At 59.7% G+C, this 56,785-nt stretch carries 51 protein-coding genes and 1 riboswitch (2 of these 52 only partly in view); of the genes, 31 read left to right on the top strand and 20 right to left on the bottom strand.

Translation table 11 applies throughout. The annotated features are described in order from the left end of the window. On the top strand, window positions 1-222 hold the final stretch of the coding sequence (locus G505_RS0118225; protein WP_028110835.1) for a GNAT family N-acetyltransferase. Its footprint begins 423 nt before the window's first position; the window shows 222 of its 645 coding nt (coding positions 424-645); its start codon lies beyond the left edge, outside the window; it ends in the stop codon at window positions 220-222. Between the two features lie 670 nt (window positions 223-892). On the opposite strand, the gene G505_RS0118220 is transcribed toward G505_RS0118225, so the two are convergent. Beyond that, window positions 893-1,309: a DUF3301 domain-containing protein gene (locus tag G505_RS0118220; protein WP_028110834.1), complete on the bottom strand. Its 417-nt coding sequence runs from the start codon at window positions 1,307-1,309 to the stop codon at window positions 893-895. A gap of 3 nt (window positions 1,310-1,312) precedes the next feature. After that, a complete protein-coding gene (locus G505_RS0118215; RefSeq protein ID WP_028110833.1) occupies window positions 1,313-2,329 on the bottom strand; it encodes a DUF3549 family protein in 1,017 nt (338 codons plus the stop codon). Between the two features lie 110 nt (window positions 2,330-2,439). Here G505_RS0118215 and G505_RS0118210 point away from each other — a divergent pair, with 110 nt between their 5' ends. From G505_RS0118210 to G505_RS21960, 4 genes are all read left to right on the top strand, one after another. Beyond that, window positions 2,440-2,760: a YqcC family protein gene (locus G505_RS0118210; protein WP_028110832.1), complete on the top strand. Its 321-nt coding sequence runs from the start codon at window positions 2,440-2,442 to the stop codon at window positions 2,758-2,760. Beyond that, a complete protein-coding gene (gene truC, locus G505_RS21965) occupies window positions 2,753-3,511 on the top strand; it encodes a tRNA pseudouridine(65) synthase TruC (RefSeq protein WP_035385544.1) in 759 nt (252 codons plus the stop codon). The genes G505_RS0118210 and truC overlap by 8 nt, the downstream gene beginning before the upstream one ends. A gap of 208 nt (window positions 3,512-3,719) precedes the next feature. Next, entirely contained in the window at window positions 3,720-4,190 is a 471-nt protein-coding gene (locus G505_RS0118200) for a flavodoxin (protein WP_028110831.1), read from the top strand. A gap of 10 nt (window positions 4,191-4,200) precedes the next feature. Continuing rightward, on the top strand, window positions 4,201-5,616 hold the full coding sequence (locus G505_RS21960) for a PTS transporter subunit EIIC (protein ID WP_035385543.1): 1,416 nt from the start codon (window positions 4,201-4,203) through the stop codon (window positions 5,614-5,616). A gap of 54 nt (window positions 5,617-5,670) precedes the next feature. On the opposite strand, the gene G505_RS0118190 is transcribed toward G505_RS21960, so the two are convergent. The 4 genes from G505_RS0118190 to map form a co-directional block, all read right to left on the bottom strand. Continuing rightward, window positions 5,671-6,012 carry a DUF3718 domain-containing protein gene (locus tag G505_RS0118190; protein WP_028110830.1) on the bottom strand — a complete coding sequence of 114 codons (342 nt, stop codon included), beginning with the start codon at window positions 6,010-6,012 and terminating at the stop codon, window positions 5,671-5,673. Window positions 6,013-6,284: 272 nt separating this feature from the next. Further along, the gene (gene dapD / locus G505_RS0118185) at window positions 6,285-7,109 is read right to left on the bottom strand and encodes a 2,3,4,5-tetrahydropyridine-2,6-dicarboxylate N-succinyltransferase (protein WP_028110829.1); all 825 of its coding nucleotides are present in this window, start codon (window positions 7,107-7,109) and stop codon (window positions 6,285-6,287) included. Window positions 7,110-7,124: 15 nt separating this feature from the next. Then, complete coding sequence (glnD, locus tag G505_RS0118180; protein ID WP_028110828.1) at window positions 7,125-9,704, bottom strand: [protein-PII] uridylyltransferase; 2,580 nt, start codon at window positions 9,702-9,704, stop codon at window positions 7,125-7,127. Between the two features lie 55 nt (window positions 9,705-9,759). Beyond that, window positions 9,760-10,548, bottom strand: a complete 789-nt coding sequence (gene map, locus G505_RS0118175; RefSeq protein ID WP_028110827.1) for a type I methionyl aminopeptidase — start codon at window positions 10,546-10,548, stop codon at window positions 9,760-9,762. Window positions 10,549-10,816: 268 nt separating this feature from the next. On the opposite strand from map, the gene rpsB reads away from it, so the two are divergent. From rpsB to G505_RS0118080, 19 genes are all read left to right on the top strand, one after another. Next, window positions 10,817-11,545: a 30S ribosomal protein S2 gene (rpsB, locus tag G505_RS0118170; RefSeq protein WP_028110826.1), complete on the top strand. Its 729-nt coding sequence runs from the start codon at window positions 10,817-10,819 to the stop codon at window positions 11,543-11,545. 121 nt (window positions 11,546-11,666) lie between these two features. Next, entirely contained in the window at window positions 11,667-12,542 is an 876-nt protein-coding gene (gene tsf / locus G505_RS0118165) for a translation elongation factor Ts (RefSeq protein WP_028110825.1), read from the top strand. A gap of 70 nt (window positions 12,543-12,612) precedes the next feature. Continuing rightward, complete coding sequence (gene pyrH / locus G505_RS0118160) at window positions 12,613-13,338, top strand: UMP kinase (protein ID WP_028110824.1); 726 nt, start codon at window positions 12,613-12,615, stop codon at window positions 13,336-13,338. Between the two features lie 38 nt (window positions 13,339-13,376). Beyond that, window positions 13,377-13,934 carry a ribosome recycling factor gene (gene frr, locus G505_RS0118155; RefSeq protein WP_028110823.1) on the top strand — a complete coding sequence of 186 codons (558 nt, stop codon included), beginning with the start codon at window positions 13,377-13,379 and terminating at the stop codon, window positions 13,932-13,934. Between the two features lie 89 nt (window positions 13,935-14,023). Beyond that, complete coding sequence (gene uppS / locus G505_RS0118150) at window positions 14,024-14,782, top strand: polyprenyl diphosphate synthase (RefSeq protein WP_028110822.1); 759 nt, start codon at window positions 14,024-14,026, stop codon at window positions 14,780-14,782. A gap of 27 nt (window positions 14,783-14,809) precedes the next feature. Beyond that, window positions 14,810-15,667, top strand: a complete 858-nt coding sequence (locus G505_RS0118145) for a phosphatidate cytidylyltransferase (RefSeq protein ID WP_028110821.1) — start codon at window positions 14,810-14,812, stop codon at window positions 15,665-15,667. Between the two features lie 2 nt (window positions 15,668-15,669). After that, entirely contained in the window at window positions 15,670-16,860 is a 1,191-nt protein-coding gene (gene ispC, locus G505_RS0118140) for a 1-deoxy-D-xylulose-5-phosphate reductoisomerase (RefSeq protein WP_028110820.1), read from the top strand. Next, entirely contained in the window at window positions 16,860-18,209 is a 1,350-nt protein-coding gene (gene rseP / locus G505_RS0118135) for a sigma E protease regulator RseP (protein WP_028110819.1), read from the top strand. Before ispC ends, rseP begins: the two co-directional genes overlap by 1 nt. A 29-nt stretch (window positions 18,210-18,238) precedes the next feature. Beyond that, window positions 18,239-20,728, top strand: a complete 2,490-nt coding sequence (gene bamA, locus G505_RS0118130) for an outer membrane protein assembly factor BamA (RefSeq protein WP_028110818.1) — start codon at window positions 18,239-18,241, stop codon at window positions 20,726-20,728. Between the two features lie 61 nt (window positions 20,729-20,789). Beyond that, the gene (locus G505_RS0118125; RefSeq protein WP_035385542.1) at window positions 20,790-21,275 is read left to right on the top strand and encodes an OmpH/Skp family outer membrane protein; all 486 of its coding nucleotides are present in this window, start codon (window positions 20,790-20,792) and stop codon (window positions 21,273-21,275) included. 5 nt (window positions 21,276-21,280) lie between these two features. Next, window positions 21,281-22,318: a UDP-3-O-(3-hydroxymyristoyl)glucosamine N-acyltransferase gene (gene lpxD / locus G505_RS0118120; protein WP_028110816.1), complete on the top strand. Its 1,038-nt coding sequence runs from the start codon at window positions 21,281-21,283 to the stop codon at window positions 22,316-22,318. A gap of 26 nt (window positions 22,319-22,344) precedes the next feature. Then, a complete protein-coding gene (gene fabZ / locus G505_RS0118115) occupies window positions 22,345-22,782 on the top strand; it encodes a 3-hydroxyacyl-ACP dehydratase FabZ (RefSeq protein WP_407644142.1) in 438 nt (145 codons plus the stop codon). Between the two features lie 4 nt (window positions 22,783-22,786). Beyond that, entirely contained in the window at window positions 22,787-23,557 is a 771-nt protein-coding gene (lpxA, locus tag G505_RS0118110; RefSeq protein WP_028110814.1) for an acyl-ACP--UDP-N-acetylglucosamine O-acyltransferase, read from the top strand. 10 nt (window positions 23,558-23,567) lie between these two features. Then, window positions 23,568-24,713, top strand: a complete 1,146-nt coding sequence (lpxB, locus tag G505_RS0118105; protein WP_028110813.1) for a lipid-A-disaccharide synthase — start codon at window positions 23,568-23,570, stop codon at window positions 24,711-24,713. Further along, entirely contained in the window at window positions 24,706-25,281 is a 576-nt protein-coding gene (gene rnhB / locus G505_RS0118100) for a ribonuclease HII (protein WP_157509281.1), read from the top strand. Before lpxB ends, rnhB begins: the two co-directional genes overlap by 8 nt. Window positions 25,282-25,284: 3 nt before the next feature. Beyond that, window positions 25,285-28,761, top strand: a complete 3,477-nt coding sequence (gene dnaE / locus G505_RS0118095; protein ID WP_028110811.1) for a DNA polymerase III subunit alpha — start codon at window positions 25,285-25,287, stop codon at window positions 28,759-28,761. Between the two features lie 34 nt (window positions 28,762-28,795). After that, complete coding sequence (accA, locus tag G505_RS0118090; RefSeq protein WP_028110810.1) at window positions 28,796-29,755, top strand: acetyl-CoA carboxylase carboxyl transferase subunit alpha; 960 nt, start codon at window positions 28,796-28,798, stop codon at window positions 29,753-29,755. Beyond that, window positions 29,746-31,071, top strand: a complete 1,326-nt coding sequence (tilS, locus tag G505_RS0118085) for a tRNA lysidine(34) synthetase TilS (RefSeq protein ID WP_051216429.1) — start codon at window positions 29,746-29,748, stop codon at window positions 31,069-31,071. The genes accA and tilS overlap by 10 nt, the downstream gene beginning before the upstream one ends. A 51-nt stretch (window positions 31,072-31,122) precedes the next feature. Next, complete coding sequence (locus G505_RS0118080; protein ID WP_028110808.1) at window positions 31,123-33,072, top strand: monovalent cation:proton antiporter family protein; 1,950 nt, start codon at window positions 31,123-31,125, stop codon at window positions 33,070-33,072. Here the strand turns inward: G505_RS0118080 and G505_RS21955 are convergent. Beyond that, the gene (locus G505_RS21955) at window positions 32,981-34,195 is read right to left on the bottom strand and encodes a patatin-like phospholipase family protein (RefSeq protein ID WP_084644063.1); all 1,215 of its coding nucleotides are present in this window, start codon (window positions 34,193-34,195) and stop codon (window positions 32,981-32,983) included. The two genes, G505_RS0118080 and G505_RS21955, sit on opposite strands and share 92 nt — an antisense overlap. A 211-nt stretch (window positions 34,196-34,406) precedes the next feature. On the opposite strand from G505_RS21955, the gene G505_RS22575 reads away from it, so the two are divergent. Further along, complete coding sequence (locus tag G505_RS22575; protein WP_051216427.1) at window positions 34,407-35,033, top strand: TetR family transcriptional regulator; 627 nt, start codon at window positions 34,407-34,409, stop codon at window positions 35,031-35,033. Between the two features lie 50 nt (window positions 35,034-35,083). Here G505_RS22575 and G505_RS0118065 read toward each other — a convergent pair whose 3' ends face one another. Further along, on the bottom strand, window positions 35,084-36,799 hold the full coding sequence (locus tag G505_RS0118065) for a proline--tRNA ligase (protein WP_028110807.1): 1,716 nt from the start codon (window positions 36,797-36,799) through the stop codon (window positions 35,084-35,086). 193 nt (window positions 36,800-36,992) lie between these two features. Here G505_RS0118065 and G505_RS0118060 point away from each other — a divergent pair, with 193 nt between their 5' ends. Then, complete coding sequence (locus G505_RS0118060) at window positions 36,993-38,570, top strand: sensor domain-containing diguanylate cyclase (protein WP_028110806.1); 1,578 nt, start codon at window positions 36,993-36,995, stop codon at window positions 38,568-38,570. A 23-nt stretch (window positions 38,571-38,593) separates the two neighbouring features. Here the strand turns inward: G505_RS0118060 and G505_RS0118055 are convergent, their stop codons facing one another. The 4 genes from G505_RS0118055 to G505_RS0118035 form a co-directional block, all read right to left on the bottom strand. Further along, window positions 38,594-39,202 carry an acyltransferase gene (locus G505_RS0118055; protein ID WP_028110805.1) on the bottom strand — a complete coding sequence of 203 codons (609 nt, stop codon included), beginning with the start codon at window positions 39,200-39,202 and terminating at the stop codon, window positions 38,594-38,596. Next, window positions 39,199-39,906: a tRNA (N6-threonylcarbamoyladenosine(37)-N6)-methyltransferase TrmO gene (gene tsaA, locus G505_RS0118050; protein WP_028110804.1), complete on the bottom strand. Its 708-nt coding sequence runs from the start codon at window positions 39,904-39,906 to the stop codon at window positions 39,199-39,201. The genes G505_RS0118055 and tsaA overlap by 4 nt, the downstream gene beginning before the upstream one ends. After that, entirely contained in the window at window positions 39,896-40,261 is a 366-nt protein-coding gene (gene rcsF / locus G505_RS0118045) for an Rcs stress response system protein RcsF (RefSeq protein ID WP_028110803.1), read from the bottom strand. Before rcsF ends, tsaA begins: the two co-directional genes overlap by 11 nt. An 836-nt stretch (window positions 40,262-41,097) precedes the next feature. Next, window positions 41,098-41,496 (bottom strand): H-NS histone family protein, encoded by a 399-nt coding sequence (locus G505_RS0118035; protein ID WP_028110801.1) that lies wholly within the window; start codon window positions 41,494-41,496, stop codon window positions 41,098-41,100. A 311-nt stretch (window positions 41,497-41,807) separates the two neighbouring features. On the opposite strand from G505_RS0118035, the gene G505_RS0118030 reads away from it, so the two are divergent. From G505_RS0118030 to G505_RS0118015, 4 genes are all read left to right on the top strand, one after another. Beyond that, on the top strand, window positions 41,808-42,557 hold the full coding sequence (locus G505_RS0118030) for an electron transfer flavoprotein subunit beta/FixA family protein (protein WP_028110800.1): 750 nt from the start codon (window positions 41,808-41,810) through the stop codon (window positions 42,555-42,557). Beyond that, a complete protein-coding gene (locus tag G505_RS0118025; RefSeq protein ID WP_028110799.1) occupies window positions 42,557-43,483 on the top strand; it encodes an electron transfer flavoprotein subunit alpha/FixB family protein in 927 nt (308 codons plus the stop codon). The genes G505_RS0118030 and G505_RS0118025 overlap by 1 nt, the downstream gene beginning before the upstream one ends. Before the next feature lie 90 nt (window positions 43,484-43,573). Next, window positions 43,574-43,771, top strand: a riboswitch (Lysine riboswitch). A gap of 89 nt (window positions 43,772-43,860) precedes the next feature. Beyond that, a complete protein-coding gene (locus G505_RS0118020) occupies window positions 43,861-45,444 on the top strand; it encodes a Na+/H+ antiporter NhaC family protein (RefSeq protein WP_028110798.1) in 1,584 nt (527 codons plus the stop codon). Between the two features lie 154 nt (window positions 45,445-45,598). Then, on the top strand, window positions 45,599-46,177 hold the full coding sequence (locus G505_RS0118015; RefSeq protein ID WP_028110797.1) for a thymidine kinase: 579 nt from the start codon (window positions 45,599-45,601) through the stop codon (window positions 46,175-46,177). A 125-nt stretch (window positions 46,178-46,302) separates the two neighbouring features. Here G505_RS0118015 and G505_RS0118010 read toward each other — a convergent pair whose 3' ends face one another. From G505_RS0118010 to G505_RS0117975, 8 genes are all read right to left on the bottom strand, one after another. Next, window positions 46,303-47,232, bottom strand: a complete 930-nt coding sequence (locus tag G505_RS0118010) for a LysR family transcriptional regulator (protein WP_084644062.1) — start codon at window positions 47,230-47,232, stop codon at window positions 46,303-46,305. Between the two features lie 332 nt (window positions 47,233-47,564). Next, a complete protein-coding gene (locus tag G505_RS0118005; RefSeq protein ID WP_028110795.1) occupies window positions 47,565-49,511 on the bottom strand; it encodes an acetoacetate--CoA ligase in 1,947 nt (648 codons plus the stop codon). Then, window positions 49,508-50,413: a hydroxymethylglutaryl-CoA lyase gene (locus G505_RS0118000; protein ID WP_051216425.1), complete on the bottom strand. Its 906-nt coding sequence runs from the start codon at window positions 50,411-50,413 to the stop codon at window positions 49,508-49,510. The genes G505_RS0118005 and G505_RS0118000 overlap by 4 nt, the downstream gene beginning before the upstream one ends. After that, a complete protein-coding gene (locus tag G505_RS0117995; protein WP_028110793.1) occupies window positions 50,413-52,365 on the bottom strand; it encodes an acetyl/propionyl/methylcrotonyl-CoA carboxylase subunit alpha in 1,953 nt (650 codons plus the stop codon). The genes G505_RS0118000 and G505_RS0117995 overlap by 1 nt, the downstream gene beginning before the upstream one ends. Beyond that, window positions 52,365-53,147, bottom strand: a complete 783-nt coding sequence (locus tag G505_RS0117990; RefSeq protein ID WP_028110792.1) for an enoyl-CoA hydratase-related protein — start codon at window positions 53,145-53,147, stop codon at window positions 52,365-52,367. Before G505_RS0117990 ends, G505_RS0117995 begins: the two co-directional genes overlap by 1 nt. 10 nt (window positions 53,148-53,157) lie before the next feature. Beyond that, window positions 53,158-54,765, bottom strand: a complete 1,608-nt coding sequence (locus tag G505_RS0117985; RefSeq protein ID WP_028110791.1) for a carboxyl transferase domain-containing protein — start codon at window positions 54,763-54,765, stop codon at window positions 53,158-53,160. Window positions 54,766-54,813: 48 nt separating this feature from the next. Beyond that, a complete protein-coding gene (locus G505_RS0117980) occupies window positions 54,814-55,983 on the bottom strand; it encodes an isovaleryl-CoA dehydrogenase (protein WP_028110790.1) in 1,170 nt (389 codons plus the stop codon). 84 nt (window positions 55,984-56,067) lie between these two features. Beyond that, entirely contained in the window at window positions 56,068-56,475 is a 408-nt protein-coding gene (locus G505_RS0117975; protein WP_028110789.1) for a MerR family transcriptional regulator, read from the bottom strand. 132 nt (window positions 56,476-56,607) lie between these two features. Here G505_RS0117975 and G505_RS21945 point away from each other — a divergent pair, with 132 nt between their 5' ends. Further along, window positions 56,608-56,785, top strand: the start of a protein-coding gene (locus tag G505_RS21945; RefSeq protein ID WP_281169901.1) for a propionyl-CoA synthetase. 1,772 nt of this gene lie beyond the right edge of the window; only the first 178 of its 1,950 coding nucleotides appear in the window; its start codon is at window positions 56,608-56,610; its stop codon lies beyond the right edge, outside the window.

The following is a 56,785-nucleotide window of genomic DNA, read 5'->3' as shown; positions in this document are numbered from 1 at the left end:
CAGAATCAGGGGATCGGTGGTCAGGTTCTGGCGTCACTGCTGCAGCTGTTGTCTGAGAGTGATGCCCAGGGGCTGGCGGTGTTTGTGTCCCAACCGCAGCATGAGCAGTTGTTTGCCCGAAAGGGATTCAAGTCCATGGAAAAGGTGACCCTGGGCGACGTGACCGGTCAATTAATGTACTTCGATGCCGCCGATCGGGATGGAGTGGCTCAATCGGTCTGATGTATTTTGTGCGAGATCTCTTACAAGCCTGTAGGAAAATGGTGGGTCTTTTGGCAGGTTCAATCTCGTTATCAAAATGCAAATCACTGATTCCAATGGTTAAAGGCCATTTTTAACCCTTGGGGTGAGCGATAATTGACCATCCATTGATTTGGTCCCCTATCTTGTTTGTTTCTGTGATCTGAGTAGACTTTGAAGTGTGCCAAGGGAACGGGCTTCTAAATCGGCTCGGAGATGCGTGACAGGGAGTCGCCATTGAACAGACGGTTTGGGCAAACCGGACAGACATCACTAGGATGGTGAGACTTGAACGGGGAGCCACTCTGCCAGGATTGCAGAATCCCAAGGAAGGTACAGGACACCTCCAGGACGGAGAAGCGTTCGATAACAGGATGTTATCGTGTTAAGGAGAACAGTACAGCAATGTACAGGGATGCTGAAGGATCAGCACAGGGAAGATCGCAGGAAGCGAGTGGTACGCAAGGATGATGCAGGGAGCACGAATTATAGCGGGATTGCTTAGCGTGTAATATCTAGGGGCGCACTCTGTGCGCCCCGTTCTATTTGTGGCGCTCAAAAATGACGCACCCCGATGGCGACCCACCTTCCCCCGAGGTTGACCAGGGGAGGCCACAAAAAAAAGCCTGACGGACGTCAGGCTTTTTTATGGTCATTTGCAGCCGCTGGAACAGCTGCCGCTGGAGCAGTTGGAGGCGGGGGCACTGCCACCGCCACAGCCACCGATGCGCCCCTTGCTTAGGGGCACCTCTTGCCATTCAGGCTCAGGATAGAAGGGCATCTCCACATCCTTGAGCTTCTTGCCGCTCATCACCACAATGGCGTGCAGCCGATTCATGCCGTCCGTGGAGAACTCACACTGGTAGCGGGTGTTCCACCCCAACCCCTGTCCGGCAATGAAGCCGAGGCGGGCGCGCACTCTGGCGGTACTGACCCACTGCAGGCGACGCTTTTGACATACCCGTTTGGCATGAAACTCGGCGATCTCGGAGATCTGCCTCAATTGCCAGAAGATGGCGGCGATTCCGCACACCACCAGTCCCAGAATAAGATCGGTGAGATTCAACATTTCTTACGCCTTAACACTTTGCATGAGATGGCCAATGGCTTGTGCCAGCGCCGGATCCCGTTCCGGGTCCCTCAGGACGCTCAACACCTGTTGTCGTAACGTTGGCATGGAAACCAGATCAGAGTAAAGACCTACGAACAGGGTTTTATCCAGTTTTGCCAGCCGGGTCAGGTAGGCCTTGAGCAGCGGCTCGTGGGTTAGAGCGCTCCAGCAGCGGGCGGCAATCACCACCAGGGTGTCGGCACTGGCCTGGGGCAGGGCCAACTCGATCGCCTTGACCAGGGACTCGTTGTGACCAGCCAACCCGCGTAGGGCCATCTGGTTGATGGCGTCATGGTCGCCCTCTCCCATCAGGGTCAGCCAGGCCTCGGCCATCTTAGGCGAGCAGGGGAAATGTTCTGCCACAGAGGCAAAGGCGGCCAGGGGCTCGGGAGGCATCTGGCCGATGGCCACAGGCAACTCCTCATCCCGCTGTGCCTGGCTGACTCGGGCCAGGTTGTCCGCCAGTCCCTGCAGGCCCAGCTGCTGCCAGTTGTCCCAGCCCAGCTGCCCTTTCAGGTAGCTTTGGCAGTGCTCGTAATAGATGGAGGCGGGGCGGGCCAGTTGGGTGTTGATGCGGGCATGGAATACCGCCAGCTTGTCCTGACTGGGCTGGAAGATAAAGGGGTTGCTCTTGAGCTGCTCTTGTTGCTCCTGAGTCATGGGGGCGGTGGGATCCCGGCCCAGGGCATCCACCACAGTCTGCAGAAACTGGCTGCGGGCGGCGGGATTCAACAGTCCTTGTTCATCCAAAGGCAACTTGATGAACCAGATGTAGTGATCCTGAGACAGGGTGGGGTTCCAGAACAGCACCCCGAGCCAGGCATGACCGCTGCGCGGGTAAGGGTAGGGGCTTGTGGTGGCCTCCACCTGGGCAAACTCGATGGGATCCAGGGGAACCACCCGGCGCCCCAGGTCAAACACCTGATACTGGACGCCTGCGGCCTGGAGGAACTGATGCAAGGTGGTGATGTTTTCCATGAGCGTTCTCTGGTTTCTGGCACGGCTGTAAAGCAATTGAGCGCGCTATTATAGGGGCAAGCAGATTGGGATGGTATGATTCCGCACCATTTGATCCCCGGGAGTGAGAGATGACCCTGAAGATGGCGGTACGCCGCGAACTTGAGCGGTTGCAGGCGCAATTGATTCAAGATGAGTTGTGGCAGTCTGAGCCGGTGCCGGCCCAGGCGCTGGCCAGTACTCAGCCCTTTGCCGTGGACACCCTGAGATTTGAGCAGTGGCTTCAGTTTATCTATCTGCCCAGGCTGTTCGCCCTGCTGGACGCCGGTGCTGCCCTGCCCACCAAGGTGGCGGTGGCGCCCATGGCCCAAGAGAGCCTGGCTGGCCATGGCGAGGTGATTGCCCTGTTGTCCAAGCTCGACTCCCTCATGAGTGAGGCTGACGATGCTTGAGACCCTGTTTGAAGATGAGCATCTGGTGGCGGTGCATAAGCCCAGTGGCCTGTTGGTTCATCGCAGCTGGCTGGCCAAGCGGGAGACCGAGTTTGCCATGCAGATGGTCCGGGATCAGGTGGGCTGTCATGTGTACCCGTTGCACCGGCTGGACAGGCCCACGTCGGGGATCCTGCTGTTCGGTAAATCCGCCGAGGTCGCCCGAATCATGCAGCCTCAGTTTGCCGAGCGGGGTATTCACAAGGAGTATCTGGCGCTGGTCCGCGGTTACCTGAGTGAGGCCGGTGAGCTGGATTACCCGCTCAAGGAGGAGCTGGATAAGATCGCCGATGCCCAGGCGGACCAGGAGAAGGAGCCACAGGAAGCGATCACCTGTTACCGTCCCCTGCATCAGGCAGAGCTGCCCTATCCGGTGGGGCGTTACGACAGTTGCCGTTACACCCTGGTGGCGATGAAGCCACTGACCGGACGCAAGCATCAGCTGCGCCGCCACATGGCGCACCTGCGTCATCCGATTATCGGCGACACCAGCCATGGCGACGGACGCCATAACAAGTTCTACCGGGATCACTTCGGGGTGCAGCGTCTGTGGCTGTTGGCCAAGGCTTTGTGCTTCGATCATCCGGTGACCGGAGAGCGCATCGAGCTGGAAACCCGGCTGGAGGAGGAGTGGCTGCGTCTGTTCGAGGCGTTTGGCTGGTCAACAGAGCAGCAGGCTTATCGTCTTTTGGAGCCACTGGGGGCGGACTGAGGCAGGGAGCCCAAACTTTCCTGATGGGTTTGGGTGAAATAGGTCAGGCGGCGGATACGTTGCCGCTTGATGTGAATCCTGTGATGAATACGGCGTACTCTCTGACGGAACTGCATCCTGCCTCCGTTGGCGCGGTTGTTGCGCCTTTTCGGTCCTTACAGTAAGGTGGAATTGGGAATTTATCAAGTCATTAACAGGATGTCGTTCGATGGCCAGGATCAGTGTGTTAGTGGGGTCGGTGTATGGTGGCGCCGAGTTCACCGCGGAGCAGGTGTGTCAGGCTCTGCAGCTACAAGGCCATCAGGCTGCCATCAGTGATGCCCAGTCAGCGGATCAACTGCTGGCGGAGGGCAGTGACGCCTGGCTGGTGGTGACCTCCACCACCGGCAGCGGCGATCTGCCCGACAACCTGCTTCCCCTGTTCCTTTCTCTTAGAGATCAGTTTCCCCTGGTGCCCAAGTTGCGCTACGGCGTGGTTGCCCTGGGTGACTCCAGTTATGGTGACACCTTCTGCGGCGCAGGCCGCCAGTTTGATGAGTTGCTCGCCGAGCTGACCGCGGTGCGCATCGGTGAGCGTCTGCAGATCGATGCCTGTGAGACCATGGAACCCGAGCAGCTGGCTCTGCCCTGGGTGGAGTCCTGGCAGAGGCAACTCTGCGAGGCGCTGGTCGAGGCGTAGTCGAGGGGTTATGACCAAAAGCTGGTTCCGCAGTCTGCAAAGGGTTGGTAAGGCCCTGATGGTGCCGGTGGCGGTGCTGCCGGCAGCGGGTCTCCTATTGGGGTTGGGAACCAGCCCCCTGGGCATCTTCCCCGAAGTGGTGCAGAGCCTGCTGCTGCAAACCGGCTCGGTGATCTTCAGCCTGTTGCCCCTGCTGTTTGCCATGGCCATCGCCCTCTCCTTCTGTCATCAGGACGGCTCCGCCTCTGTATCGGCGGTCATCGGCTATGGGGTGATGCTGGCCACCATGTCGGTGCTGGCCCAGGTGTATGGCTGGGAGACCAGCACGGTACTGGGGATGTCGACGCTCAATACCGGTGCCCTGGGGGGCGTCCTCAGCGGGGCGGTCACCTCTATGGTCTACAGGCGATGCTATCGGGTCGAGCTGCCTGAGTTTCTGGGGTTCTTTGCCGGTCGTCGGCTGGTGCCCCTGGCCAACGTTCCGGCGGCGATCCTGCTGGGCCTGCTGATGGCGAGCCTCTGGCCCTGGATGACCCTGTTGCTGGACAAGGTCTCACACTGGGTGGTGTATCAGCAGCCGATGCTGGCCTGGGGGGTCTATGGCCTGGTGGAGCGACTGTTGATTCCCCTGGGACTGCACCATATCTGGAACCTTCCCTTCTATTACGAGGTGGGCAGTTTCTCCACCCCGGCCGGCTATCTGATTCAGGGCGAGGTAGGCCGTTTCCTGGCCGGAGATCCCAATGCGGGCCACCTGGCGGGGGGCTATCTGGTGAAGGTGTGGGGGTTGCCGGCGGCAGCCCTGGCGATTTGGCGCTGCGCCGATGCCGAACAGCGAACCCGGACCGCCGGTGTGATGTTCTCCGCCGGGCTGACCTGCGCCATTACCGGCGTCACCGAGCCTGTGGAGTTTGTGTTCCTGTTTGTGGCGCCTCTGCTGTATCTGGTGCATGCGCTGCTGACCGGCCTGGCCTATGTGCTGGCCATCGCCGTGGACTTTCACCATGGACTGGTGTTTTCCCAGGGGCTGCTGGATTTCAGCCTGTTCTATCACCTCTCCCGCAATGACATCTGGTTCTGGGTGCTGGGCATCCTCTACGGGGTGGCCTATTACTTCCTGTTCCGCTTTGTGATCACTCGCTTCAACCTGCCCACACCGGGGCGGACCCCCCACGAGGCCAAAGAGGAGATCAGTGCCGAGGAGGTACTCAGTGCCCTGGGAGGCGGCGACAACATCCGCGATCTGGATGCCTGCCTGACCCGGCTCAGGGTTAGTGTGCATCAGCCCGCCCGGGTCAAGGAGCCTCAGCTCAAGCAGTTGGGCGCCAAGGGGGTGGTGGTGATTGGAGACGGTGTCCAGGTGGTGTTTGGCCCTCAGGCAGAGAAGCTTCGCGGCGAGATGCAGGAGCTGCTGTTGCGCGCTTAGCCGCCACGCAAAAGCCGCCCTGAGGCGGCTCTTTTACCCTATCGCTCAGACAATCTAATCGAACCAAACCTCCAGTCGTTGGCCGTTGAACGCAATATCCTGGATGGTTACCTGACCTTCGTAGTAGCGGTCTCTGATCAGGTTCGCCACTTTGTCTGCCCCATTCACTTCGGCAAAGGTGGCCACGTCATCGCCATTGCACACCAGTTTGTCCAGAACCCGGTAGGGGTTAACCCGGTACACTTTCATGGTGTTGTGGAAGGTGAGGCGGCTGTTGGAGAGTGAGGCTTTGCAGGTGGCGATCAGCGACTGCTCCATGGCGGAAGTCATGGCAGCCTGTGCTGGCAGTGCGAGGGCCATGCCCAAGGCGGCGGCGGTAAGAGTCAGTGCTTTCATTCCTTTCTCCTTGGTATATCCCAAAGATGCTTCAGGGTGATTGTGTCCCACTAAGCATGGTGGCTCAGGTATGTACAGGTGGTTACAAAGGGTAAAAGGGTGTGTCCCGAGCCGGGGCTGGAAGCCAGGGGAGAGGGAGGTGGTTCATTTGGATAAGAAAACCCTGGGGAAAGTGTGTCTGTACTGAAACAAAAAAAGCCCGCTTGAGCGGGCTTTTGGCCAGGGATGGGGCCGATTGGGCCCCGGTGGCGTCGATTCTGGAGAGATTTGGCTTACTCGGCGCTGCGCAGCAACTCGTTGATGCCAACCTTGGAACGGGTCTTGGCGTCCACCTTCTTCACGATGATGGCTGCGTACAGGTTGCAGGAGCCGTCGGAGGAGGGCAGGGTGCCGGAGACCACGACAGAGCCGGCAGGCACACGGCCGTAGTGGACTTCACCGGTTTCACGGTCGTAGATGCGGGTGCTCTGGCCCAGGTATACGCCCATGGAGATCACCGATCCCTCTTCCACGATGACGCCTTCCACCACTTCGGAACGGGCACCGATGAAGCAGTTGTCCTCGATGATGGTGGGGCTGGCCTGCAGGGGTTCCAGTACGCCGCCGATGCCCACACCGCCGGAGAGGTGCACGTTTTTACCAATCTGAGCGCAGGAACCTACGGTGGCCCAGGTGTCCACCATGGTGCCCTCATCGACGTAGGCGCCGATGTTGACGTAGGAGGGCATCAGTACGGTGTTACGACCGACAAAGGCGCCCTGACGCACGGTGGCGGGTGGGACCACCCGGATGCTCTCCTGACGGAAGCGGGCATCGTCGTAGTCGGCAAATTTCATGGGGACCTTGTCGAAGTAGCGGGTCTCACCGCCCTCCATCACCTGATTGTCGAACAGGCGGAAGGAGAGCAGGACCGCTTTCTTCAGCCACTCATTCACCACCCACTGACCGTTCTGTTTCTCTGCAACGCGGGCCTGGCCTTTATCCAGCAGATCCAGTGCGTGTTTCACGTCCTGAACCAGGGCGGCGTCGGCATTGGCTGGGGTGATGTCGGCGCGCCGTTCAAAAGCGGCTTCAATGCGTTGTTGCAGTTCGGTCATCGAATTAATCCTCTGCTATTCGGTGGTTAATGCTTGGGTTAGGGATTCCCGGAAGTGACCTTGCTGTTCCGGGGTCAGGCCGGCACCGTCCGGGTTAGCCAGCATGAAGAGGTCTTCAGCTTTTTCACCCACGGTGGTGATCTTAGCGGAGTGCACAATGAGGCCACACTGATCCACAACCTGACCGATTCGGGCCAGCAGGCCGGGAGAATCCAAGGAGATGATCTCCACCATCGAACCCTGCTTGCGCTTGGCCGGAAGGAAGTTCACCTCTGTACGAACCTTAAACTGTCGCATCCGCCTTGGCAATGGTCGTTGTCGTACTTTTGCCGGCATGGGGGCCAGCAGGGCGCGGACGATGGCATTGCGCAGACTGTTGATTCGTGATGGGTGGCTGATGGCGCTGCCGTCCTGCTCGAGGATGATGAAACTGTCCAGGGCGAAGCCATCCCTGGAGGTGAAGATCTGAGCGTCGTGCACCGTAATGTTCTTGCCGTCGAACACCGCCATCAGGGTGGCAAACAGCCCTGCCCTGTCCCGGCAGTAGACGAAGAGTTCGGTGCCGCCGCTGGCTTCGTGCTCCACCATCTCCACCAGGGGCTGGTCATCCTGGCGGGCGAGCAGTGCCTGAGTGTGATGGAACACCTGGGCCGGAGTAAACCGCAGGAAATAGTCGGCGCTGAAACGCTGCCACAATGGGCTGACGTCCGCCTCTTCCAGTCCCATTTTCCCCAGTTGGTGCAATACCTTGTTCTGGCTTTCCCGGATCTTGCCCCGGGTGTCTACCGGCTTCTCCAGCCCCCCCAGCAGCATGGCGCGGGTGCTGTGGTACAACTGACTGAGCAGGGAGCCTTTCCAGCTGTTCCACAGGTTGTCGTTGGTGGCACAGATGTCGGCAACGGTCAGGCAGTAGAGGTAGCTCAGCCGGGTCAGGTCACTGACGTTTTCGGCAAACTCCCGCACTACCTCCGGGTCGTTGATGTCACGGCGCTGAGCGGTCACCGACATCAGCAGGTGGTTGCGTACCAACCAGGCCACCAGTCGACCGTCGTGGTCGTTGAGGTTGTGCAGCTGGCAGAATTTCAGGGCGTCGTCGGAACCCAGCTCACTGTGGTCTCCGCCCCGTCCCTTGGCGATATCATGGAAGATGGCGGCCAGCACCAGCAGCCCCTTCTTGGGCAACTGGTCGATCAGCAGAGAACCCAGGGGGAAGATCTCCTTATGGGCCGGATCGGAGAATCGTTCGATAAACAGAAGCAATCGATGGGTGTGTTCATCCACGGTGTAGGCATGAAACAGGTCAAACTGCATCTGACCAACGATCTGTTGCCAGGCTCGGATGTAGCTGGAGAGGATGCCATGACGGTGCATCAGTGAGATCGCCTTGATCCCCCTCGGGTGGCGTAAAATTGCCACAAACTGCTCCCGGCACTGGGGCAGGTCACTCAGGGGCAGCTTCAGCCGACGGCGGGCATTTCGCAGCAACCTCAGGGTGGGGGCCGCCACCGTTTCCACCTCCTCCTGGATGGCGGCATGGTGGAACAGGGTCAGGATCTTGTGTGGTTCTTCGAATACCCCTTCGTGGCGGACGGTGATGTAGTGGCCCATCAGGCTGAAATCCTCGTCCAGGGGCTGCAGGGGCTGGCTGAACGCCAGCTGGGGCAGGACCTCCCGCTTGAACAGCTGCAGCAGCATCTGATTCAGCTCCCTCACCGCCCGAATGGTGCGGTAGTAGCGTTTCATCATCTGCTCCACCGGCAACTGGGTGCCCTGAGTGTACCCCAGCAGCTCGGCCACCTTGGGCTGGTGATCAAACAGCAGCTTGTCTTCGGCCCGGCCAGCAGCCAGGTGCAGGGCGAACCGCAGGCGCCACAGGAAATCCCGGCAGGTGTTCAGCTCCTCCAGCTCCTCCCTGGCCAGGAAACCATGGGACACCAGTTCGGCGAGGCAGCCGGCGCTGAAGTGGCGAATCGCCACCCAGGTGATGGTCTGAATGTCCCGCAAGCCGCCGGGACAGGATTTGATGTTGGGTTCCAGATCGAAGGCGGAGAAGCGGTTGTGGCGACCTCGCTGCTCCTCCCGCTTGGCCAGATAGAACTGGTCTACTGGCCAGAAGAGCTCATCCTCCAGCCTGGCATGCAGTTGCTGAAAAAGCTGACTGTCGCCGCAGAGCAGCCGGGATTCCAGCAGGTTGGTGGCGATGGTGATGTCCCCCTGGGCCTGGTGGAAGGTCTCCTCCACGGTACGCACCGAGTGGCCCACGTCCAGCTTGGCGTCCCACAAAGTGGTGAGCAGGGTGCCGATCGCCTCTTCCATGGTGGAGGTGCAGCACTCGCTGGTGAGCACCAGCAGGTCGATGTCTGACTGGGGGTGCAACTCCCCCCGGCCATAGCCGCCCACGGCCACCAGGGCTACCGGACAGCCGCCCAGCTCCAGCTCTTGCCAGAGCTGCACCAGCAACCCATCGATGAACGCGGCGCGCTCCGCCAGGAGGATGCCGATGGCCTCGCCTTCGGCGAACTTCTGTTGTTGGTGCTGGCGGTGTTGTTCGAGCTGGTGTTTCAGCAGGGGCGGGGTCAGTGTCAGGGCATTCATGCCGGCGAGGGTCCTTGTGGGGGACCCGCCGCACCGGCGGCGGGTCGGTGAGAGGTCAGGAGTGGGAGATCACCCTTTCCAGGGTTTCATCGCTCCGCAAAGTCAGCACTTCGACGCCATCTTCGGTCACCAGCAGGGTGTGCTCCCACTGGGCAGAGGGCTGGCCGTCCTTGGTGGTGACAGTCCAGCCATCTTTCTTGTTCAGCTTACAGCGGTAGTCGCCGGCATTGACCATGGGCTCGATGGTGAAACACATGCCCGCCTGCAGAGTCAGCTTGGCGCGGTTGCGGTAGTGGAGGATCTGCGGCTCCTCGTGAAACTTCTCACCGATGCCGTGACCGCAGTAGTCCCGCACCACGGAGAAACCTTCGCGTTCGGCGATGGGCTGAATGATGGCACCGATCTCGCTCATGCACAGTCCGGGGCGAATCTGGCGGATGGCGGCGTAGAGGGAGTCCTGGGCCACCTGCACCAGTTTCTTGTTGCGAGGCGGGGTCTGGCCGACAATGAACATCCTTGAGGTGTCACCGTGGAAGCCATCCTTGATCACCGTAATATCGATGTTGACGAGGTCACCCTCTTTCAGCTTCTTGTGAGAGGGGATGCCGTGACACACCACTTCATTGATGGAGATGCAGGTGGACTTGGGGAAGCCGTGGTAATCCAGCGGGGCTGGAATCGCCTGTTGTACATCAACAATGTAGTTATGACAGAGCGTATTCAACTCTTCCGTGGTTACCCCTTTCTTCACGTGGGGTGCGATCATCTCCAGCACCTCGGCAGCCAGGCGGCCGGCCACGCGCATCTTTTCGATCTGCTCTGGGGTTTTGATAACGATGCTCATTAGTCTACTCTTTCTATCGAATTTCGGGCTCTGGGAAACCGGGCCAGGTTGAGCTTTACGCCCCAGTATGGTATAAAGCGCGCCGGTTCTGTTGAGTCTTGAACGGACCCCTGACCATCAGGTTTGGGTTCCCAAGCGAACAATGGCGCCATTATATCGTTAAATTGTTATTAAACCACACACGTATCGGCACATGGTCCGGGGTGCCCTCAGGGGTCGGGTCATGGGATACGTGGAGGCTTAACCCCATATATTATTGAGGAATCTCATGGCAACTGTATCTATGCGCGACATGCTGAAGGCCGGTGTGCACTTCGGTCACCAAACCCGTTACTGGAACCCTAAGATGAAGCCTTTCATCTTCGGCGCACGTAACCGTGTTCACATCATCAACCTGGAATCCACCGTTCCTATGATGAACGACGCTCTGGCTTTCCTGGGCAACGTTGCATCCAAGAAGGGTAAAATCCTGTTTGTTGGTACCAAGCGCGCTGCTGGTCAGAGCATCAAAGAATCTGCTCTGAAATGTGACCAGTTCTACGTTGACCACCGTTGGTTGGGCGGCATGCTGACCAACTGGAAGACCGTTCGTCAGTCCATCAAGCGTCTGAAGGACCTGGAAGCTCAGAGCCAAGACGGCACCTTCGAGAAGCTGACCAAGAAAGAGGCGCTGATGCGTACTCGTGAAATGGTTAAGCTGGAGAAGTCTCTGGGCGGTATCAAAAACATGGGCGGCCTGCCTGATGCTATCTTCGTGATCGACGCCGAGCACGAGCACATTGCCATCAAGGAAGCCAACAACCTGGGTATCCCAGTAGTTGCCGTAGTTGATACCAACTCCAACCCAGACGGCATCGATTACGTTATCCCCGGTAACGACGATGCAATCCGTGCTATCCAGCTGTACACCGGCGCTGTTGCTGAAGCTGTAACCGAAGGTCGCAACCAGGACCTGGCTGTTCAGGCTGAGCAAGACGGTTTCGTAGAAGCTGAATAAGCATAATAAGGCGTGAGTTTACTCGCCCCTTATTAACCAAAAGGTTATTGGTTAACAGGGGCCCATCGTGGCCCCTGTTTTTTTAAGTATTCAAAAGACGCAAGTCATAGAGGAATTGGACATGGCAATTACCGCTGCCCTGGTAAAAGAGCTGCGCGAGCGCACCGGCGCTGGCATGATGGACTGCAAAAAAGCCCTGGTTGAGACCAACGGTGACATCGAGCTGGCCATTGAGAACATGCGTAAGTCCGGTCAGGCCAAAGCTGCCAAGAAAGCTGGTCGTATCGCTGCTGAAGGTGTGATCATCGTTAAGAGCAACGACGGTCTGGCCGCAATGGTTGAAGTAAACTGTGAAACCGACTTCGTTGCCCGCGACGAGAGCTTCCTGGCGTTCGCCAACAAGGTTGCTGACGTAGCCCTGGCTGGTAAGATCGACTCCGTTGAAGCCCTGAACGCTGCTGAGCTGGACGGCATCACCGTTGAAGAAACTCGTGCCAACCTGGTTGCCAAGATCGGTGAGAACATGAACGTTCGCCGCGTAGTTCTGGTTGAAGGCGCCAACCTGGGTGCTTACATCCACGGCGGCAAGATCGGTGTTGTAGCTGCCCTGAACGGCGGCGACGCCGAACTGGCCAAAGACATCGCCATGCACGTTGCAGCTTCTAACCCTCAGTTCGTGAAGCCTGAAGATGTGGATGCCGAAGTGGTTGCCAAAGAGCGCGCTATCCAGGTTGAGATTGCCGTTAACTCCGGCAAGCCTCAGGAGATCGCCGAGAAGATGGTTGAAGGCCGCATGAAGAAGTTCACCGGTGAGATCTCTCTGACCGGTCAGCCTTTCGTTAAGGATCCTTCCATCTCCTGTGGCAAGCTGCTGGCTGACAAGGGTGCCGATGTAACCAACTTCGTACGTCTGGAAGTGGGTGAAGGTATCGAGAAAGCTGAAGAAGATTTCGCTGCTGAAGTAGCGGCTCAAATCGAAGCTGCCAAGAAGGCCTAAGGCCAACGCTTAGTTGATGCAGACCGCGGCCTCCTGTCGCGGTCTTTTATTATTCAGGATAGAGAAAAAGATGAGCACCAATCCAAAACCCGCATTTCGACGCATCTTGTTAAAACTCAGTGGTGAAGCACTCCAGGGCGACGAGGGCTTCGGCATCGACGCCAAGGTTCTTGACCGTATGGCGCAGGAGATCAAGGAGCTGGTTGAGCTGGGTGTGCAGGTAGGTTTGGTGATTGGCGGTGGCAACCTATTCCGCGGTGAAGGTCTGGCGAAAGCCGGCATGAACCGGGTGGTGGGTGATCACATGGGCATGCTGGCCACCGTGATGAACGGCCTGGCGATGCGTGACGCACTGCACCGTGCCTATGTGAATGCCCGACTGATGTCGGCCATCCCCCTCAACGGCGTTTGTGACAACTACAGCTGGGCCGAAGCGATCAGCCTGCTGAAACAGGGCCGGGTGGTGATCTTCTCTGCCGGCACCGGTAACCCCTTCTTCACCACGGATTCTGCCTGCTGTCTGCGCGGCATCGAGATCGAAGCGGATGTGGTGTTAAAGGGCACCAAGGTGGACGGAGTTTACTCAGATGACCCGGTTACCAATCCGGACGCCGTGAAGTATGATAAAATCACCTACAAAGAGGTTCTGGAGAAAGAGCTGAAAGTCATGGACTTGTCTGCTTTTACTCTGGCCAGGGACCATAACCTGCCTCTGCTGGTCTTTAACATGAACGAGCCGGGCGCCCTGCGCCGGGCAGTGATGGGCGAAGCCAACGGCACCCTGATCACCAACTAATTTTTACGAATCGAGTTGACACCGTAAGGAAGTTCACCGTGATTAACGACATTAAGCAAGACGCCGAAGCGCGCATGGATAAAAGTGTGGAAGCCTGCCGCACTCAGATGGCCAAGGTACGTACCGGCCGGGCTCACCCCAGCCTGCTGGACACCATCGTAGTCTCCTACTACGGCGCCGATACTCCCCTGAAGCAGGTGGCCAACATCTCCACCGAAGACAGCCGTACCCTGGCTGTGACCGTGTTTGACCGCAGCATGATTCAGGCGGTTGAAAAGGCGATCATGGCGTCTGACCTGGGTCTGAACCCCAATTCCGCCGGGACCACCATCCGCATCCCGCTGCCTCCTCTGACTGAAGAGCGCCGTAAGGATCTGGTTAAAGTGGTTCGTGCCGAAGCTGAAAACGGCAAAGTGGCCATCCGTAACATCCGTCGTGACGCCAACTCCCACATTAAGGAGCTGGAAAAAGAGAAGGAGATCAGTGAGGACGATGCCCGTCGCGCTGAGGATGACATCCAGAAGCTGACCGACAAGTTCGTGAAAGCGGTCGACGTGGTTCTGGCTGAGAAAGAAGCCGAGCTGATGGAGATCTAAGCAAACGTCCCCGTTTGCTAGCGAATCGACGCCGCGTTTGGATATACTACGCGGCGTTTCTGTTTTTATTTGCCGGGATTAACACCTTCATGCTCAGTAGTCGTGATTCCTCACCAGCGGCATCTGCCGAGTCTCTGCCGAGACACATTGCCGTCATCATGGATGGCAATGGCCGTTGGGCCGAGTCCAAGGGGCGCCCCAGGTTTGCCGGTCACCGTGCCGGGGTTAAGGCGGTTCGCGAAGCGGTTCGCGTTTGTCGCAAACACGGAATCAAGGCGTTGACCTTGTTCGCGTTTTCCAGTGAAAACTGGCGGCGTCCGGAGCGTGAGGTCGCATTATTGATGCGGCTGTTTATGACGGTGTTGTCCCGTGAGGTAAAGTTGCTCAAGAGCAACGATGTTCGCTTGAAGGTGGTGGGGGATGTCTCTGCCTTCAGCGATGACTTGCAGCAACGTATCCGCAAGGCGGAGGCGATGACCGCCGACTGCCAGGGCCTGGTGCTCAATGTGGCCGCCAACTACGGTGGCCGTTGGGACATGATGCAGGCGGCCCGCCGTGTGGCCGAAGAGGTGAAGCAGGGCCACCTGGATATGGAGCAGATCTGTGAAGACACCATCAGCCGTTACCTGACCATGGCGGATCTGCCCGAGGTGGATCTGCTGGTGCGTACCGGCGGCGAGCACAGAATCAGCAACTTTATCCTGTGGCAGGCGGCGTACGCCGAGCTGGTGTTCAGCCCGGTGTTGTGGCCCGACTTTGACGAGCGGGCGCTGGAGAGTTGCCTCGACGAGTATTGCGGACGACAGCGTCGCTTCGGCCAGACCAGCGCCCAGGTCTCGGCCCCATAACAAGAATTCAACCCAAAGAGGTTTTTTTTGCTTAAGCAACGAGTTTTAACCGCCGTGCTGCTGCTGCCGGCAGCACTGGCCGCCATCTTCCTGTTGTCTGCGGACGGCTTCGCCCTGGCCATCGCCCTGGTGATCCTGTTGGCCTCCAAAGAGTGGGGCAGTTTCATTCAACCAGGTGATCGCCTGATTCAAGCCAGTTTTACCCTCTCCATGGCCGTGCTCATGGGTGCCTTCTACTTCATGGTGCCCAGTGATCTGCTCTGGCTGGGCGACAAGCTGCACCCCCTGGCCGAGGGACTGCTCCAGGTGGGCGGCCTCTGGTGGCTGATCGCCCTGGGGCTGGTGGTGACCTATGTGCGCTCGGTTCGCGTCTGGCACCACTCCATGGTGCTCAAGGCGGTGTTTGGTCAGCTGACGCTGTTGCCGGCCTTTGTGGCCATGCTGGTGCTGCACAGCGCCCCTCAGATGCAGGATCCTCACTATGGTGCCTACCTGGTGCTGGCAGTGCTGCTGATTGTCTGGGGCGCGGACACCGGCGCCTACTTCTTCGGTCGCGCCTTCGGCAAGCACAAACTGGCCCGCCACGTGAGCCCGGGGAAAACCATCGAAGGTCTGGCCGGTGGTCTGCTGGTGTGTGCCCTGCTGGCGGCAGCTGCCTGGAACTATTTGCCCAATAACGGTTTTATTCCAGTGCTGGCGGCAGTATTGCTGACCGCACTCTCCTCCGCTCTGGGGGACCTGTCTGAAAGCATGTTCAAGCGCAGTGCCAACATCAAGGACAGTGGTCGCCTGTTGCCCGGTCATGGTGGTATCCTTGATCGAATTGACAGCATCACCGCCGCGATGCCGGTGTTTGCCCTGCTGTACCTTTACTGGTGGATTTGACCATGCAAAGACTCGCGCTGTTTGGGGCCACAGGCTCCATTGGTAGCAGCACCCTGGACGTAGTGCGCCGTCATCCAGAGCAGTATGGGGTCGAGGTATTGACCGCCAATGGCAACTGGCAGGCGATGGTGGCCCTGTGCGAGGAGTTTCGCCCAGCCTACGCGGTGATGGTGGACGCCGATGCGGCCCAGGCCCTGGAGAAGGCGCTGAGCGGCAAGGTGGATACCCAGGTGCTGGCCGGTGAGCAGGCCCTGGCCGAGGTGGCCGAACTGGATAGTGTGGATGTGGTGATGGCCGCCATCGTCGGTGCCGCGGGTCTCAATTCCACCCTGGCAGCGGTGCGCAAGGGCAAGCGGATTCTGCTGGCCAACAAGGAGGCCCTGGTGGTGTCCGGGCGGCTGTTTATGGACGCGGTGCGCGAACATGGCGCCACCCTGTTGCCGGTGGACAGCGAGCACAACGCCATCTTCCAGAGCCTGCCCACACAGGTTCAGGACACCCTGGGTCACTGTGACCTGGCCGGCAACGGCATCTCCCACCTGCTGCTGACCGGCTCTGGCGGCCCTTTCCGCACCCGAGCCCTGGACAGCTTTGATCTCATTACTCCGGCCGAGGCCTGCGCCCACCCCAACTGGAGCATGGGGCAGAAGATCTCCGTCGACTCCGCCTCCATGATGAACAAGGGGCTGGAGTACATCGAAGCACGCTGGTTGTTTAACGCCACCCCAGAACAGGTTCAGGTGGTGATCCATCCTCAGAGTGTCATCCACTCCATGGTGCAGTACCAGGATGGCTCGGTGCTGGCCCAGATGGGTCAGCCTGACATGCGTACACCCATTGCCCACAGTCTTTCCCATCCGACTCGAATCCACAGCGGCGTGGAACCTTTGGATTTCTTCAAGGTCGGACAATTAACCTTCGAAGCGCCGGATTTCCAGCGTTACCCCTGCCTGAAGCTGGCGATGGACGCCTGCAACAGTGGCCAGGAGGCAACCACGGTACTCAATGCTGCCAACGAACAGGCGGTGGCGGCGTTTCTGAAAGGACAGATCAGGTTTACCGACATTGCCCGGGTCAACGCCCACTGTCTGGAACGGGCGGACCTGAGCCCCTTGATGACCTTGTCCGCCCTCGGTGAGTTGGACAGGGAGGCCAGAGTGTTGGCCGACAGCTGGATCGCCAGAGGAGCTTAATGTTTCAGTTTTTTTGGAGTCTCGGCGCCTTTCTGGTTGCCCTGGGAATCCTGATTGCCGTTCACGAATATGGCCACTTTTGGGTGGCTCGCCGTTGCGGAGTCAAGGTGGAGCGATTCTCCATCGGCTTCGGCAAGGTGCTGCTTCGTCGAATCGGTAAGGACGGCACTGAGTACAGCCTGTCTGCCATCCCTCTGGGTGGTTACGTCAAGATGCTGGACAGCCGCGTCGAGGAGGTTCCCGATCATCTCAAGGCGCAGGCCTTCGACGCCAAAACGGTTTGGCAGCGGATCGCCATTGTTGCCGCCGGACCTTTGGCCAACTTTGCCTTTGCCATCTTCGCCTTCTATGTGATGTTCCTGATGGGCGTGCCCACAGTGCGTCCCGTGGTGGGAGAGGTGGCACCCAGCACCATCGCCGCCGAGGCGGCCATCTCCCCCAAATCGATCATTACCCGGGTCGGTCAGCGGGAGACGGTGGATTGGGAGGCGGTCAACCTGGCCATGGTGGAGTACATTGGCAACGAGCAGATGACTCTGACCCTGGAGGAGGATGGCCGGCCCAGAACCGTCAACCTGAACATCTCTGACTGGAAGGTGCAGCCGGATAAAGAGCCTCTGTTCGTCAGCCTGGGGGTGATGCCCTGGCGACCTCAGGTCAGCAACGTCCTGGGCCTGGTAACCGAAGAGGGGGCCGCCTATGAGGCCGGCATCCGGGTCGGGGACAAGCTGATGGCGGTCAACGGTGAGCCCTACCACGACTGGGAGCTGCTGGTTGCCGAGGTGGAGGCCCACCCGGGCAAAGCGATGAGCTTCACCATACAGCGTGATTTCAACAGCATGACCCTGACTGTGGTGCCCGATGAGGTGACCTCGGAGGAGGGCAGGCTGGTGGGCAAGGTGGGGATCTCCCCAACCATGGAACCCTGGCCCAAGGAGTATCAGGTGGATCTCAGCTACGGATTGCTGTCTGCCGTGGGTCCCTCGCTGGATCGCACCTGGCAGCTGGTTGAGCTGACGTTAAAAACAATAGGTAAATTGTTTACTGGGGACCTTGCGGTGAGTAACCTAAGTGGTCCCATCTCCATTGCTCAGGGGGCAGGCAGCACCGCAGGATTCGGTCTGGTCTACTTCCTGGGGTTCCTGGCGCTGATCAGCGTCAACCTGGGGATCATCAATTTACTGCCTCTGCCGGTACTGGATGGGGGCCACCTGCTCTACTTCGCCGTGGAGCTGGTAACCGGTAAGCCGGTTCCTGAACGGATTCAGGATGTGGGGTATCGCATCGGATCCGCATTGGTTCTGATGTTGATGATTATCGCTATCGTCAATGACGTAGCACGACTGTAAGCCCAAGGAAATAATAAGAATCTTCGTCTATGAGACTGAATAAAATTATGGCATCGATGGTCTTCATCGGTGCGGCCATTTCGGCACAGGGGCAGGCTGCAGGCTTTGACGCCTTTGTGGTTGACGATATTAAGGTTGAGGGGTTACAGCGGGTTGCTCTTGGCGCTGCGTTGCTGAATCTGCCTGTGAAGGTGGGGGATCAGGTGGACACCCTGGCCCTGCAGCGGGCGATTCGCTCCCTCTACGCTTCCGATAACTTTGAAGACATCGCCGTTGCTCGCGATGGCAACACCCTGGTGGTGTTGGTTCGCGAACGGCCGACCATTGCCGACATCGTGTTCGACGGCAACAAAGATATCAAGGATGAGCAGCTGCAGGAGAGTCTGGACGGGTCCGGCATCAAAACCGGCGAACCCCTGGACCGCACCATCCTCACCGAGATTGAGGGCAGTCTGCAGGATTTCTACTATAGCGTCGGTAAATACAACGCCAAGGTGAAGGCGCAGGTGATCACCCTGCCTCGAAACCGGGTGGAGCTGAAGCTGAAGTTTACCGAGGGCGATGCCGCCGACATTCACCAGATCAACATCGTGGGCAACAGCGTGTTCCCTGACGAGGAGCTGATTGGCCTGTTTGAGCTGACCGACTACGTGGCCTGGTGGGACTTCTTCGGCGACCGCCGCTATCAGAAGCAGCGCCTGGAGGGGGATCTGGAAACCCTGACTTCCTACTACAACGATCGCGGCTACCTCAAATTCAAGGTGGACTCCACTCAGGTGGCGATGACACCGGACAAGACCGGCCTCTATGTGACCGTGAACGTCGATGAGGGCGAGCAGTACACCGTCAAGGAGATTAACCTCACCGGTGAGCTGTTGGGCAAGGAGGCGCTGATGAAGGCGCTGGTGCCCATCGAATCCGGCGAAATGTACAATGGCGGAGAGGTGACCTTTACCGAGGAGCTGATTGGTAAGTTCCTGGGGCGCTATGGCTACGCCTATCCCAAGGTGACCACCTACCCTGAGGTGGACGAGGAAACCAAAGAGGTTTCCCTCAACATCAATGTCGACCCCGGCAAACGCATCTACGTACGCTCCGTGGGCTTCTCCGGCAACACGGTGACCAAGGATGAGGTGCTTCGCCGTGAGATGCGTCAGCTTGAGGGCGCCTGGCTCAACAGCCGTTCCGTGGAGCTGTCCAAGGAGCGTTTGAACCGTCTGGGCTTCTTTGAGACCGTCGAGGTGGAAACCACCCCGGTTCCCGGCAGCGAAGACCTGGTGGATGTCAGCTACAAGGTGAAGGAGCAGCCATCCGGGTCCTTCAACTTCGGTGTGGGTTACGGCACCGAGAGTAAGCTGAGCCTGCAGTTGGGTGTGTCTCAGAGCAACTTCCTGGGCACAGGTAACAACGTTGCCATCAACCTGAACAACAACTCCTATCAGAAGAGTGTGAATGCCACCTACCGCGATCCCTACTTCACCAAGGATGGGGTGAGCGCCGGCATCAACGTCTACTGGTCCGAGTTTGACGCCGACGAGTACTACCTGGAGTCCTATAAGAACAACTCCTATGGTATCGGTGCCGACCTCTCCTGGCCTGTGAATGAGTACAACCGCCTGGGGCTGGGCCTGTTCTACCGTCACAACGAGCTGTCTGAGGTGTCCCCTTACCAGCAGGTGCTGAAGTTCTACCAGATCTATGGTGATCCCACCGATTCCAGCAGCACCCTGGCGTTCGATAACTATGAATTGAACGCCAACTGGACCCGCAGCACCCTGAACCGTGGCACCTTCCCCACTTCCGGTAACAACCAGAAGCTGTTTGGTAAGATGACCATTCCGGGCTCCGACGTTCAGTACTTCAAGGTCAGCTTCGACACCAGCTTCTACTTCCCGCTGAACCGCACTCACGACTGGGTGTTCCTGACCCGGGGTAAGCTGGGTTATGGTAACGGCTACGGCCAGTACCAGGATCAGGACAACATCCTGCCGTTCTGGGAGAACTTCTATGCCGGTGGTTCCACCGTGCTGCGGGGCTTCAAGACCAACTCCGTGGGCCCGCGCGCCTTCTACCTGACCGGTGACGGTACGCCCTGTATCCCACTGCCAGGCGGAAACTTTGGCGGCTGTAGTTTGCCCGGGGATCCTGATACCGTAGCGGTGAACAGCGGGCGTTCCATCGGTGGTAACGCCATCGCGACCCTGAGTGCCGAGCTGATCATTCCGACGCCTTTCCTGGACGAGTCCTATAAGAACTCTGTCCGTACCAGCTTCTTTGTCGATGCCGGTAACGTATGGGATACTGAGTTCGATTATGAGAGCTACCGATCGCTGCCTCAGTCCGAGTTTGAAAAGATTCAGGACTACTCCGATCCTAGCCGAATCCGCGCTTCGGCGGGTTTGTCAGTGCAGTGGCTGTCCCCCATGGGCCCCATGGTGTTCAGTCTGGCGAAGCCGATCAAAGAGTACGAAGGGGATGACAGTGAAGTGTTCTCCTTCAATATTGGACGTACTTTCTAAAGAAACGGCGACGTCGGTCGCCGCCTAATAAAGACAGAGGAATTTGAGTTTGAAGAAGTTAATGACCCTTGCCCTGATGTTGGTTGCCGTTGCTCCCTCCGCCTGGGCCCAGAAGATCGGTGTTGTGGACATGCGCCTGGTAATGAGCAAACTGCCTCAGGCCGAATCCATGATGCAGAACCTGGAAACCGAGTTTGCCGAGCGTGTGGCGGCCGTACGCAAGCTGCAGGAGGAGCTGAAAGCTCTGTCCGATAAGCAGCAGAAGGACGCCCTGCTGATGACCGACGTTCAGAAAACTGAACTGAGCCGTCAGATGGAGAGCCTGAACGCCGACTTCAACCGCAAGGGCCGCAACCTGCAGGAAGATATGCAGAAGCGTCAGCAGGAAGAGCAGCAGAAACTGCTGAAGCAGGTACAGCTGGCGATCAACAGCCTGGCTGAGCAGGAGAAGTTCGATGTGATCCTGCAGCGTGGCGCTGCAGTGTACGTCAACAGCGCGGCGGACATCTCCGAGAAAGTGGTTCAAGCTGTAGGTAAAGGCAACTAAGCACTATGGCAAGCAAAACCCTGGTGGAGCTGGCCGAGCTGGTCGGCGCCACAGTCCAGGGGGACGGCAGTAAAGTGGTGGCCCGGGTGGCCACCCTTGAAAATGCTGGCCCTGACCAGATTAGCTTTCTGGCAAACAGCAAATATCGTAAGCAGTTAGACAACACCGCCGCTGGAGCGGTGATTTTGTCTGCGCAGGATGCGGAACACTATCAGGGCGATGCCCTGGTGGCCGCCAACCCCTACGTCTGCTTCGCCCGCATCGCCCAGATCCTGGATACCACCCCTGCGGCCGCAGACGCCATCCACCCTTCGGCGGTGATCGAGCCCAGTGCGCAACTGGGGGAGGGGGTCTGCATCGGTGCCAATGCCGTCGTCGAAGCGGATGCGGTGATCGGTGATGGCGCCCAGATCGGTGCCGGAACCGTGGTTGGCCGTGGTGCCCGTGTGGGCCGCGCCACTCGCCTCTGGGCCAATGTCACCCTGTACCACGGCGTGGTCGTGGGTGAGGAGTGCATCATCCACTCCGGTGCGGTGATCGGCTCGGACGGTTTTGGTTACGCCAACGAGCGTGGCCAGTGGATCAAGATTCCTCAGGTCGGCACCGTGATCATCGGTGACCGGGTCGAGATAGGATCCAACACCTCCATCGACCGGGGGGCCATCGATGACACCATCATCGAGGAGGGGGTGATCATCGACAACCTGTGTCAGATCGCCCATAACGACGTCATCGGTGCTCACAGCGCCCTGGCGGGGTGCACCGTGGTTGCGGGCAGCACCAAGATTGGCCGTCACTGCATCATTGGCGGCAACAGCGGCATCGCCGGCCACATAGAGCTGGCCGACGGCGTTCATGTTACCGGGATGTCTCGGGTGACCAAAGGGCTGAACAAGCCCGGGGTCTACTCATCCGGGTCTCCCATTCAGGACAACAAGTCCTGGCGTCGCAACTCGGTGCGCTCGCGCCAGTTGGAAGATATGTATCAGCGCTTGCGCCAGCTCGAGAAGCAGTTGGCTGAGCCAGAGCAAGACAGCGAATAAGTTTGGAGTCCACCTTGTCTGAACAAATGAACACCATGGAGGTCAATGAGATCCTCCAGTTTCTGCCACACCGTCACCCCTTTATGCTGGTGGACCGGGTCCTCGATTTCGTTCCGGGCGAGTCTCTGCACGCCCGCAAGAACGTGACCTACAATGAGCCCTTCTTCCCAGGACACTTCCCGGCTGCCCCCATTATGCCCGGCGTGCTGATCCTGGAAGCCCTGGCCCAGGCCTCCGCCATTCTGGCGTTCAAGACCTATGGCAAGGGTGAAAACGAGCTGTATCTGTTCGCCGGTATCGACAATGTGCGCTTTAAGCGTCAGGTGACTCCGGGCGATACCCTGGATCTGCACGTTTACTTCCAGAAAGCCAAGCGTGGCATCGGCTTCTATGCGGCCGAAGCCAAGGTTGACGGTAAGGTTGTCTGCTCTGCAGATCTGATGTGTGCCAAGAGAGAGGCTTGATCCCGTGATCCATACCCAGGCGGTAATCCACCCCGATGCCAAGATTGGCGACAACGTCACCATAGGTCCATTCAGCTACATTGGTGCCGGCGTCGTCATAGGTGATGACACCTGGATCAGCTCCAATGTGGTGATCAAGGGGCCCACCACCATCGGCAAGGGCAACAAGTTTTTCCAGTTTGCCTCCATCGGTGAGGAGTGTCAGGACAAGAAGTACGCCGGCGAGCCTACCCGCCTGGAGATTGGTGACAACAACGTATTTCGTGAGTGCTGTACCGTCCATCGTGGCACGGTACAGGATCAGGGCTTGACCAGGATCGGCTCCAATAACCTGTTTATGGCTTACACCCACGTGGCCCACGACTGCATGGTCGGTGACCATGTGATCATGGCCAACAACGCCTCCATCGCGGGCCATGTGCACGTGGGGGATCATGCCATCCTCGGCGGCATGACCGGTGTGCATCAGTTTGTGAAGATTGGTGCCCACGCCTTTACCGCAGGCTGCTCCCTGGTGCTGCAGGATGTGCCTCCCTACGTGATGGCCTCCGGTCAGAGCGCGGTGCCCCGGGGCATCAACAACGAAGGCCTCAAGCGCCGCGGCTTTTCCAAGGAGGGGATCTCCGCCATCCGTAAAGCGTACAAGATCCTCTACCGTTCCAGCCTGACAACGGCAGAGGCGATGCCTCAGCTGAGGGCATTGGCCGACGAACACCCAGAGGTGGGGATGCTGGCGGACTTCGTCGAGCAGTCCAGCCGCGGTATCGTACGTTGAGGAGCTTGGCTTGAGCCAGTTGACCATAGCCATCGTCGCCGGGGAACTCTCCGGCGATATTTTAGGTGCCGGCCTGATGAAGGCCCTTCGTAAACGTCATCCCGACGCCCGGTTTATCGGCATCGGCGGTCCCCGCATGCAGGAAGTGGGGATGGAGAACCTGGCGGATATGGAAGCCCTGGCGGTGATGGGACTGGTGGAAGTGCTGGGCAGCCTTCCCCGTCTGCTGAAGATCAAGAAACAGCTGATCGGCACCCTGATGGCGCGCCAGCCGGACCTCTACATCGGTGTGGATGCCCCGGATTTCAATCTGCGCATCGAAGCGCCGCTGAAGGCCGCAGGCATCCCTACTGTGCACTATGTGAGCCCGTCGGTGTGGGCCTGGCGACCGAAGCGGATCTTCAAGATTGAGAAGGCCACCAACCTGGTGCTGTCTCTGCTGCCCTTCGAGAAGGCGTTTTACGACCAATATCGGGTACCCTGCACCTTCGTCGGACACACCCTGGCGGATGAGATCCCCCTGGTCAGTGACCAGGGCGAGGCCAGAGAGGCCCTGAATCTGCCCCGGGAGGGGCAGGTACTGGCGCTGCTGCCCGGCAGCCGCGGTGGTGAGATGAAGCGGCTGAGCCCCACTTTCCTGGAGGCGGCCACCCAGCTCAAAGCGCGCCACCCCGGGCTCACCATAGTGGTGCCCTTGGCCAACGAGGCACGGCGCAGTCAGTTTGACGCCCTGAAGGCAGAACTGGCGCCTGAGCTCGAGCTGGTGCTGGTGGATGGCCACTCCCGCACCGTGATGGCCGCTTCCGATGTCATTCTGCTGGCGTCCGGCACCGCCACTCTGGAAGCGATGCTGGTTAAGCGTCCCATGGTGGTGGCCTACAAGCTGGCCCCGATGACCTACCGCATCGCCAAACGGATGATGAGCATCGACAGATACAGCCTGCCCAACCTGCTGGCAGGCAAGGACCTGGTGCCTGAACTGATTCAGGACGCCTGTACCGCCGAAGCCCTGGCCCAGCAGGTCAGCGGATACCTTGACGGGGACAACAGCGAGCTGTTGGCCACCTTCACCCAGATGCACCAAGAGCTGCGCCTGGATGCGTCGGAACAGGCCGCCAAGGCGGTGCTAAAGCTGATTGGAGCCGATAATGAGTGAGCTGATTGCCGGTGTCGATGAAGTGGGCCGCGGTCCCCTGGTGGGGGATGTGGTCACTGCCGCGGTGATTCTGGATCCCGCCAATCCCATTGAAGGTTTGCGTGACTCCAAGAAGTTGTCGGAGAAGCGCCGCGAAGCGCTCTATGTCGAGATTCAGCAGAAGGCCCTGGCCTGGCACGTGGGCCGGGCCAGCGTCGAGGAGATCGACCGCCTGAATATCCTCCACGCCACCATGCTGGCGATGCAGCGCGCGGTGGCCGGCCTGGATCTCACTCCCACTCTGGTGCGGGTGGATGGCAACCGTTGCCCCGATTTCGGCGGTCTGGCGGCCGAGGCCCTGGTGAAGGGGGACGACAAGGAGCCGGCCATCAGTGCCGCCTCCATTCTGGCCAAGGTGGTTCGGGACCGGGAGATGAAGGAGCTGGACAAACTCTACCCGGAGTACGGCTTTGCCGGCCACAAGGGGTACCCGACTGCGGCCCACCTCGAGGCCCTGGCCACCCAGGGGGCGACCCCTCACCACAGGACCAGCTTTAAACCCGTGCGCCGCGCACTGGGCCTGGAGTAACCCATGGCCGATCCCAAGTATATCCACCTGAGGGTACACTCCGATTTCTCCATGGTGGATGGCCTGCAGAAGGTGGGCCCCATCCTGGCCCGGGCGGCGGAGCAGCAGATGCCCGCCATTGGCCTGACCGATCAGACCAACCTGTGTGGCCTGGTGAAGTTCTACGGTGGCGCCCATAAGAACGGCATCAAACCGATCATCGGTGCCGACTTCTGGCTGATCTGTCCCGAGCTGGATGATCTTCAGTGTCGCCTGACTGTCCTGGCCATGAACAACGAGGGGTATAAGAATCTTACCCTGCTGATCTCCAAGGCTTACCTGAGGGGACACGTCAGCCACCGGCCGGTGCTGGATCGCGAATGGCTGGCGGAACACGCCGAGGGACTGATTCTGCTCTCCGGCGGCAAGGATGGCGACATCGGCCAGGCCCTGACCAAGGGCAATCAGCAGGTGGTGGATCTGCTTGCCGGGTTTTATCAGACCCACTTCCCCGACCGTTACTACCTGGAGCTGCTGCGCACCGGCCGTGAAGGGGAGGAGACCTACCTGCACCGGGCGGTGGACCTGGCGGTGGCCGCCGGGCTGCCGGTGGTGGCCACCAACGAGGTGGTGTTCCTCAACCCGGAAGATTTCGACGAACATGAGATCCGGGTGTGCATCCACGATGGTTACACCCTGGATGACGCTCGACGCCCCAGGCTCTACTCCAGGGAGCAGTATTTCCGCACCGAGGCGGAGATGGTGGAGCTGTTCCAGGACATTCCCGAAGCGCTGCAGAACAGCGTGGAGATCGCCAAGCGCTGTAACGTTACCGTGCGCCTGGGCGAATACTTCCTGCCCGACTTCCCCACCGGCGATCTGAAGATCGAGGACTTCCTGGTCAAGGCCTCGCAGGATGGCCTGGAGGAGCGCCTCGAGTTCCTGTTCCCGGACCCGGCTGAGCGGGCCGAGAAGCGCCCCGAATACGACGATCGCCTCAAGATTGAACTGGAGGTGATCAACTCCATGGGCTTCCCGGGTTACTTCCTCATCGTGATGGAGTTTATCCAGTGGTCCAAGGACAACAACATCCCGGTGGGCCCCGGCCGGGGCTCCGGTGCCGGCTCTCTGGTGGCCTATGCCCTGAAGATTACCGATCTGGATCCCCTGGAATACGACCTGCTGTTCGAACGATTCCTCAACCCGGAGCGGGTGTCGATGCCCGATTTCGATGTGGACTTCTGCATGGATCGCCGCGATGAGGTGATCGACCACACCGCCGAGATGTATGGCCGGGATGCGGTGTCGCAGATCATCACCTTCGGTACCATGGCGGCCAAGGCGGTGATCCGCGACGTGGGCCGGGTGCTGGGGCACCCCTATGGTTTCGTGGACCGGATCTCCAAGCTGATTCCGCCGGATCCGGGGATGACCTTGGACAAGGCGTTCAAGGAGGAGCCGGCTCTGCCGGAGCTGTACGACCGGGACGAGGAGGTACAGAACCTCATCGACATCGCCCGCAAGCTCGAAGGGGTAACCCGAAACGCCGGCAAGCACGCCGGGGGGGTGGTGATCGCCCCCACCACCATCACCGATTTTGCTCCCCTCTATTGTGATGACTCCGGCGGCAACCCGGTGACCCAGTTCGACAAGAACGATGTGGAGACCGCCGGGCTGGTGAAGTTCGACTTCCTGGGCCTGAGAACCCTGACCATCATCCAGTGGGCACTGGACATGCTGAACCCGGCCCTGGAGGCCAAGGGAGAAGCGCCGGTGCGCATCGAGTCGATCCCTCTGGACGATCAACCCAGCTTCGATATGTTGCAGCGATCGGAAACCACCGCGGTGTTCCAGTTGGAATCCCGGGGGATGAAAGAGCTGATCAGCCGGCTGAAGCCGGATTGCTTCGAAGATATGATCGCCCTGGTGGCCCTGTTCCGTCCGGGGCCACTGCAGTCGGGCATGGTAGACAACTTCATCGACCGTAAGCACGGCCGAGAGGATATCTCCTACCCGGATGCTCAATACCAGCATGAAAGCCTGAAACCCATTCTCGACCCTACCTACGGCATCATCCTCTACCAGGAGCAGGTGATGCAGATCGCCCAGGTTCTGGCGGGTTACACCCTGGGCGGCGCGGATATGCTGCGCCGGGCCATGGGTAAGAAGAAACCCGAGGAGATGGCCAAGCAGCGTGGCACCTTCCGCGAGGGAGCGGAGAACAACGGCGTCGACGGCGAACTGGCGATGAAGATCTTCGACCTGGTGGAGAAGTTCGCCGGCTACGGCTTCAACAAGTCCCACTCCGCTGCCTACGCCCTGGTCTCCTACCAGACCCTGTGGATGAAGAAGCACTATCCCGCCTACTTTATGGCGGCGGTAATGTCGGCGGACATGGACAACACCGATAAAGTGGTGACCCTGGTCGATGAGTGCAACCGCATGGGGCTGCCGGTACTGCCGCCGGACGTCAACATGGGGCTGTTCAAGTTCAATGTGAATGAGCAGGAGCAGATCGTCTACGGCATCGGCGCCATCAAGGGCGTCGGTGAAGGCCCGGTGGAGGCGATCCTCGAAGCCCGAGAGGCCGGTGGAGTGTTCCACGACCTGTTTGATTTCTGCAATCGGGTGGACCTGAAAAAGGTCAACAAGCGCACCATTGAGAAGCTGATCATGGCCGGCGCCATGGACAACCTGGGCCCCCACAGGGCGGCGATGATGGCCACCCTGGACTCGGCAGCCAAGGCCGCGGGTCAGAATGCCCGCAATGCCGCCCAGGGGATGGGGGATCTCTTCGGCGATCTTTGTCCTGAACCGGGCCAGGCCGATCACGCTTTCGTCAGTGTCCCCCCCTTCCCGGACAAGATTTGGTTGGATGGCGAACGGGACACCCTAGGCCTCTATCTGACCGGCCACCCCATCAACCAATACCTTAAGGAGATAAAAGGCTGGACTTCCGGTCGCCTTAAGGATGTGGTGCCCACCGGCCGCGGCAAATCCACCCGGGTTGCCGGCCTGGTGATCGCCGCCCGGGTGATGATCACCAAGCGGGGTTCCAAGATGGGGATCCTCACCCTGGACGATAAAAGCGGCCGCCTGGAGGTGATGCTGTTTGCAGAAGGGGTAGAAAAGTACCAAGATCTGCTGGTAAAGGATAAGATCTTGATCGTTGAGGGAGAGGTCAGCTTTGATGATTTCAATGGCGGCAATAAAATGTCTGCCAAAGAGGTGCTGGACATCAGTCAGGCCAGAGAGAAGTGGGCCAAGGGGGTAACCCTGGATCTGGACTCACAAGACCTGGATGACACCAAGCTGGACCGAGTGAAAACCCTGTTGGGTGACTTCAAAAAGGGCAGTTGCCCAGTACAGATACGATATAACCGACCCGACGCCTGCGGGACCCTGCAATTGGGCCCGAACTGGCAGGTCCGTCCCGATGACGAGTTGCTGCTGCAGCTTGAGACGTTGTTCGGGCCGGGCAAAGTGACCATGACTTATTGACGAGTGTCGACAGACACCTTTAGGTGATCAGAGTATGAGCCTGGATTTTTTGGATTTTGAACAGCCCATTGCCGAACTGCAGGCAAAGATTGACGAGTTGAAGAACGTCAGCCGCAACAGCAACCTGGATATGGATCTGCAGGATGAGATCAAACAGCTTGAGGAGAAGCGCGAGGAGCTGATCACCAAGGTGTTTAACGATCTCGGCGCCTGGCAGGTGGCCCAGATGGCCCGCCACCCTCAGCGCCCCTACACCCAGGATTACATCGATCGGATCTTTACCGAGTTTGATGAGCTCTGTGGCGACCGTGCCTATGCAGACGATCCCGCCATCATCGGCGGCACCGCTCGCCTCGATGGTGTGCCTGTGATGGTCATTGGCCATCAGAAGGGCCGTGACACCAAAGAGAAGGTGCGTCGTAACTTCGGCATGCCTCGTCCCGAGGGGTATCGCAAGGCCCTGCGTCTGATGGAGATGGCCGAGCGCTTCAAGATGCCCATCATCACCTTTATCGACACACCGGGTGCCTACCCTGGCGTCGGCGCTGAGGAGCGCGGTCAGAGTGAGGCCATCGCCCGTAACCTGAAGGTGATGGCTGGCCTCAAGGTGCCGGTGATCTGCACCGTGATCGGTGAAGGTGGTTCCGGTGGCGCCCTGGCCATTGGCGTAGGGGACCGGGTCAACATGCTGCAATACTCCACCTATTCGGTGATCTCTCCCGAAGGGTGTGCCTCCATCCTGTGGAAGGACGCGGCGGAAGCGCCAAAGGCGGCTGAGGCCATGGGCATCACCGCAGAGCGTCTTCATGAGCTCAAGCTGGTGGACACGGTGATCTCTGAGCCCCGCGGCGGTGCTCACAGGGACATGGAGGTGATGGCTGCCTCCCTGAAAGATCAAATTTTGAGCGATCTGGGCTTGTTGAACAAGCTGGATCTGGATACCCTGCTGGAACAACGTTACGACCGATTGATGGAGTACGGTTATTGTCGTTAACCCAGCTTGAGTCCAGCGTTCGGGCCGCCCTGGCGGCCCATCTGGACAATGCCCGCCGCGTGGTCCTGGCTTACAGCGGCGGTATCGATTCGGAGCTGCTGGCCAGCATCCTTGGCCGCCTCCGTCCCGAATTTCCCTCCCGCCCTTTTCTGCTTATCCATGTGAACCACGGCTTGTCAGACAATGCCGAGAGTTGGGTTTCCCATTGCCGCCGTCGTGCCGAACTCTATGGCTTGCCTCTGACGGTGACCAAGGTGGCGGTGGAGCAGGGGCCGAGGATCAGTCTGGAAGCCGCCGCCCGTGAGGCTCGCTATGCGGCCCTGAATCAGCTGCTGTTGCCTGGGGATCTGTTGCTGACCGCCCAGCATAAGGATGATCAGGCGGAAACCCTGCTGCTGGCCCTGAAGCGGGGCAGTGGCCCCCTGGGGCTGGCGGGCATGCTCGCTTCTCAGCCCTTTGCCGGTGCCACCATGCTGCGGCCTCTGCTGGGGCACTCTCGTGGCGAGGTGGAGCGGGCTGCCGCAGAATTGGGGCTGGCGCACATCGAAGATGACAGTAACACCGATCTCAGATTCGACCGTAACTTCCTGCGCCATAAGGTGCTGCCACTGATGAAAGATCGCTGGCCGGGCTTTCATCACGCGGTGCATCGCAGTGCCCAGCTGTGTGGTGAGCAGCAGAGCCTGTGCGATGAACTGGCGAAGGAGGATCTCCGGCTGCATCAGGTGGCCAGCGGTGGCCTGGCGATCAGTGGTCTGGCCGCCCTCAGTGCGCCACGAAGAAATAATCTGGTAAGGTACTGGTTAAGAAAGCATAATCAATTGATGCCGTCCCAGGTTCAGCTGCAACACCTGCAGCAGTTCTGGCTGGCCAGGGAGGATGCCCAGCCCTCCCTGAAGTTGGGTGAGTGCCAGCTGCGCCGTTTTCGTGATGCCCTGTATCTGGTCGGGGAGGAACCCTCGCTGGATGCGGAGCTGGAGATGATGATCCCCAAGGTGCGTCAGCAGATGGCCAACGGCGAGCACTGGTGCCTGGAGGAGCGTGTCGAAGGGGAGCGGCTCAGGTTGCCCCGAGCCGGAGAATCGGTGTTGGTGCGCTATGATCTTCTGGGGACGCGACGGGTTCGCCCCGCCAACCGCAATGGCTCAAGGCCATTGAAGAAGGTGTGGCAGGAGCTTGGGGTGCCCCCCTGGCTGAGAGGCCAGATCCCCATGCTGTTCTTCGGCGACAAGCTGGTGGCCGCCCTGGGCTACTGGCTGGAGCAGGAGGCACTGGAGACCCTGGGACCTGGACTGGTTCCCATTCGTCAGGAGTAGGCCGCAACCGCCTCTCCGCCAAGCAGACTTTCAGGAGGAGAGGCGATACCCATGGATCACGGCGGTCTGACCCCCATCTTACTATTGGCACTGGTGGCCATTGCCGGCCTGGTGATCACCCGGCGGCTGAAGCTGCCGGTGATCCTGGCCTGGCTGATCACCGGTGGCCTGGCGGGCAGTCAGGGGTTCAACTGGCTTCAGAGCGATCAGATCGCCCTGGTGGCCGAGATCGGCGTGGTGTTCCTGATGTTCTCCCTGGGGCTGGAGTTCTCCCTGCCCCGTCTGTGGGCCATGCGCGCCAGGGTGTTCGGTCTGGGCAGCGCCCAGGTGGCGGTGACCCTGGGGTGCACCTTCGTCCTCGCCTGGGGGATGGGGCTGGATCCTCGGGCCGCCTTCGTCTGCGGCGGTGCCATCGCCCTCTCCTCAACCGCCATTGTACTCAAACAGCTGGATGAGCAGGGCTGGATCAACCGTCGTCACGGCGAGCTCTCCGTCAGTGTGTTGCTGTTCCAGGATCTGGCGGTGATCCCCCTGCTGATCATCATCCCCCTGCTGGGCTCGGACAGCGGCGGTGTGGCCCTGGCCATGGAGCTTTCCTGGGCTCTGCTCAAAGGCACCATCGCCTTCGTATTGCTGCTGGGTCTGGGGGGATATCTTCTGCCGAAGATCTTCGATGAGGTGGCCCGCTCCCGCTCCGATGAGCTGTTCCTGCTGACCACCCTGGCGGTGGCCCTGGCTACGGGTTTTGTCACCCTGTCTCTGGGACTCTCCATGACCTTGGGGGCTTTCCTGGCAGGGATGCTGCTGGGCGAGAGCCAATATCGCCAGCAGCTGGAAGCGGACATTCGCCCCTTTCGTGATCTGCTGATGGGGCTGTTCTTTGTCTCGGTGGGGATGTTGTTGGATCTGTCTCTGCTCTGGGCTCAACTGCCCCTGCTGCTGGGTTTGCTGACCCTGGTGATGCTGGCCAAGGCGATGATCATCTGGATGCTGGCCACCCTCACCGGTGAGAAGACCAAGGACGCCCTGGCCACGGGTATCTGCCTGGCTCAGGTGGGGGAGTTCAGCTTCGTACTGATTGCCCTGGCGATGAAGTGGCAGGTGTTGGAGCAGGGGCTGGCTAACCTGCTGGTGGCCACCGGAGTGATCTCCATGGCACTGACGCCTTTCATGGTGGACAACTGCCTGGTGCTGGCCAAGCGAGTGCTGGGGCAGCGGGAGCAGCTGTTCGGCGAGGAGCCGGAAGCTCCGGAACTGGTCACCCAGGATCATGTGGTGCTGCTGGGTTATGGCCGGGTGGGGCAGACCATCGCCCGCTTCCTCAAGCGGGAGAAGATGCCCTTCGTGGCGGTGGATCTCGATCCGATCCGGGTGCGGGAGTCCAGGACCGCCGGTGAGCCTGTGGTGTTCGGCGACGGCCGGCGCCAGGACATCCTCAAGGAGGTGGGGCTGCACCGGGCCAGGTTGGTGGTGGTGACCTTCGACAATCGCCGCGACATCTTTAACCTGCTGGATTGCATCAAGCTGATGGCGCCCCATATCCGAACCCTGGTGCGTACCCGGGATGATGCCACCCTCGAGGCCCTGGAGCTGGCCGGGGCCGATCAGGTGATCCCCGAGAGCCTGGAAGGCAGTCTGATGCTGGTGTCCCAGGTGCTTTACCAACTCGGGGTCCCCCTGCCCCGAATTCTGCTGCGCATCGAGCGCGAGCGACGCGACCGCTATCGCATGCTCCACGGCTTCTTCGGTGGCACCGACCCCGTGCAGGGGCGGGAGCTGTTGCATGCGGTCACCCTGTCAGACAACGCCTGGGCGGTGGGCCACTTCGTGGTGGAGTTGCCGCTGAACCACTGGCGAGTGCAGCTGGACGGCCTTAAGCGGGAGGGGGAGGCGCTGGAGTTTGTTCCCACTACCCGCCTGCAGCGGGGTGATGTGCTGCTGCTGATGGGGACGCCTCACCAGGTTGAACTGGCGGAGCGGGCGCTGCTGGAGGGGCCTTGAGCTCCTCCAGTTCAAAGAAGATCTTCAACTGCTGTTGCTGGGCGCTGGCGTCCCGGTAACCCAGCTCAATCAACTCCTGACAGTACTCAGACTCAAACATCAGGTAACTCAACAGGCTCGATTCCCGGTTCTCATCCACCCCCATCAGCTTGAGCAGGGTGCGCGCGCCTCTGGGCAGGCGACGATAGTGCTTCAGGGCGATGGCATCCAGATTCTCCGACGGCTTGATGGTCATGGTCTCTACGGTGCGCAGCGGCTGCATCACCCGGCGTTCCGGAGGGATCAGCGCCAGGGAGGCATTGATGCGTGCCACCCGCTCCAGATCCGAACTCAGGGCATCGGAGAACACGGCGTCCAGCAGGTGACCGGTGATGCGGCCGCTGTTGGGCGGATGGGGCACCGGATGTGTGTCCGTGGGGCTCTCCAGGTTAATGATGAAGATCCGCTCCGCACCCAGGTGAATGGGGGCACTCAGGGGGGAGAGCTGGTGAATGGCACCGTCACCGAAGTGGTCACCGTCGATGGCCACCGAAGGGAACACCAGGGGGATGGCCGAGGAGGCCATCAGGTGGTCCAGGGTCAGTTGAGCCACCTGGCCACGACGGCGAAACCTCTGCCAGGGGGCCAGGTTCTGTTGCCCCTGATAGAAATTGATGCAGCAGGGGTGGGCGTAACTCGAAGCGGCCACGGTCAGGGCTTTGAGGTGGCCGGTGTCGATGTGGCGTTGCAGTTTCTCCAGAGGCAGGACCCGGTCAAGCAGGACCCGCAGGGGCTGGTTGTTCAGCAGGCTGGGGGGCAGCTTCGGATCCTTGCGGCGCCACACCTGACGCAAAAGGTGCCTGGAGGCGGGCCAGAGATCCGCATGGTACACCTGCTGACTGCGGAAGTTTCGCCAGATCCACTCAAGCTTTCTGACCCCCTTGTGAAAGGATCCCGCATGGCATCCCAGAGTCGCCGCATTGATGGCCCCCGCCGAGGTGCCGCAAAGAATGGGAAAAGGCAGGCCGTGGTTTCTCGGGTAGAAGCTGGCGATCGCCTTGAGGACCCCCACCTGATAGGCGGCCCGGCTGCCTCCTCCGCTGAGTTGCAGGGCCCGATTCTGTGTCTGTTGCGACGGCCTCATGGAGCCTTGGCCTCCCTTAAGGTGGTGGAGTGTGATAATCCACAGAGAATCATTGATTTACATTATGGTGCAGTGACTTAAGTATAGTTCACGGTATAACCGCATTGATACAAACTTAAGTGTAGGTATAATTTGCGCCATTCTTTACCCTCCGCCGGACAGACGGGTGTCGCCGGATGAGGGGGCTGCAGACCCAGAGGAGGCCTGAAACATGGCGCGAAAAACCAAGGCAGAAGCGGAGAAGACCCGCCAACAGCTGCTGGATTCAGCGATGAAGCTGTTCAGTGAAAAGGGGGTGGCCAAGACCACCCTGGCGCAGATTGCCGCCGATGCCGAGATGACCCGAGGGGCGATCTATTGGCATTTCGAAGATAAGGCCGATCTGCTCCATGCCCTGTTTGAGCGCTCCATTACCCCTGAAGCGGAGCGGTTGTGGCACTCCATGACCAACGAGGGGGCCGATCCCCTGGACTGTCTGCTTAGAGCCAGCCATGGCTTCTGGTTGGAGATGAATTCAGAGTCCACGCTTAAGCAGGTGATGATGCTCTACCGTCAGGCGGAGCAGGTGCCGGAGCTGGCGGAGAAGCTCGATGAGATGCACTGCCAGGAGGACTCCCATATGTATCAGGCGTTGAAGATGGCCTCCGAGCAGGGATCATTGCATCCGGAGATGTCCGTCGAGACCGCCTTTACCCTGTTCCACACCCTCCACGGAGGCATGGTGCAACTGGTGTGCGGCGTGCGCAAGTGTACCGTGGAGCTGGACAAGGAGAAGATCTTTCGCGAGCTGATTCAAGGGGTGGAGCGGGCGGTCAGTGCTCCGGAGCGTTTGAAATAAGAGATAAAAAAAGGGTTGGCAATGCCAACCCTTTTTCATGCTTGAGACGGTTAGCCCTGAAGCTTGGCCTGAACCGCTGCGAGGACGGCGTCCATCGCCACATCCTCTTTGCTGCCGTCGGCCCGGTTTTTCAGCTCCAGGTTGCCGGCGTCGATGCCGCGCTCACCGATCACCACTGAGTAGGGGATGCCCATCAGTTCGGCGTCGGCGAACATCACGCCCGGACGTTCCTTGCGGTCATCGAACAGTACATCGATGCCTGCAGCGGTCAGCTCGTCGTAGAGCTTCTCGGCGGCTTCCTGAACCCGGTGGGATTTGTGCATGTTCATCGGCACGATCACCACCTGGAAGGGGGCGATGGCCGCAGGCCAGATGATGCCTCTGTCGTCGTGGTTCTGCTCAATGGCTGCGGCGACGATGCGGGAAACACCCACGCCATAGCAGCCCATGATCAGCGGACGGGCCTTGCCCTGTTCATCCAGCACGGTGGCTTTCATGGACTCAGAGTACTTGGTGCCCAGCTGGAAGATGTGACCCACTTCGATGCCGCGGGCAATCTTCAGGGTGCCCTGGCCGCAGGGGCTCTGGTCACCTTCGACCACGTTACGCAGGTCCTCGACACGGGGCAGGGCGACGTCGCGCTCCCAGTTGATGCCGAAGTGGTGCTTTCCGTCGATGTTGGCACCGGCACCGAAGTCGTTCAGGGTGGCCACGGAGCCATCGATGATCAGCGGCAGCTTCAGGTCAACGGGACCCAGGGAGCCGGGGCCGGCACCGATGGCGTCGCGAATCTCCTCTTCGGTGGCAAACTGCAGTGGAGTGGCCACTTCAGGCAGCTTCTCCGCCTTGACTTCGTTCAGCTCATGATCGCCTCGAACCATCAGCGCCACCAGTTCGGCATCGCACTCGTCGCTGGCGCGAACGATCAGGGTCTTGACGGTCTTGTCGATGGCGAGACCGAACTGTGCCACCAGCTGTTCGATGGTTTTGGCATCAGGGGTGTCCACCAGGGTCATCTCCTGGCCCGGTTCGCCACGTTCACCCAGGGGCAGGGCTTCCGCCTTCTCTATGTTGGCGGCGTAGTCACTCTCGGTGGAGAAGACCACGGCATCCTCGCCACTCTGGGCCAGAACCTGGAATTCGTGGCTGTGGCTGCCACCGATGGCTCCGGTGTCCGCCAGTACCGGACGGAACTCCAGTCCCATACGCTCCAGAATGCGGCAGTAAGCTTGGTACATCGCCTGGTAGGTCTCGTCCATGGTCTCCTGGTCCAGATGGAAGGAGTAGGCATCCTTCATCAGGAACTCACGGGAGCGCATCACACCGAAGCGTGGACGGACTTCGTCACGGAACTTGGTCTGAATCTGGTAGAGGTTCAGCGGCAGCTGCTTGTAGGACTTCACGGCATCGCGAACGATATCGGTGATCACCTCTTCGTGAGTGGGACCCAGTACGAAATCGCGCTGATGGCGGTCCTTGATGCGCAGCAGCTCGGGACCCATGTCGTCCCAGCGGCCGGTCTCCTGCCAAAGGTCCGCGGGTTGAACCATGGGCATCAGAGTTTCCACGGCACCGGCGCGATTCATCTCCTCACGCACGATATTTTCAACTTTTTTTAGCACTTTCAGGCCAGTAGGCAACCAGGTGTAGAGCCCGGAAGCCAGTTTGCGGATCATGCCGGCGCGCAACATCAGCTGATGGCTGATCACTTCAGCATCAGAGGGGGTCTCTCTCAGGGTGGAGACCAGGTAACGACTGGTTCTCATCGATAATGTCCGTAAAAATAAAGAGGCCGATAGTCTATCAGTCCTGAGCCCCGGGTGTCACTCGGGCTGCGCTTTGAGGGCAACTCTGGGATACTTAAACTGCCGGATCATCAGGCTGATGTAATATATTGATGATTGTTGGTTGTTTCGTATGGAATAATTGTTAACGGATCTCAGGCCCGACGGAGTGGCAATGAAGAGTGAACGGTGGGGTATCACCAGCCTGGTGCTGGTAGGGGTACTGTCGATGACCTGGTTGGCGATTCGCCTCTACCAGACGGAGCAGTACACCCTGGAGACGGAGTTCGATCACTACGCCAGTAATCAGGCCAGACAGATTAAGTGGCGCATCGATTCCTCACTGTCGGTGCTCAATTACCTTTCTACCCTGTATCAGGGCAGTGCCAATGTGACTGCCGAGGAGTTCGAATTGGTGGCCGATGGCATCCTGGCCCGCCAGCGGGAGGTCAAGGCCCTGGAGTGGGTGCCGCGGGTCCAGCATCAGGAGCGTGAGCAACTGGAGCGGGCGATGCGTGACCGCTTTCCCGATTTCAGCTTTACTGAATCTTCCATGGGGCAGCGGGTGGTGGCCGAGGGCCGCAGCGAATACTTCCCGGTCTACTACCTTCGCCCCTTCAGCGGCAATGAGTCGCGCCTGGGCATGGACCTCAGTCAGGACCCTCAACTGATGGGGATACTGACACAGGCAATGGGGGCCGGTGAGTTGCTGCTTTCCCCCATGGCCATGGATGAGTCTTATGGCAAGGTGGTGATGGCGGTGGTGCCCATCTATCACAGCCTTCCCCTGACCGATGTCAGCCGCAGCAAACTGCTTAAGGGCTACCTGCTCGGGGTGTTTCAGCTGGAGGAGCTGTTGCATGACCTGGTGCTGGATGGGGAGCGCGCCAATATCCAGTTTCAGATCTGGGACACCACAGGCGACACTCGCCGTCAGTTGATGGGGGCGCCCCCCCATCCCGGATCACTGGGAGACCGGACTCAGAGTTTTGTTTTCGAGGGACTGGCGGGGCGCCGATGGGAGCTGGTGGCCATGGCCAACGGCGAGTTCTTCGCGGCCAAGCGCAGCCTGGCCCCCTATGTGGTGGGGTTGGGAGGTTCCATGGCGATGCTGGCGGTGGGCGGAATGCTGTGGCAGATGCGCCGCAGAAACCATGAAGTGGAAGCCCTGGTACGTGCCCGCACCGAGGAGCTTAACCGGGTAAATCAGCAACTGACCCGCCAGAGTCTCACCGACGGTCTGACCCAGGTCGCCAATCGCCGCCAGTTTGATACCTGGCTTAGCCAGGAGTGGGAGAGCGCCCGCCGTACCGGCAAGCCGGTGACCCTGTTTGTCATCGACGTCGATCTGTTCAAGAACTACAACGACCGTTACGGTCATCTGGCCGGAGACCGGGTTCTGAAGAAGATTGCCCGCATGCTCGCCAGTCAACTCAACCGGCCTCGGGACCTGCTGGCCCGCTATGGCGGCGAGGAGTTTGCCGCGGTTCTGCCTGAAACCGGGCGCAAGGCGGTGAAGTTTGCCGACAGCCTGAGAGCCATGGTGGAAGCCCTGGGGATTCCCCATGAAGGTTCGGACATCTGCGGCTATGTCACCATCAGTATCGGGGTGGCCACCGTGGTGCCTGAGGTGGACCAGACACCGGAACAGTTTTTCGAGCTGGCGGACAAGGCGCTGTATAAGGCGAAGAGCCAGGGGCGCAATCAGGTGGCTTATCACAACCAGGAGCGTGGAGACCTGAGTCTGGGTTAATTGGCGATCATTCTCAATTGTCGCTAGGGCTCCCGGCGATCGCCGATGATTCGCGCCGGGTTGCCCGCTACCTTGGCAAACGGGGGCACATCCCGGGTGACCACGGCCCCCATGCCGACCACGGCGTGATCGCCTATGGTGACGCCATCGACGATGCTGGCTCGGGCGCCAATCCACACATCTTTGCCGATGATGACTCCTTTGGAGCTGACTCCCTGTTGGTAGAGAGGGCGGTCCAGTTCCATGCCGTGGTTAAAGGCATAGATGCTGACATTGTTGGCCAGACGGCTTTGGTCGCCGATGATCAGGCCGGCCCGGCCCCCATCCAGGCTGCAGCCGTGATTAATGCTGACCTCGTTACCCAGGGTAATGGGGCCATGGAGGAAGCTGCCGGTGGCCAGCATGCAGCGGTCTCCCATCGTTACCTCTCTTCCGGGTTCCGCGAAGATGGCGCACCCCTCAGCCAGGAAACAGTTCAGGCCAAAGGTGACGCTCTCCATCGATTCCAGCTCCCGTTGCAGCGTCTCTTGCCAGGGGCGGGCCCACTCCAGGTGTTTGGGCTTGAGACGGTAATAGAGCCAGGGCATCCAGTTCAGGCGCCGTTTGTGTTGCTCCCGGTAACGCTCGCTCATGAACTCTCCACAGCCACCACATCCACCACCAGGTTGCGTCCCTCTTTAACCTGCCAGCGCAGATCAAACTGATGCAGCTGGACGCCATAGACGCGCTCCCCCTCCTCCCTCTTGTATCCGGGACGGGGGTCCTGGGCCAGCACCTGAGAGGCCAGTTCGATAAAGCCGGGACAGAGAGCCTCAGCCCGTGCCAGGGCTTCGCGTCCTTGGGGGCTGACCTCCATCGTCATGGCCGGGGGAGGCTCCTGAGCGAACCCCCCTGATGCATCAGGCAGGGCATCGGAGTAGGGGATATAGGGCTTGATGTCGTAGATGGGGGTACCATCCAGCAGATCAATTCCTTCAACCTCAATGTAGTGTTGCCCTTTGTGCTGACCCACCCCTTTCAGCTTAACCGCCGACAACCCCAGGCCATTGGGTCTGAAGGTGGCCCGGGTGGCGAACACGCCTACCCTGGTGTTCCCCCCCAGCCTGGGAGGACGAACCGTCGGCTTCCACCCCTGAGCCAAATTTTCGTGGAAGGCGAAGATCAGCCAAAGGGCATCGAACTGCTCCAGCCCTCTGAGCAGATCCGGATTGTTGCACTCTCCTTGCAGCTCCAGCCGACCGACGGCGGCAGGCACCAGCCGCGGCTGGCGGGGAATGGCGAATTTCTGCTTATAGGGGGAGCGGCAGATGGCGACAGGCTCAATCTCAATCTTCATGGCGTTGCAATGCCTGGCCGTAACAGGTGATGGCGGAGAGGCAGTGGTCATCTGCAGGCAGTGATACACACCGGCTTACCCACAAGGCATTGCCCCCCAGTTCCGCTGTTTTGCGGCGCAGCTCGGTTCTGGCCTGAGCTGGGCTGGCGGCGGGGTCAGCCTGTCGCTGCTGGCAGCTGGTGGCTTCCAGCCAGCCGAGATCTTTACCTGAGGGAGGCGTATCACCCTGAAACAGAGCAACCTGACCGGCTTTGAAATAGTCCCGGGTAGTCTCGGAGTCCAAGTTGCTGTTGAACTCGAAGTTGGCACTGCAGCCACCGAGTAACAGGAGTGTGGCGATGATGGAGTGTCTCATTGGGGATCTCTTTGGCGCTTTTATCGACTTAGTGTAACACAACGTATATGTGGCCTGAGAAAGTAACAGGCCACTCCGGTGGCAAATATAATGCCGGCTTATAACTGGTTTCCGGTCGGAATGATCTCGGTGCTGGTGTAAATTTGAACAGCTTGTTGTACTAAGTTGACTCGGTATCATGACAAACAAAGAACTCCGGGGTGGCAAGCTTCATCCTGTCAGTTAAAGGAGAGGTTTATGGACTTGGAGCATATAGCTCCTCTTATAGGGCCGGGCCGTTAACGTTTGGTTACTTCGAAATCGCGCTGTCCTTAAAAGAGTGTAGAAATACCTATGGTATGACCTCAGTAGGAGCTGTTGGTGTCGGGCATGCTTAACATTGGATTACAGCTGCGATGATTCGACAGGGTCATTCTGACCTTGTCGAGCTCAATAAGTGACGGCTAAGTGGTGACATCAGGTTATCAAAGGTTTCTATTCCTCGATATCGGAGCCGGGGCATTTTTATATTCAGCTTATATTCAGCTTCGTTTTTATCCCGGTCCAATCTGGGTAATTGAAATGTCACATATTTTGCATGTGAGGGCTGTGCCTTAAGGGGGCATCGAGCCTGAGGTGATACAATTAGGCTTGCGCCATGGGCAGGGAGAAGTGGTGGGTCACATGGCATTACTGCATGATTTTAAAAGGTTTTATCAAGTTGTCAGAGCGTTGTCTGGGGGGCGCCTATGCCCTGAAGGAATACTATATATCACTGAGTAATATCGTTTCCTCTATTTTCGGCAGACATAAAAAAGCGGCCGCCATCGGCGACCGCTTTTTCAGGAAACTCTAATTTATTGCTCGATCAGGAACTCTTCCAGAGAGTGACCTTGATCCAGCTTTTCCTTGATTGCCTTAGGAGTACGACCTTGGCCGGTCCAGGTAATCATCTCGCCATCTACTTCAATTTGGTATTTGGCAGGGCGAGGAGCGCGTTTGCGACGAGGGGCAGTGCCTTCCAGAGCATTCAGCTCGTCAACACTAATACCATCTTCGGCCAGCTGCTTACGAATTGCTTCAATTTTCTCCAGACGCTCGGCTTGAGCGGCTTCTTCAGCTTCAGCTTCAGCTTCGCGCTCATCAGCAATCTTTTGAAGTTTAGCAATTACGTCTTTCAGTTCATCCAGCTCTAGCTCTTTAACTTGAGCCTTCAAGCGGCGACCGTGAGTCAAAATTTCGAGGAAATCAGCCATCGTTGAATCAACCTAAATATGAGTGTGCAAATAGATTAGTGTTTAGACTAGCATGCAAAATATTACTTGTCTGCAAAATATTCCGAATAATTTGGCGATTAAATAGAATTTCGCATTCTCAAATCATGACATTTTACTTTTGTTAAAGTTCATCGTCCTATTAAAAAGTCATTGAAACCTCTCCTGAGTCGGATTCGCCGCATGGGTGGTGCCGTGCGACCTTGGTTCAGGTTGACGTTAACGTCAACAGTAATTAGAGTGGTGGGCAGTGTTAGGCAAAGTCGATTCCGGCGCTCAACAAAGGACGTACTATGAAGATTCTGGTTCCCATTAAGCGGGTGGTCGACCCCTATGTAAAAGTAAGGGTTAAGGCAGACGAGACTGATGTCGAGTTGGCCAATCTAAAGATGGCGATCAACCCCTTCTGCGAAATCGCGGTAGAGGAAGCGGTAAGGCTGAAGGAGAAAGGCCACGCGGATGAGATTATTGCAGTGTCCATTGGCCCCAAGGTGGCACAGGAACAACTGCGGACCGCCATGGCGCTGGGTGCCGATAGAGGGATTCTGGTTGAGCATGATGATGCTCTGGAGCCTCTCTCTGTGGCCAAGGTGCTCAAGGCGGTGATTGATAAGGAGCAGCCCTCTCTGGTGCTCTTTGGTAAACAGTCTATTGATGGCGACAACAATCAGACCGCACAAATGACCGCTGCACTGGCTGGCATGGGGCAGGCGACCTTTGCTTCCAGTGTGGAGGTGGAGGGGGACCAGATTAAGGTAGCCCGAGAGATAGACGGCGGCATTCAGACTCTGAAGGTGACACTGCCCGCGGTGGTGTCTGCGGATTTGCGCCTCAATGAACCCAGGTATGCCTCTCTGCCCAACATCATGAAAGCCAAGCGTAAGCCTCTGGAGACAGTGTCTGTGGCGGATTTTGAGTTGCAGCTCGGGTCTCATCAGAAGACCCTGAAGGTGACTGCACCCGCTGAGCGCAGCGGCGGCATTATGGTGGGCTCAGTGGAAGAGCTGGTGGACAAGCTGAAGAATGAAGCGAAGGTGGTGTAATGGCGATCCTCATTATTGCAGAAGTAGACAAGCAGGGCCTGAGTGCCGAATGTGCCAAGGTGGTTGGCGCCGCATCGACTCTGGGTCAGGACCTTCATCTGCTGGTGGCCAGCGACCATGCTATGGCAGCAGCGGAGCAGGGCGCCAAACTCGCCGGCATCACCAAGGTGCTGGTTGCGGACAACGCGGCCTACGCCCATCAGATGGCAGAACCCGTAGCCGACCTGGTGGTGGAGCTGGCTGGTGAGTACAGCCACATCCTAGCTGCCGCCAGCGCCAAGGGTAAGGATATGCTGCCCCGGGTTGCGGCTCTGCTGGATGTGGCTCAGCACTCCGATGTCATTGCCATCGACTCTGAAGACACCTTCGTCCGGCCCATCTACGCGGGCAATGCCCTGGCAACGGTGCAGAGCCTGGATGACAAAAAGGTACTGACCATTCGTACCAGTGCCTTCGATGCAGTGGCCGAGCAGGCACCGGCAGAAATTCATGCCCTGGACAGTGTTAAGGCAAGCGAACGGACTCAGTTTGTTGGCGAGGAGCTGGTGGAGTCCGAGCGTCCCGAACTGGGCGCGGCACGTGTGGTGATCTCCGGTGGTCGGGGTCTGGGCAGCGGTGAGAATTTTGCCCTGATTGAACAGCTGGCGGACAAGCTGGGCGCGGCCATCGGCGCCTCCAGAGCCGCCGTGGATGCGGGCTTCGTGGCCAACGATCTGCAGGTGGGTCAGACGGGCAAGATCGTCGCCCCAGATCTCTATATTGCCGTGGGGATCTCCGGCGCCATTCAGCACCTGGCGGGGATGAAGGAGTCCAAGGTGATTGTGGCGATCAACAAGGATCCGGACGCGCCTATATTCCAGATTGCCGATTATGGCCTGGAGGCAGACCTGTTCGAGGCTGTTCCTAAGCTCACGGAACTGTTATAAATGTGACTTGGCTCACATTATGGCGGCATCTGTCGGACAAGTGAGGGACACTTGCGGTTAGAATGCCGCCTTCGCATTTTTGCGAGTACCGATTTAGGTAGAGGCGCATCGCCTATCAGTACGCCGGTCGAGGTTGATACCCGACGACGCCGGTGGAAAGGAGTCGATGCCGAAGTGGGCTGGGCATCATCCCTGGTCGCTGGGGCTGCTTTTAACAGGAGCAGCACTGCCATAGTAAATTCCGAGAGGAGCTCGGATGCTTGTTTACTATGGAGCGCTACTGAAAGGACGGTGGGTTTCTATTCTTTGCATATCCCTCCCTCGACGCACAGTCGTGTCAGTTGCCTCCATCGCTAATCCACAACGATAAGATAACGATGGCCTTAATTAGTTACGCCGATTCGGCACTCTCTCTTCTGCCTCCCCTGGTTGCTATTGGGATGGCGATTATGACCCGCAAGGTTTTGCTCTCTCTCGGGCTGGGTATCCTGCTGGGAACCCTGATGCTGGTGGAGTTCGCTCCCATGGCGGCGCTGTCTGAACTCTCTGGCCGGGCCCTGACCCTGGTGTGGGACGATGGCGCTCCCGCCGCCTGGAACCTCTATACCCTCGGGTTCCTGGTGCTGCTGGGGATCATGACCGCCCTGATCTCCGTCTCCGGTGCTACCCGGGCCTTTGCCGCCTGGGCCCGCAAGCGGATCCGCTCCGGCCGGGATGCCAAGCTGATGACCATGGCCTTGGGTGTGGTGATCTTCATCGACGATTACTTCAATACCCTGGTGGTGGGCTCGGTCGCCCGGCCGGTAACCGATCACTACAAAGTGTCCCGGGAGAAACTGGCTTACTGCATCGACTCCACCTCGGCGCCCATTTGCGTGATCTCTCCCATCTCTTCATGGGGGGCGTACATCATCGCGCTGATCGGCGGTCTGCTGACCACCCACGGCATGACCGAGATCGGTTACCTGAGTGCCTTTATCCAGATGGTGCCGATGAACTTCTACGCCATCTTCGCCTTCCTGTTGCTGCTGGCGGTAGTCTATTTCGGCCTGGATTTTGGTGCTCTGGCCCGGGCCGAACAGCGTGCCCGCGCCGGCCAGCTTTGGGAGGAGTCCCGTGGTGTGCCCCCGGGGGAGGAGCTGGATCTGCCTGAAGCGGACAATGGCCGGGTGGCCGGCCTGGTGGCCCCCATCGGCTTTCTGATCGCCATCACCGTCGCCCTGATGCTCTATTCAGGCAACCAGGCTCTGGTTGCCGACGGCAAAGCCTTCAGCCTGATCGGCGCGTTCGAGAATACCGACGTGGCCTGGTCTCTGTTCTACTCCGGCCTGGCAGGGGTGGGCTTCACGCTGGTGTTCAGTCTGATGCAGGGCGTGCCCGTGGGGTATATGGTGAAGGCGGTGATCAGTGGCACCAAGTCGATGCTGCCCGCCATCTACATCCTGCTGTTTGCCTGGACCATTGCCGGCATCATCAGCGATCTCAACACCGGTGAGTATATGGCGTCCCTGGCCCAGGGTAACCTGCCAGCCTGGTCCCTGCCGGCACTGCTGTTTATCCTGAGTGGTTTTGCCGCCTTTGCCACCGGCACCAGTTGGGGAACCTTCGCCATTATGTTGCCCATTGCGGCCAATATGGCGGAAGCGGTGGATCTGGCCTTGATGCTGCCCATGCTCTCCTCGGTGCTGGCCGGTGCGGTATTTGGGGATCACTGCTCGCCCATCTCTGATACCACCATTCTCTCCTCCACCGGAGCGGGGTGTCATCACATCGATCACGTCACCACTCAGCTGCCCTATGCGTTGCTGACGGCGGTGATCTCCCTGGCTGGCTACCTGGTGTTGGGCATTACAGGGTCTGTCGCCCTGGGCTTTGGTACGGCCACCCTGGGTTTGTTGCTGGTGGTGCTGGTGCTGCGGCGTGTGTGCGCGCCCAACGGTGCGCCTGCGGTCACCCGGTGAGTGACGCTGCATCCTGACCCGTTAGTGAGCCCCGCTTAGCGGGGCTTTCTTTATGATGAGAGCAACGAGCCGGCGCACAGTTTCCGGCAGTCCACTCTGGTTCAGATCCGCTCTTTTGGTTAGACTGTGCCAGAATTTTTCAGGGGGAAGAATTTTGGCTCAACTCTACTTCTACTATTCGGCGATGAACGCCGGTAAATCCACCTCATTGCTGCAATCGGCCTACAACTACCGTGAGCGGGGCATGGAGGTGCTGGTGATGACCGCTGGTCTGGATGACCGCTATGGCGTTGGCAAAGTCACCTCCCGCATCGGCCTCTCTTCGGATGCGCTGATCTATCGCCGTGAGGATGATCTGCTGGCCAGGGTACTGGAGCGCAATGAGCAGCAGCCGGTCAACTGCCTGTTGGTGGATGAGTGTCAGTTCCTGACCAAGGAGCAGGTGCGCCAACTGACCTATCTGGTCGATAAGATGGATATCCCGGTGCTTTGCTACGGTCTGCGCACCGATTTCCAGGGGGAACTGTTTGAAGGTTCTCACTACCTGCTGGCCTGGGCCGACAAGCTGGTGGAGCTGAAAACCATCTGTCATTGTGGTCGTAAAGCCAACATGGTGGTTCGCATGGATGGTGAGGGCAACCCGGTACGCAGTGGCGATCAGGTGCATATCGGCGGCAATGACAGTTATGTCTCCATGTGCCGCACCCATTACAGGGAACTGGCCTGGGACTGATCCCGGGAATGGCATGAGATACGGCAGCTTCGGCTGCTGTTTCTTTTTCTGCTGCTTGTCAGAGTGAAGGTGCGGGAGAGAGCGGCGTCGGGAGGGGAGGGCAGGAGTCCTTTCCTGCGGAGAGATTAGCGAATTTTACTGAGGGTCTCTTTGACCTGATCACGCAGCCAGCGGTTGGCTTTGCTGTCTTCCATCTTCTTCAGGTAGGTCAGGTAGAGAGGCACCTTGGGAATGTCGAAGGAGGTCTTTACCTCGGCCAGGTCGAACTGACGGCCATACTTCTCCCACAGCCAGCGAGACACGGTGACCAACGAATCGGTTTCCTGAGCCATCATCATGGCATTGAACGGGTTATTGGTGTCCAGGAACACCTCACGCTCGTCCACATAGCCCAGGTTGAGGGCGTTACCCATCTTGTAGCCAATCTGGCCCACGGCGTAACGGACGTGACGCTGGGACAGATAGGTGTCCATGTCGACCACCTCTTTGGTGAGCGGATTGTTTCTGCAGCCCAGAACCACCATCTCCTCCTCCAGCAGCTTCTCCTGAATGATGGACTTCATGTCCACTTTCAGGGCCACCAGGCAGAGATCGTTGTTGTCGATCTGCAGGCTGTCGATGATTTTTGATTCCTCTTCAACCAGGTTGTTGACGGTGATCTTCAACTGATTGTTAAAGGACTCCACCCGGCGTGCCAGCGGGTGCAGCACGATAAGGTCCAGAATGTGGTTGGCGGCGATACGAAAGCGGCGCTTGCTGTTGGCGGCGTCGAAATCGCTCAGGCTTTCCACGCCGTCTTGCAGCAGGTCCAGGGCGGAGTTGACGTAACCATAGAGTTCCATGGCGAAGTCGGTGGGCTCCAGACCATTGCTGGTACGGGTGAACAGGGGGTGGCTAAAGTACTTACTCAGCTTGGACAGAGACTGGCTGACGGCGCTTGGAGTCACAGAGAGCTTGCGAGCGGCCTTGCTCAGGCTCCCGGTAAACACCACGGCGCGGAAGACGATCAGCAGCCGTATATCGATGGAATCAAAGTCCCGCATTAAAACTGGCATGGCACCTTCCGAGTTAAAAAAACTAATTTCGTCTTGTTAGTGAATCTTAGTCAAATTTTGATAACTATCTGGGCGCGGAATCTAACATGCGGTAACGAATATGCGCAATAGATCCGCTTAGGTGGCAGTTCACACTTTTCATTTGCAACTTTAAGCGGTTGATTTAAGAGGGGCTTTATCACATGTTTTTATTAAAAAAGCATTTTAAGTTATGATTGCTTTACCCACTAATTTTACTCATTTTGAGCTTAACTTAGTGTGTAAGTTTTTGATGGGAATGGGAAAAGTGCGGCCACCCCTGTTAAGTGCAGGTAATGGCCGCGTTTTTGCTGTTAACTGGTCAGATCTGGGATGTTGATGAACTGTTTCAGTGAGTCCGGGTTGGCAAGGGCATCGGTGTTGTTGACCGCTTCGCCGTGCACCACTTTTCGGACTGCCAGCTCCACCAGTTTTCCCGATAAAGTCTTGGGCAGTTCTGACACCTGGATGATCTTTGCCGGCACATGACGAGGGGTGGTGTTGGCGCGAATGGTGCGGCAGATAGTGTGCTTCAGGCCATCGTCCAACTGTAATCCACTCTTAAGCACCACGAATAACACCACGCGAACGTCATCCTGCCACTGTTGACCAATGGCCAGACTCTCCTGCACCTGCTCCACCTTTTCCACCTGGCGGTAGATCTCCGCGGTGCCGATGCGCACGCCTCCGGGATTGAGCACCGCATCGCTGCGGCCATGGATGATGAGGCCACCTTGTGGGGTGGTCTCGGCGTAGTCGCCATGGGCCCAGACGTTGTCGAAGCGGGCGAAGTAGGCGTCATGGTAGCGAGTGCCATCCTCGTCTCCCCAGAAGCCCACAGGCATGGAGGGGAACGGAGCGGTGCACACCAGTTCGCCCTTCTCACCCAGGAGCGCCTGCCCCTGCTCGTCAAACACCTGGACTTTCATTCCCAGCCCCAGGCACTGAAGCTGTCCCCGATAGACCGCCTTGGCCGGGTTGCCCAGGGCGAAGCAGGAGACGATGTCGGTGCCACCCGAGATGGAGCTGAGGCACAGCTCCTGCTTTATCTCTTTGTAGACAAAGTCGAAGCCTTCGTGGGCCAGGGGAGAGCCGGTCGACAGCAGGGCCTTGAGGTTGTCCAGCCTGTGGTGACGGGCGGGGAAGTATTCCGCCTTCTCCAGAGCGGCTATGTACTTGGCGCTGGTGCCGAAGATGCTCACCTCCTCCTGTTCGGTGAGTTGCCACAGCACTTCCGGACCCGGCGCGAAGGGGCTGCCGTCGTACAGCACCAGGGTTGCCCCCACCGCCAGGCCGCTGACCAGCCAGTTCCACATCATCCAGCCACAGGTGGTGAAGTAGAACAGCACATCCTCCCGGCGAAGATCGGTGTGCAGCCGATGCTCCTTGAGGTGCTGAAGCAGGGTGCCGCCTGCGCCATGAACGATGCACTTGGGTTTGCCTGTGGTCCCGGAGGAGTAGAGCACATACAGGGGATGGTCGAAGGGCAGAGCTTCGAACGACAGGGTGCGGGCATCGTTGGCCAGGGCCTGGCTCCAGGGCAGGGCCAGGGGCGAGTCCACCTCGCCGGTACTGTCGAAGGCGGGCACCACGATCAACTGTTCCAGGGAGTCGATGGCGTCGGCTATCTGGGTCAGTTTGTCGCTGCAATCGATCACCTTGCCGTTGTAGCGGTAGCCGCTGGCGCCGATGAGGACCTTGGGACGAATCTGACCAAATCGGTCCAGCACGCCGTTAAAGCCAAAGTCCGGAGAACAGGAGCTGAAGGTGGCGCCCAGGCTGGCTGCGGCCAGCATGGTGACCACGGTCTCGATGCGGTTGGGCATAAAGGCGGCCACTCTGTCGCCAGGCTCTATCCCCAGTTTGCGAAGGTGGGCCGTCAGCTTGGCCACCTCGTGGTAGAGTTCGTTGTAGGAGAGGGCGACACGGTTGGCGGCCTCATCCCGATAGACCAGGGCGATGCGGTCATCCCGGAAACGCAGCAGGTTTTCGGCGAAGTTGAGCCGGGCCTGGGGAAAGAAGCGTGCCCCCGGCATCTTGTCGGCATCGGCAAGCGGGATCTCCCCCATCTCGCCCTGGACACCAAAGCGCAGCCAGATCTCCCGCCAGAAGGGGCCGGGATTGTCGACGCTCCAGCGATGCAGCTGGTCGTAGTCGGTCAGATTCAGCCCGAGATCCCGGTTGAGATCCTGCCGGAACTGCTCCATCTGAGTGGCGCTGCGTCGCACCGGTGAAGGCTGCCACAATGCACTGTTGCTCATCCCTGCTTCTCCTTGCGTTTGGCCAGCCAGGCCTGGGCTACCCGACTGGTGGGGGACTTGTTGAGACTGCGGCAGATCTGATCTCCCGCCAGAACCAGGGCGTCCAGGTCGACGCCGGTGTCCATCCCCATCCCCTCCAACATATAGACCAGATCCTCGGTGGCCAGGTTGCCGGAGGCGCCGGCGGCATAGGGGCAACCGCCCAGACCGGCGACGGCACTGTCGAAGGTGGTGATCCCCAGCTCCAGGCAGGCCAGCACATTGGCCAGGGCCTGGCCATAGGTGTCGTGGAAGTGCAGGGCCAGGGCCGAAGCGGGTATCTGCTGCGCCACCGCCGCCACCATGGCGTTGGCTTTGGCCGGGGTGCCTACCCCAATGGTGTCTCCCAGAGAGATCTCATAACACCCCATCTGATAGAGGGTCTGTGCCACCTCCACCACCTTGGACACCGGAATGTCGCCCTCATAGGGACAGCCCAGTACACAGGAAACATAGCCGCGCACCGGCAGATTGGCTTCCCGGGCGGCGGCCATCACCGGCTGGAAGCGTTCCAGGGATTCGGCCACCGAGCAGTTGATGTTGCGCTGGCTGAAGCTCTCCGACGCCGCGCCAAACACCGCCACACCGTCCACCCCTACACTCAGAGCCGATTCCAGGCCTCGGAGGTTGGGGGTGAGGGCGCTGTAACGCACCCCCTGTTGCCGATGGATGCGGCTGAACAGCTGATCGGCGTCCGCCATCTGAGGCACCCACTTGGGGGAGACGAAGCTGCCCGCCTCGATCTCCTTGAGCCCGGTCTGGCTCAGGGCATCCACCAGGGCAATGCGCTGCGCCAGGGTGACCCCCGCTTCGTTTTGCAGGCCGTCTCTGGGCCCCACTTCAACGATACGTGCTTGGCTCATCACTCCTCCACCGCTTCCAGGGCCACCAGCGAGACGCCGTCGCTGACCTGCTGGCCTGGGGAGAAGGGCAGGGCGGTGATCTTGCCGGCATAGGGGGCGGTGATGGTGTACTCCATCTTCATCGCCTCCATCACCAGCAGGGACTGTCCCGCCTCCACCTGCTGCTCCAGATCGCACAGCAGCGCCACTATGGTGCCGTTCATCGGTGCCTTCAGGGAGTCTTCGCCCCCCTCATCGTCGGCCTGGGTGCCATGACGGACCTGGGTGAAGCGCAGCGGACCGTCGGGCAGAAACAGGGTGATCGCTTCGTGGCACTGCTCATAGGACCAGTGGCACAGGTGACCATCCAGCTCCATACGGACCTGCTGTGCATCCAGGGCGGCCACCACACTATGCTCCTGGTCATCCAGCGTCAGGGTAAAGGCGGGCCACTCTCCCTTGAGGTTGAGGGTGTATCGTTCGCCATGTTCATCCTCCAGCTGGTGCCCCAGCTGGGCGCGCTGATTGAGGCGAAAGCCGACGGCGCTGTGCCACGGAGAGTGCTCATCTTCGGGGCGACTGGCCACCAGAGCCGCGGCAATGGCGGCTCGTTGACGCAGGTCGTCGGCCCGGGTGAGGGCCGGGTAGTGACGTGCGATGAAACCGGTGTCCAGCACCGCATTTCTGAAGTCATCGTGAGCGACGATACGAGCCAGGAACGCCAGGTTGCTGGTGACGCCGGCCAGTTGGGTCTGGCGCAGGCCGCGGATCATCTGGGCAATGGCCTGGTTGCGGTTGTCCCCATAGCTGATCAGCTTGGCGATCATCGGATCGTAGTGGGCGCTGATGCTGTCGCCGGCGATCACGCCGCTGTCCAGGCGGATGCTGCCAGGCACCTCGAAACGGGTCAGGGTGCCGGTGGCGGGCAGAAACTCCCGCTGGGGGTCCTCGGCGTAGAGGCGCACCTCCAGGCTGTGGCCTGAGACCCGGATCTGAGACTGCCCCAGAGGCAGGGGCTCGCCGGCGGCCACCCGCAGCTGCCACTCCACCAGATCCTGGCCGGTGACCATCTCGGTGACCGGATGTTCCACCTGCAGACGGGTGTTCATCTCCATAAAGTAGAAGCGCCCCTGCTCATCCAGCAGGAACTCCACGGTACCGGCGCCCACATAATCGATGGCCAGGGCGGCCCGGCAGGCGGCCTCCCCCATCTCCTGGCGCAGGGCATCGCTTAGGCCAGGGGCCGGCGCCTCCTCCACCACCTTCTGGTGGCGTCGCTGGATGGAGCAGTCCCGGTCTGACAGGTAGACGCAGTGGCCCAGGGTGTCGGCGAACACCTGCACCTCCACATGGCGGGGGGCCGACAGGTAACGCTCCAGCAGCAGGGTGTCGTTGCCGAAGGCGGAGGCCGCTTCCCGGCGGGCGGTGGCCAGGGCTTCGCCCAGCTCAGCGGCCTCGTTGACAATGCGCATCCCCTTGCCGCCGCCACCAAAGGCGGCTTTGACCAGCAGGGGATAGCCGATTTTGGTGGCCTCATCGGTGAGGCATTCATCGCTCTGATCCTCGCCGTGGTAACCGGGCAGCATGGGCACGCCGGCGTCCGCCATGATCATTTTGGCGGCGCTTTTGGAACCCATCTTGTCGATGGCGTCGGCGCCCGGGCCGATGAAGCGGATGCTGGCGGCTTCACAGCCTCGGGCAAAGTCCGGATTTTCCGACAGGAAGCCGTAGCCTGGGTGGATGCCGTCCACGCCATGGGCCTTGGCCAGTTCGATGATGGCGTCGCCGCGCAGGTAGGATTCGGTGGCCGGAGCAGGCCCCAATAGCAGGGCCTCGTCGGCCATCAGCACATGCTGGGCACCGCGGTCCGCTTCGGAATAGACCGCCACGGTGGCGATGCCCAGCTCCCGGCAGGTGCGTATCACCCGGCAGGCGATCTCGCCCCGGTTGGCGATCAGTACTTTGGTCAGCATCAGTTCTCTCCTTGCCAACTGGGGGGGCGCTTGTCGAAGAAGGCACCCAGGCCCTCCTGCCCTTCGTCTGAGACCCGGATGCGGGCGATGGCCTCGGCAGTCAGCTGCGCCAGGGCTTCATCGAAGGGGTGTTGTTCTATGGTGTGCAGCAGCGCCTTGCAGGCCTGCATCGCCTTGGGACCGTTACCCGTCAGGGTGGCGATCATCGCGTCACCTTCAAGGGTGAGGTCGTCACACACCTGGTGCACCAGTCCCAGGCGCAAGGCGGTGTCGGCGTCGAACTGTTCGGCGCTGAGCATAAAGCGGCGGGCCTGGCGCTGCCCCATGGCGCGGGCCACGAAGGGGCTGATCACCGCAGGGATCAGTCCCAGCTTCACCTCAGACAGGCAGAACCTCGCCCGGGGGGAGGCCAGGGCGATGTCGCAGCAGGCAATAAGCCCCAAAGCGCCGCCGAAGGCGGCACCGTCCACCAGCGCCAGGGTGGGGCTGGGGAAACGATCCAGGGTGTGCATCAGCCTGGCCAGCTCTCTGGCGTCGCGGATGTTGCTCTGCTGGTCCAGGTTCACCTGGCTCTTCATCCATGCCAGGTCGGCACCGGCGGAGAAGTGTTTGCCGTTGGCGGCCAACACCAGCACCACAGGCGGCTCCTTGGCCAGCTGAGTCAGGGCCTGATTCAGCTCCTGGATCATGGTGTCGCCGAAGGCGTTGTGTTTGTCCGGCCGGTTCAGGGTCAGGCGGGCCACGCCATCCTGGCGGCTCAGGGTCAGATACTGAAACTCCATGGGCTCTCCTTTACATGCGGAACACGCCGTAGCGGGTCTCTTGGACCGGGGCGTTCATGGCGGCGGTCAGGGCCAGGCCCACCACGTCACGGGTCTGGGCCGGATCGATGATGCCGTCGTCCCACAGTCTGGCACTGGCGTAGTAGGGGTGACCCTGACGCTCATACTGCTCGACAATGGGCTGCTTGAAGGAGGCCTGGGCCTGGTCGCTCCAGCTCTCTCCCTTGCGGGCGAGGGCGTCGGTGCGCACCTGGGCCAGGACGTTGGCGGCCTGCTCCCCCCCCATCACCGAGATGCGCGCATTGGGCCACATCCACATCATGGTGGGATCATAGGCGCGGCCGCACATGCCGTAGTTGCCGGCGCCGTAGCTGCCGCCGATCACCACGGTGAACTTGGGCACCCGGGCGCAGGAGACCGCGGTGACCAGTTTGGCACCGTGCTTGGCGATCCCTTCGTGTTCATACTTCTTGCCTACCATGAAACCGGTGATGTTCTGCAGGAACAGCAGCGGGATGTTGCGTTGGCAGCACAGTTCGATGAAGTGGGCGCCCTTGAGGGCCGATTCGGAGAACAGGATGCCGTTGTTGGCCAGGATCCCCACCGGCTGACCGTAGAGCTTGGCGAAGCCGCACACCAGGGTGGCCCCATAGCCGGCCTTGAACTCGTCGAAGTCGGAGTCATCCACCAGCCGGGCGATCACCTCCCGTACTTCGAAGGGTTGCTTCAGGTTGCTGCCGACGATGCCGTAGAGCTCATCACTGGGGTAGCGGGGCGGCAGTATGGGCGGCTCTGCCAGAGGCTGCTGACGTTTGTGGTTGAGGCGGGCCACCGACTGGCGGGCCAACTGCAAGGCGTGTTCGTCGTTCTCCGCCAGGTGGTCGGCCACGCCGGAGATCTGGGTGTGGACGGCGCCGCCTCCCAGCTCCTCGGCAGTGACCTCTTCGCCGGTGGCCGCCTTCACCAGTGGCGGTCCTCCCAGGAAGATGGTCCCCTGTTCACGAACGATGATCGACTCGTCGGCCATGGCGGGCATGTAGGCGCCCCCGGCGGTACACAGGCCCAGCACCACGGCGATCTGCGGGATCCCCTTGGCAGACATGTTGGCCTGATTGTAGAAGATGCGGCCGAAGTGGTCCTTATCCGGGAACACCTCATCCTGGCGCGGCAGGAAGGCGCCGCCGGATTCCACCAGGTAGATGCAGGGCAGGTGGCACTTCTCGGCGATCTCCTGGGCCCGCAGGTGTTTCTTGACGGTGAGGGGGTAATAGGTGCCCCCCTTTACCGTGGCGTCGTTGGCGACGATCATGCACTCGACCCCACAGACCCGGCCGATGCCGGCAATCACTCCGGCGGCGGGGACATTGTCTTCGTAGCAGTCATGGGCCGCCAACTGGCTTAATTCCAGGAAGGGGGCGCCGGGATCAAGCAGTCGCTCGACCCGTTGGCGGGGCAGCAACTTGCCCTGACCCAGGTGTTTGGTTCGGGCACGTTCGGTGCCGCCGGGGAGGATGGCGTCCAGGGTGGCCTTGAGATCGGCCACCAGATCCGCCATGGCATTGTGACGGGCCACAAAGCCCGCGTCCTGCCGGTTGATGCTGGAACGGAGTATGGTCACGTTAGTCAGTCCTTAACTGGCGGGGCCCAGGGGCCCCGCTCCATGGGATCAGTCGGTTTCGTTGAACAGCTCGCGGCCGATGAGGAAGCGGCGGATCTCCGAGGTGCCGGCGCCGATCTCATACAGTTTGGCGTCCCGCAGCAGGCGGCCGGTGGCGTATTCGTTGATGTAGCCGTTGCCTCCCAGCAGCTGGATGGCATCCAGGGCCAACTGAGTGGCCAGTTCGGCGGAGTAGAGGATGGCGCCGGCGGCGTCCTTGCGGGTGGTCTCCCGGCGGTCGCAGGCCTGGGCCACGGCGTAGACGTAGGCGCGGGAGGCGTTGGAGCGGGTGTACATGTCGGCCACCTTGCCCTGGACCAGCTGGAACTGGCCGATCGCCTTGCCGAACTGCTCCCGCTGATGGATGTAGGGCACCACCTGGTCCAGGCAGGCGGCCATGATCCCCAGGGGACCGCCGGACAGCACCACGCGCTCGTAATCCAGGCCGCTCATCAGTACGTTGACCCCTTTGCCCACGCCCCCCAGGACGTTGTCAACCGGGACTGGCGCATCCTGGAACACCAATTCACAGGTGTTGGAGCCGCGCATGCCCAGCTTGTCCAGCTTCTGGGCCTGGGTGAACCCAGGGGTGCCGCGCTCGACGATAAAGGCGGTGATCCCCTTGGGGCCGGCATTCACATCGGTCTTGGCGTAGATGACGTAGGTGTCGGCGTCCGGACCGTTGGTGATCCACATCTTGTTGCCGTTGAGAATGTAGTGGTCACCCTCAAGGCGGGCGGTGAGTTTCATCGAGACCACATCGGAGCCGGCGTTGGGCTCGCTCATGGCCAGGGCGCCCACATGCTCGCCGCTGACCAGCTTGGGCAGGTACTTGGCTTTCTGCGCTTCGGTGCCGTTGCGGTGGATCTGATTGACGCACAGGTTGGAGTGGGCGCCGTAGGAGAGCCCTACGGACGCGCTGGCCCGGGAGATCTCCTCCATGGCGATAACGTGGGCCAGGTAGCCCATGTTGACGCCGCCATACTCCTCACTGACGGTGATCCCCAGCAGCCCCATCTCGCCCATCTTTTGCCACAGCTGGCTGGGAAAGGTGTTGCTCTGGTCTATGTCACTGGCCAGAGGGGCGATTTCGGCCTGGGCAAAATCCCGTACCGAGTCTCGCAGCATCTCCAGCGTATCGTCCAAGCCAAAATTGAAATTGGTTTGGTAAAGGCTCATATCTTCTCCCCTTGGTTCCTTGTGGGCAGCAAGACTGGCGGCGCTCCGGCCGCAAAAAGAGGGACCGCTTTTATGGGTGAAACACTAGGTTTCTGCGGTTAGCTCTTCCAGTGCTTGCTTACATTGCTGTTCGGCGGAGCTGAGTTCCATCATCACCACCTTGATGTCGTCCATCTGTTGCTGCAGGTCGGCCTTCTTGGTTTCGATCAGCTCCAGCATGGTTTGCAACTGGGAGCCGCTACTCCTGTCGGCGTCGTAGAGATCAAACAGGCGACCGGTTTCCGCCAGGGAGAAGCCCAGGCGTTTTCCCCTCAGGATCAGCTTCAGGCGCACTTTATCCTGCAGGCTGTAGATGCGGGTCTGCCCCCGGCGGCCGGGGCTGAGCAGGCCTTGGTCCTCATAGAAGCGGATGCTGCGCGTGGTGATGTCGAACTCACGGGCCAGATCGCTGATGGAGTAGGTCACGCTGCTCTTTTCTTGGTTCTGAGTCATGGTGGTACCGGTCAAAAATCACTTCCGTTCACCTTATAGGAAGTTTACGTAAAGGTAAAGTTGTTAAAAAGGTGTTAGCCCTTGGTCGAATGGGGCAGAGCGCTCCCTTTTGATACAAATTCAGGGGAGAGTGTGAATTCGACCAGGGAGGCAAAGATGCCGTTGGATAAGGTCAGACAGATGCAGCAGCAGGCGTGGCAGGACCCTCAGGGGTTCTGGAGTCAGGCTGCCCAGACAGTTACATGGATGAAACCGGTGGATCGGGTGCTGGACGACAGCCGGGCTCCCTTCTACCGCTGGTTTCCGGACG

The organism is Ferrimonas futtsuensis DSM 18154, assembly GCF_000422645.1.
GTDB classification, from domain to species: domain Bacteria; phylum Pseudomonadota; class Gammaproteobacteria; order Enterobacterales; family Shewanellaceae; genus Ferrimonas; species Ferrimonas futtsuensis.
The sequence above is the reverse complement of the archived record's forward strand: the minus strand, read 5'-3'. Positions and strand labels throughout refer to the sequence as shown.

Excerpts from the sequence above, each read along its gene's own strand:
- G505_RS0118220 (WP_028110834.1), bottom strand. The coding sequence starts at position 1,309 with ATGTTGAATCTCACCGATCTTATTCTGGGACTGGTGGTGTGCGGAATC.
- G505_RS0118215 (WP_028110833.1), bottom strand. The coding sequence starts at position 2,329 with ATGGAAAACATCACCACCTTGCATCAGTTCCTCCAGGCCGCAGGCGTC.
- G505_RS0118210 (WP_028110832.1), top strand. The coding sequence starts at position 2,440 with ATGACCCTGAAGATGGCGGTACGCCGCGAACTTGAGCGGTTGCAGGCG.
- truC (WP_035385544.1), top strand. The coding sequence starts at position 2,753 with ATGCTTGAGACCCTGTTTGAAGATGAGCATCTGGTGGCGGTGCATAAG.
- G505_RS0118200 (WP_028110831.1), top strand. The coding sequence starts at position 3,720 with ATGGCCAGGATCAGTGTGTTAGTGGGGTCGGTGTATGGTGGCGCCGAG.
- G505_RS21960 (WP_035385543.1), top strand. The coding sequence starts at position 4,201 with ATGACCAAAAGCTGGTTCCGCAGTCTGCAAAGGGTTGGTAAGGCCCTG.
- G505_RS0118190 (WP_028110830.1), bottom strand. The coding sequence starts at position 6,012 with ATGAAAGCACTGACTCTTACCGCCGCCGCCTTGGGCATGGCCCTCGCA.
- dapD (WP_028110829.1), bottom strand. The coding sequence starts at position 7,109 with ATGACCGAACTGCAACAACGCATTGAAGCCGCTTTTGAACGGCGCGCC.
- glnD (WP_028110828.1), bottom strand. The coding sequence starts at position 9,704 with ATGAATGCCCTGACACTGACCCCGCCCCTGCTGAAACACCAGCTCGAA.
- map (WP_028110827.1), bottom strand. The coding sequence starts at position 10,548 with ATGAGCATCGTTATCAAAACCCCAGAGCAGATCGAAAAGATGCGCGTG.
- rpsB (WP_028110826.1), top strand. The coding sequence starts at position 10,817 with ATGGCAACTGTATCTATGCGCGACATGCTGAAGGCCGGTGTGCACTTC.
- tsf (WP_028110825.1), top strand. The coding sequence starts at position 11,667 with ATGGCAATTACCGCTGCCCTGGTAAAAGAGCTGCGCGAGCGCACCGGC.
- pyrH (WP_028110824.1), top strand. The coding sequence starts at position 12,613 with ATGAGCACCAATCCAAAACCCGCATTTCGACGCATCTTGTTAAAACTC.
- uppS (WP_028110822.1), top strand. The coding sequence starts at position 14,024 with ATGCTCAGTAGTCGTGATTCCTCACCAGCGGCATCTGCCGAGTCTCTG.
- ispC (WP_028110820.1), top strand. The coding sequence starts at position 15,670 with ATGCAAAGACTCGCGCTGTTTGGGGCCACAGGCTCCATTGGTAGCAGC.
- rseP (WP_028110819.1), top strand. The coding sequence starts at position 16,860 with ATGTTTCAGTTTTTTTGGAGTCTCGGCGCCTTTCTGGTTGCCCTGGGA.
- bamA (WP_028110818.1), top strand. The coding sequence starts at position 18,239 with ATGAGACTGAATAAAATTATGGCATCGATGGTCTTCATCGGTGCGGCC.
- G505_RS0118125 (WP_035385542.1), top strand. The coding sequence starts at position 20,790 with ATGACCCTTGCCCTGATGTTGGTTGCCGTTGCTCCCTCCGCCTGGGCC.
- lpxD (WP_028110816.1), top strand. The coding sequence starts at position 21,281 with ATGGCAAGCAAAACCCTGGTGGAGCTGGCCGAGCTGGTCGGCGCCACA.
- fabZ (WP_407644142.1), top strand. The coding sequence starts at position 22,345 with ATGAACACCATGGAGGTCAATGAGATCCTCCAGTTTCTGCCACACCGT.
- rnhB (WP_157509281.1), top strand. The coding sequence starts at position 24,706 with ATGAGTGAGCTGATTGCCGGTGTCGATGAAGTGGGCCGCGGTCCCCTG.
- dnaE (WP_028110811.1), top strand. The coding sequence starts at position 25,285 with ATGGCCGATCCCAAGTATATCCACCTGAGGGTACACTCCGATTTCTCC.
- accA (WP_028110810.1), top strand. The coding sequence starts at position 28,796 with ATGAGCCTGGATTTTTTGGATTTTGAACAGCCCATTGCCGAACTGCAG.
- G505_RS0118080 (WP_028110808.1), top strand. The coding sequence starts at position 31,123 with ATGGATCACGGCGGTCTGACCCCCATCTTACTATTGGCACTGGTGGCC.
- G505_RS21955 (WP_084644063.1), bottom strand. The coding sequence starts at position 34,195 with ATGAGGCCGTCGCAACAGACACAGAATCGGGCCCTGCAACTCAGCGGA.
- G505_RS22575 (WP_051216427.1), top strand. The coding sequence starts at position 34,407 with ATGGCGCGAAAAACCAAGGCAGAAGCGGAGAAGACCCGCCAACAGCTG.
- G505_RS0118065 (WP_028110807.1), bottom strand. The coding sequence starts at position 36,799 with ATGAGAACCAGTCGTTACCTGGTCTCCACCCTGAGAGAGACCCCCTCT.
- G505_RS0118060 (WP_028110806.1), top strand. The coding sequence starts at position 36,993 with ATGAAGAGTGAACGGTGGGGTATCACCAGCCTGGTGCTGGTAGGGGTA.
- G505_RS0118055 (WP_028110805.1), bottom strand. The coding sequence starts at position 39,202 with ATGAGCGAGCGTTACCGGGAGCAACACAAACGGCGCCTGAACTGGATG.
- tsaA (WP_028110804.1), bottom strand. The coding sequence starts at position 39,906 with ATGAAGATTGAGATTGAGCCTGTCGCCATCTGCCGCTCCCCCTATAAG.
- rcsF (WP_028110803.1), bottom strand. The coding sequence starts at position 40,261 with ATGAGACACTCCATCATCGCCACACTCCTGTTACTCGGTGGCTGCAGT.
- G505_RS0118035 (WP_028110801.1), bottom strand. The coding sequence starts at position 41,496 with ATGGCTGATTTCCTCGAAATTTTGACTCACGGTCGCCGCTTGAAGGCT.
- G505_RS0118030 (WP_028110800.1), top strand. The coding sequence starts at position 41,808 with ATGAAGATTCTGGTTCCCATTAAGCGGGTGGTCGACCCCTATGTAAAA.
- G505_RS0118025 (WP_028110799.1), top strand. The coding sequence starts at position 42,557 with ATGGCGATCCTCATTATTGCAGAAGTAGACAAGCAGGGCCTGAGTGCC.
- G505_RS0118020 (WP_028110798.1), top strand. The coding sequence starts at position 43,861 with ATGGCCTTAATTAGTTACGCCGATTCGGCACTCTCTCTTCTGCCTCCC.
- G505_RS0118010 (WP_084644062.1), bottom strand. The coding sequence starts at position 47,232 with ATGCCAGTTTTAATGCGGGACTTTGATTCCATCGATATACGGCTGCTG.
- G505_RS0118005 (WP_028110795.1), bottom strand. The coding sequence starts at position 49,511 with ATGAGCAACAGTGCATTGTGGCAGCCTTCACCGGTGCGACGCAGCGCC.
- G505_RS0118000 (WP_051216425.1), bottom strand. The coding sequence starts at position 50,413 with ATGAGCCAAGCACGTATCGTTGAAGTGGGGCCCAGAGACGGCCTGCAA.
- G505_RS0117995 (WP_028110793.1), bottom strand. The coding sequence starts at position 52,365 with ATGCTGACCAAAGTACTGATCGCCAACCGGGGCGAGATCGCCTGCCGG.
- G505_RS0117990 (WP_028110792.1), bottom strand. The coding sequence starts at position 53,147 with ATGGAGTTTCAGTATCTGACCCTGAGCCGCCAGGATGGCGTGGCCCGC.
- G505_RS0117980 (WP_028110790.1), bottom strand. The coding sequence starts at position 55,983 with ATGAGCCTTTACCAAACCAATTTCAATTTTGGCTTGGACGATACGCTG.
- G505_RS0117975 (WP_028110789.1), bottom strand. The coding sequence starts at position 56,475 with ATGACTCAGAACCAAGAAAAGAGCAGCGTGACCTACTCCATCAGCGAT.